Here is a 57,671-nt window from a genome sequence, read left to right as displayed (position 1 = left end):
GTCGGCCGCCATCCGATTGGCCCTGCGGCGAGCGGAGCTGTTGGAGATGGCTGTGACCCCCAGTCCGGCGATGACGAAGGCGGGATGCCCCACGAAGGCCCCGCTGGTCTGCGTGTAGGACACAGTGGTCCCGTAGTAGCGGGCATAGCCTGCGGGGCAGTCGACAAAGGCGGTTTCGCCGTCCTCCAGGAGCACATCCCAGGGGGAGATGGCACTGGAGGGCCGCCCGGTCAGGAGATCGCGAGCCATCGTACGTCCGTGGTCCAAGGATCTCTGTAGCTCCTCATGGCGCGCGATCACTTGCCGCTCGGCAGCCGTGTAGCGGCCCTTGCTCCGTCGATGGTTGCCGTAGATCTCCGCGAGATGGCTTATGAGCAGACCAAGGGTGATGATGAGAAGGATAAGAGTCAGCAGTGTCAGGGCAATGAGGCTCAGGACCATGCTGTTGACCCGCGATGGGGTATCCGTTGCGGTCACGTCGAAGGTGACCACCCTCCAGTAAGCCGCCGCGGCGCAGATGAGTGTCGCGAGCAGGCAAGCGATCCAGGGAACGGCGCGACGGCGTCGTCGTTGAGCGCTGGTGACAACGGCACTGGTCACTGGTGCGGCCGATGGGGGTGGGAGATGAGGCATGTGGGATCTCCGTGTGTTCGCAGGGGCGGTTCATGTCATCGGCACGGCGCTCTGGGCGTAGTGCGTGAGGCGCTTCAGGTAGCATTCGGCCACCACGATAAACGAGGGGTGCGACACTGACGACGGGTCGTCTCCCCGCTGCACATCTCAGGCGGCGGTCCCGGGGCCGATCAGCGCGATCCTGCGGATCCTGGAGGGCGGTCCGGGCCCGGAGCCGATCACCATGGGCAGTGGGGGAGGGGTCCGCTATGTGGGACGCCTGGGATGGACAGGCATCCCTGCCCTTAGGCTGGGTGAACCATCCAGAGCGGCCGAGAGACCTGGCTCCCTGACGCCGCAGCAACCCGGAGGACGGGTGCTTCAGCCAGGATCGATGGAGACGATCACGTGACACACTCCGCAGACCCCCACAGTGCAGGCCGTGCTCCTGCGCGCCCCACGGTCAGCCTGGAGCTCTTCCCTCCCCGGCCCGGGCGGGCCGCCCCGGCCACCTGGAGCCGCATCGACAGCCTCCTGGCCACCGCCCCCGATTTCGTCTCGGTGACCTACCGGCCCACCTTTGTCACCGACGCTGCCGGCCAGGGCGCGGTGGGGGTGCGCGTGGTCAACGAGCCCAACCCCGCCGAGCAGGTGGTCGAGCACGTCCTGGGCACCAGCACGGTGCCGCTCATGGCCCACCTGACCTGCATCGGCTACCGCCGCAGCGACGTCGTCGAGATCGTCACCCATTTCCTGGGCATGGGGGTGCGCCGCTTCCTGGCCCTGCGCGGGGACCCGCCCGCGGGCACCGCCCCCGACCAGGTGGCCGGCGAGCTGCCCCACGCCGATGACCTCGTGCGCGTCATCCGGGAGGTCGAGGCCGAGTACTTCGGCGACGGCCGGCGCCATGTCACCGTGGCCGTGGCCGCCTACCCGGTGACCACCGACCACGCCCAGGCCATCGAGGTCCTGGCCGCCAAGCAGGCCGCCGGGGCGGACCTGGCCATCACCCAGGTCTTCTACGACGCCGAGGACTACGCGGCCCTGTGCCGGGCGGCCTCCTACGCGGGCGTGACCATGCCGGTCCTGCCCGGCCTCATCCCCCTGACCGACCTGGGGCGCCTGACCCGCCTGGAGTCCCTCACCGGCGTGCCCGTCCCCTCCGGCCTGCGCGCCGCACTGTCCTCGGCCCGCGGCGCGGAGCTGGTGGGTCGGGGGCTGGACGCCACCCTGGGCCTGGCCACCGACCTGCTCGAGGCCGGCGCCCCGGGCCTGCACCTCTACACCTTCAACCGCACGCGCCCCGCCCTGGACATCATCAGCCATCTGCGGCTGGGCGGGATCCTGTCCGGCTCGGCCCCCGACCCGCGCGTGCGGGAGGCCATCGAGCGCGGCTACCTCCAGGCCACCCCCGGCAGGGGCCCGTCTTTTCTCAGGGGCGGCCACCGCCGGCCTCCCACCGGCGGCACCAGCCCGTCCGGTCACCACCACCACTAAGGAGATCACATGAGCACCACCCCATCCTCGTCGACCCCGGCCGCGCCTGGGATGGCTGCCGAGATGACCTCATCCGCCGCCCCAGCGCCCCTGCCCAGCGCCACGATCCTGGGCTACCCGCGCATCGGGCGGGACCGTGAGCTCAAGCGCGCCCTGGAGTCCTACTGGAAGGGGGCGATCGATGCCGGGCAGTTGGGCCAGGCCGCGGCCGGGGTCCGCGCCGCCACCCGCGCCCGCCTGGCCGAGCTGGGACTGACCCAGCCCTGCGCCATCCCCGCCGACTTCACCCTCTACGACCAGGTCCTCCAGGTCACCGCCACCCTGGGCGCGGCCCCCGCCCGCTTCCGCGACCTGCTGGGCGAGGACGGGTCCCTGGGCCTGGAGGGCTACTTCACCCTGGCCCGCGGCCAGGGCAGCCGCCCCGCCCTGGAGATGACCAAGTGGCTCGACTCCAACTACCACTACCTGGTGCCCGAGATCGACGCCGAGACGCCCATCGACTATGTGGACTCGACGATCGCGGATCAGGTCGCCGAGGCTGCCGCCCAGGACGCCCAGGTCCTGCGCCCCGTCGTCGTGGGCCCCGTCAGCTACCTGCTGCTGTCCAAGCCCTCCCAGGAGGCGGCCGAGGGCTTCCACCCCCTGGACCGCCTGGGCGATGTCCTCCACGCCTACGGCCACCTGCTCATGGACCTGCAGGCCTCGGGCGCCCCCTGGGTGCAGTTCGACGAGCCGGCCCTGGTGGCCGACTCCTGGGGCGTGGAGCCCAGCCGCATCCTGGCGGCGGTGCGCGAGGCCTACACCTGGCTGGGCGCCGTCGTCGAGCGCCCCCAGATCCTGGTGGCCGGCACCTATGGCGCGCTGGACGAGGCCCTGCCCGTCCTGGGCGCCACCCCCATCGAGGCGGTGGCCCTCGACCTGGTGGCCGGGCCGGTGCCCGCGGCCGAGGACCTGGCCGCCCTGGCGGGCAAGTCCGTGGTGGCCGGAGTGGTCTCGGGCCGCAACATCTGGCGCACCGACCTGGATCGGGCACTGACCGTCCTGGAGGAGCTGCGCGAGTCGCTGCCCGAGGGCACGCCCATCACCGTGGCCACCTCCACCTCCCTGCAGCACGTGCCCCACGACGTCGAGCGCGAGACCTCCATCGACCCCCAGATCCGCTCGTGGCTGGCCTTCGCCGACCAGAAGGTGGGGGAGGTCCTCACCCTGGCCCGGGGCCTGGCCCAGGGCCGCCAGGCCATCAGCGCCGAGCTGGCCCAGGACGCCGAGCTGCGCGCTCAGCGCGCCGCCCACCCCGGGGTCAACCGGGAGCAGGTGCGCGCCGCCGTGGAGGCCGTGACCCCCGCCGACCGCACCCGCGCCCCCTACGCCGAGCGCCACCGGGCCCAGGCCGAGCGCCTGGGGCTGCCCGAGCTGCCCACCACCACCATCGGCTCCTTCCCCCAGACCGCCGAGATCCGCAAGGCCCGGGCCGCCTGGCGCAGGGGGGAGATCGACGACGCCGCCTACGACGCCGCCATGCGCGCCGAGATCGCCGAGGTCGTGGCCCTCCAGGAGCGCATCGGCCTGGACGTGCTGGTCCACGGCGAGGCCGAGCGCAATGACATGGTCCAGTACTTCGCCGAGCTGCTCGACGGCTTCGTCACCACCGAGCACGGCTGGGTGCAGTCCTACGGCTCGCGCTGCACGCGGCCCTCCATCCTGTGGGGGGACGTGGCGCGCCCCGAGCCCATGACCGTGGCCTGGTCGGCCTACGCCCAGTCCCTGACCGACAAGCCCCTCAAGGGCATGCTCACCGGACCGGTGACGATCATGGCCTGGTCCTTCGTGCGCGACGACCTGCCGCGCGCCCAGGTCGCCGACCAGCTCGGCCTGGCCCTGCGCGAGGAGGTGGCCGACCTGGAGGCCGCCGGCATCGGCGTCATCCAGGTCGATGAGCCCGCCATCCGAGAGACCCTGCCCCTGCGCGCCGCCGATCGCCCCGAGTACCTGGAGTGGTCGGTGGGCTCCTTCCGCCTGGCCACCGGCGGGGCCGCCCCCGCCACCCAGGTCCACACCCACCTGTGCTACTCCGAGTTCGACGTCGTCATCGACGCTGTGGACCACCTGGATGCGGATGTGACCTCCATCGAGGCCTCGCGCTCGCGCATGGACATCCTTCCGGCGGTGGCCGCCCACGGCTTCGAGCGCCAGCTGGGCCCGGGGGTGTGGGACATCCACTCCCCGCGCGTGCCCAGCCTGGCCGAGTGCACCGAGCTGCTCCAGCGCGCCGTGGACGCCCTGGGGGCGCCCACAGTGTGGGTCAACCCCGACTGCGGCCTGAAGACCCGGGCCTACACCGAGACCGAGGAGAGCCTGGTCAACCTCGTGGGCGCCGCCCGCGCGGTGCGCGAGGGTCTGTGAGCCCTCTGGATCCCTGAGCGCCGGTTCTCGGCCCGGCTGCGCGCTGCGGCCACCTCATCGATCCCGGTCAGGTGGCCGCAGCGCCGTTCTCACGGCGCCCCCGGCGGGTAGACTGCGGCTCGCAGCACGGCGAGCATCGAAGGTGAAGGAGGCCCGCATGGTGAACGTCACCACTCTGACAGTCAAGGATATCGAGGAGCGCCGCGCCCGCATCCTCCAGACGGTGGAGTCCGAGGAGTTCAAGGAGCGCCAGGCCGAGGGGGCGCTCCTGGCGCGAGAGGAGCGCCTGCTGGAGGAGCTCGCCGATCTGGACTACCTCCAGTACGGCCATGTCAGCGCTCACTGAGCAGGCGGCGCAGTTCGCTGGGCAGGTGGAGGATCTGCTTCGCAGCACCGTCTGCGCCAGACCGTAGGCTACGTCCATGCTCACCCACATTGATCTGCGCCAGACCCACCTGGATGCCCAGGAGCTGGCCCGGGCCCTGCCCCGCGCCACCGTGGACGTCTCCCGGGCCCTGGAGGCGGTCCAGCCCGTCATCGACGACGTGCGCTCCCGGGGCGCCGCGGCCCTGCGCGATGCCGCCGAGCGTTTCGACGGCGTGCGCCCCGAGCACCTTCGCGTGCCCGCCGCGGCCATCGCCGAGGCGCTGGAGGGCCTGGACCCCCAGGTGCGCCAGGCCCTGGAGACCTCCATCGCCCACAACCGGGCGGGGCACCGCGCCCAGATGCCGGTGGAGCGCAGCACGCAGGTGGTGCCCGGCGGCACCATCACCCAGCGCTGGATCCCGGTGCGCCGCGTGGGCCTCTACGTCCCCGGGGGCCTGGCGGTCTACCCCAGCTCGGTGGTGATGAACGCCGTGGCCGCCCAGGTGGCGGGAGTCGAGCAGATCGCCCTGTCCAGCCCGCCCCAGGCCGAGCACGGGGGCCTGCCCCACCCCACGATCCTGGCGGCCTGCGCCCTGCTGGGCATCGAGGAGGTCTACGCCGTCGGCGGTGCCCAGGCCATCGCCATGCTCGCCTACGGCGCCAGCGCTCAGGACGAGACCGACCGGGCCGACAGCGGGGGAGCGGTCCTGTGCGAGCCGGTGGACGTCATCACCGGGCCGGGGAACATCTATGTGGCCGCCGCCAAGCGGGCCGTGCTGGGCACCGTGGGCATCGATGCCGAGGCCGGCCCCACCGAGATCGCCATCCTGGCCGACGACGGCGCCGACCCCGAGTACGTGGCCGCCGATCTGCTCTCCCAGGCCGAGCACGACCCGAACGCCGGCTCGGTTCTCATCACCGACTCGCCCCGCCTGGCGGCCAGGGTCGAGCAGGCCCTGGAGCGCCGCCTGGCGGCCACCAGGCACCGCCAGCGGGCCGCGACCGCGCTGAGCGGTCCCCAGTCCGGGGTGGTGCTCGTGCGCGATCTCGACCAGGGGGTGGAGGTCGCCGACGCCTACGCCGCCGAGCACCTGGAGATCCACACCGCCCAGGCGGGCGCCGTGGCCCGCCGCATCCGCAATGCCGGCGCCATCTTCGTGGGGCCCACCAGCCCGGTGCCCCTGGGGGACTACCTGGCCGGCTCCAACCACGTCCTGCCCACCGGGGGCACGGCGCGCTTCGCCTCGGGGCTGTCGGTGATGGCCTTCCTCAAGGCGGTCCAGCTCATCGACTACGACGCCGCGGCGCTGGCCTGCCTGGCCCAGTCCCTGCGGGCGCTGGCCCACTGCGAGGACCTGCCCGCGCACAGCGAGGCGGTCGAGGCCAGAGAGCAGCACTCCGGGGTTTGAGATCATCTCACCCCTCTGTGATTGTTCTCACTTTGGCCTCCCTTGCCTATGACATGGGTCCTCCCCGTGCACTACCCTGGGTTCTCCCCAGGTTGTGCACGGGGAGGACCCATCTGTGATGGGCAGTTGTGAGGGAGATGCAAGGGTTGCGTCTCCCTTTATGCGCTTTCATCCAAAGACTCTGTGAAATCCTTGTGGCCTAGCACAGTATCGGGGGCAGTTATCTGATCGTTATCTTGGATCGCGACGCACGGTGCGTCGCGTTCGATATCGAGTTCCCAATACCCCCCGGACGCGACGCACCGCAGCGCCGACCATGCCCTTGATCTTCCCAATGGACGGCTCATGCACTACTCCCCACTGGCCACTGGCGCCGGACTGTTCATCCTGTGGCACGCCATCCCCCGCGACTCGCCCACCGGCCTCATCGCCCGCGTCCTCATCGACGGCGCCGGCCTCGTCTTCCTGATGATCCTGGCCTGGGCGATCCTGGCCAACCTCTACGGGGCCGCGCGCTGGAGCCTGCCATGGCCCCGCCGCGCCGTCGGGCGCCACGGCTCTGCCAGCAACCTCCACCGGCTGCGATGAGCGGCGCGCTGCTCCAGGCCGCCAGCGGGTGGGCCTGTCAGAACACCATGCAGAGCGTCGTGGCGGCGCGGGCCGGGTCGGGCCGGGCCGCGCCGCCACTGACCGCCATCGACCAGCTCGGCTGGTGGGGGGCCCTGGCGATGATCGGCGTGGCGCTGCTCTACACCGCCTTCATGCTCGTCATCTCCCGTGGCGCACCCCGGCACCGGGGAGCGGTGGAGGACGGCTCGGAGCTGCTCATCGTCATCCTCATGCCCTGCCTCAACGAGGCCGAGGTCATCGGCGCCAGCGTGCAGCGACTGACCTCCATCCCCGATCCGGGGATGCGCATCATGGTCATCGACGACGGCTCGGACGATGGCACCGCCGCCGCGGTGGAGGCCATCGATGACCCTCGCGTGGAGGTCATGCGCCGGGTGCCGCCGCGCGCCCGCCTGGGCAAGGGCGAGGCCCTCAACGACGCCCTGGACCTGGTGCGCCGCAAGTGCGCCGGCTACCCCGACCGCCGTGTCGTCATCGGTGTCATGGACGCCGATGGGCGGCTCGACCCCCACGCCATCGCCGAGGCCCGCACCGCCTTCTCCTCCTCCCGGGTGGGGGCGGTCCAGATGGGGGTGCGCATCAACAACCGCTTCCACTCCCTGCTGGCGCGCATGCAGGACATGGAGTTCGTCATCTTCACCGAGGTCTTCCAGCGGGGACGGCGCCGCCTGGGCAGCGTGGGCATGGGCGGCAACGCCCAGTTCGTGCGGCTCAGCGCCCTCAACGCCCTGGGGCCGCGGCCCTGGACCCGCTCCCTGACCGAGGACTTCGACCTGGGCATCCGGCTCAATGCCACCGCCTGGACCAACGAGTTCTGGCCCCACGCCTCGGTCCACCAGCAGGGGGTCACCAGCCTGCGGCGCCTGCTGCGCCAGCGCACCCGCTGGTTCCAGGGCAACCTCCAGGCCATCACCCTGCTGCGGCGCGTGGTGCGCGATCACCGCGGGTGGGGCCGGGCCGACACCCTGTGGCAGATCCTGACCCCCTACATGCTCCTGGCCGGCTCCTTGCTGACCCTGTCCTTCCTCATCACCCTCCTCACCGCCCTGGTGGTCACCGTCCTGGGTTGGCGCCAGCCGTGGATCTGGGTCATCGGCGCCTACATCGTCGCCTTCGGGCCGGGCCTCATCTACGGCCTCATCTACTGGCGCATCGAGCGCTCCGAGGGCCTGGGGATGCTCAAGGCGCTGTGCTACGCCCACCTGTTCGTCCTCTACGGGCTGCTGCCCAGCCTCTACGGCTGGCGGGCACTGGCCAGGGCGGTCACGGGCCGCACCGGCTGGGCCAAGACCGCCCGTGAGGCGGAGCCCGCCCCGCAGCCCCAGGCCGCCCCGGACGCACCAGCACCACAGGAGACGCCGACGCTTCAGCAGACTGGGCCCGCCCAGGGAAGCGGTCCCTCGCCTATCGGGGCACCGCAGCCGGAGCCTGCACCGATCCAGCCGGTGCAGCGGCCCGTGCAACCGCTCGTGCAGCGGCCGGGCCAGGTGCCGGAGCGGCCGGCCGCGCGGGTGGCGCCATCAGCGCAGCCGGCAACGGCTGGGCCGGCGGCGCCATCGGGACAGGCCGCGCAGGCAGGGCCCGCAGAGGGCGGGCGGATCGCCTATCTCCGACCCGGTGCGGTGCGCGCCGTCGGGCCCCGGCCCGTGGCGAGTATCGAGGAGGAGATCGCATGAGCCACCTGAGAGAGGTTCTCAGGTGCGGTCCGCGGCACGGCCGCGGACCTGGCGGCACCACTCGTGCGCGGCGCATCACCCTGGTGGTCTGCGCCCTGGCCCTGGTGGTTGGCGTCACCGGATTCTGTCAAGTGAGGCAGTGGATGAATGACGAGGAATGCGCCCAGTGGAGCATCGTCTTCGACGGCTACGGGGAGGCGGGCTGCCAGGACGGGCTGCTGCGCCTGGCCCCCAATGCGGCCGGCTCGGCGGATAAGACCCATGCGGGCCTGGCCACCTCCACCACCGCCACGATCAGCCAGGGCGCCGTCCAGACGGTGAGCACCACCATGACCACGGTGCGCCAGCTGCGCCAGGACGGGGAGCCCAACACCTGGGAGGTGGCCTGGCTGCTGTGGAACTACACCGACAACGAGCACTTCTACGCCCTGGTCCTCAAGCCCAACGGGTGGGAGGTCTCCAAGCAGGACCCCGCCTACCCCGGCAACCAGCGCTTCCTGGCCTCGGGCGACGCCCCGGCCTACCCGCCCGGATCCAGCTACGAGGTCTCGGTGCGCGTGGACACCACCGGGGAGGAGGTCTCCTTCACCGTCACCGTCGATGGCCAGGAGCTGGCCACGGTCACCGACTCCGAGACCCCCTACCACTCCGGCGCCGTGGCCGCCTACTGCGAGGACGCCGAGGTCACCTTCACCCCCGTGGAGCAGCAGTGAGGCGGCCCCGACCCGGGTGCGCGGGCGCGCCCGGGGCCCACGCCGCCCCCGACCCGCCCGATCGGGCGAGGCCGACCCCCTGAACCGCAGTGCCCGGGCCCCAGCCGGCCGCGACAGTTCCCACCCACCCCGATCGTCCCTTGACAAGGAGCACTGATGAGACCAACCAACCCCGTGCAGGCCACCACCCCGCGCGGCCCCTTACGGATCATGCTGGTCTACGGCACCAGGCCCGAGGCCATCAAGCTCGCGCCCCTGGTCTCGGCGATGCGCCGCGACGAGCGCTTCACCCCGATCGTCGTGGTCACCGGCCAGCACCGCGAGATGCTCGACCAGGTCCACGAGTTCTTCGGGATCACCACCGATGAGGACCTGGACATCCACGCCCCCGGCCAGACCCTGACCCAGATCACCACCCGCTGCCTGGAGGGCGTGGGCGCCGTCCTGGACGTCCACCAGCCCGACGCCGTCGTCGTCCAGGGCGACACCACCTCGGCCTTCGCCGCGGCACTGGCCGCCTTCTACCACGAGGTGCCGGTCCTGCACGTCGAGGCGGGCCTGCGCACCGGGGACCTGTACTCGCCCTTCCCCGAGGAGGCCAACCGCCGGCTGGTCAGCCAGATCGCCGCCCTGCACCTGTGCCCCACGCAGGTCAGCCGGGACAACCTCCTGGAGGAGAACGTCGACCCCTCCCGGGTGCAGGTCACCGGCAACACGGTCATCGATGCGCTGCTGGAGGCCGTCCAGCACCCCGTCGAGCTCGACCCCGCGCTGGCCCGGGCCCTGGAGGACGACTCCCGCCGCGTCGTCCTGGTCACCGCCCACCGCCGCGAGTCCTGGGGCGAGCCCATGCGGGCCATCGGGCGGTCCGTGGCCAGGCTGGCGGCCGCCCACCCCGAGGTCATGTTCATCGTGCCGGCCCACCGCAACCCCCGGGTGCGCGAGGACCTGCTGCCCCAGATCGAGGCGGCGCCCAATGTGGTGTGGACCGACCCCCTGGAGTACGGCGCCTTCTGCACCGTGATGAACCGGGCCGACGTCGTGCTGACCGACTCCGGCGGCGTCCAGGAGGAGGCCCCCGCGCTGTCCAAGCCGGTCCTGGTCATGCGGGAGAACACCGAGCGTCCCGAGGCCGTGGCCTTCGGCGTGGCCGAGCTGGTGGGCACCGATGAGGAGCGCATCGTCACCCGCGTCTCCCAGCTGCTCACCGACACCGCGGCCTACGAGCAGATGGCCCACGCGGTCAACCCCTACGGGGACGGACGCGCCTGCGGCCGCATCCTGGCGGCCACGGCCGCCCTCTTCGGGCGCGGCGAGGCGCTGCCCGCCTTCGAGCCCATCTCCCCAGCGATCAAGGAGAACTCATGACGCACACCGCTGTCCACTCACCAGCCAGGCGTCGGGGGGCCGCTGCCCTCATGGCGCTGCTCCTGGGCACGACGATCACCGCCCTTGGCCCGGCCCAGGCCGCCCAGCCGGCCGGTTCTGCCGCCCCCGCGCAGACCCACGTGGCCACCGAGCACCCGGGCGCCGCCGCCCAGCCGGGCCAGCCCGGCCAGGACGGCCAGGCGCCCCTGCCGGCCCCGCCCGAGCCCGAGGCCGCCGCCCAGGGGGTCCTTCCCCTGGAGCTGGCCGGCGGGGAGCAGGTCAACCTCGATGCCCCCGTGCCCGCCGCCCAGGGCCAGCCCACCCTGCGCGACCTGACCGTCAACCCCCCGCAGGTGCCGGCCAACGCGGTGGAGTTCTCCACCCCGGAGGCGGGCCCCGCCGACACCCTCGTCCTGTTCGATACCACCGGCGAGTGGGCCCGGCTGGGGGAGTACTACGCCCTGGCCATGGGGACCCTGGCCAGCCACTCGGGCACCGTCACCGTCCTGCCGGTCAAGGACTACCAGCCGGGACTGGCCGGGAACTTCACCAACGTCGTCTACGTGGGATCCACCTACGATGAGCCCCTCCCGCGCGGCTTCATCGACGACGTGCTCACCGGCAACATCCCCGTGATGTGGTCGGGCTTCAACATCTGGCAGCTCAGCGCCACCGACGCCGACCGTGCCGCCTTCACCCAGCGATACGGCTGGGATGCGGCCACCTCCTACGTCGACTCCGAGGACCAGGTCACCCAGGTGACCTACAACGGCACCGGCCTCAAGCGCGACAAGCTCAACACCTCGGGGATCATCGCCCCCCACATCACCCGGCCCCAGGACGTCACCGTGCTGGGCCAGGCCCAGTGCTCCGGGGCCGACGGCGCTGCCAAGCAGTGCGCCCCCATCGCCCAGTCCGGCTCGACCTCCTTCCCCTGGGCGGTGGCCTCCTCGGGCCTGACCTTCGTCGGCGAGATCCCCCTGACCTACCTGGGCGAGCAGGACCGCTACATCGCCGCCGCCGACATCCTGCTCGACGTCCTCCAGCCCCACGCGGGCTCCTTCCGCCAGGCGGCGGTGCGCCTGGAGGACATCAGCCCCGAGAGCGACCCCGCCCAGCTCCAGGCGATCGTTGACTACCTCCACGGGGCGGGCGTGCCCTTCCAGATGGCGGTGGTGCCCATCTACTCCGACCCCACGGGCGTGGAGAACGAGGGGACCCCGCAGTACCTGACCCTGGCCGACAGCCCCGAGCTGGTCGCCGTGCTCAAGGACGCCACCACCAAGGGCGGCACCATTATCCAGCACGGCACCACCCACCAGTTCGGCTCCCTGAAGAACCCCTACAACGGGGTATCCACCGATGACTTCGAGTTCATCCGCTCCTGGTGCTCCCAGGTCAACGACAACCAGTCGCCCCCCATCGACTGCCAGCCCAACTCCTGGGTGCAGATCGGCGGGGCCCTGGAGGGCACCGACCAGGCCTGGGCGCGCGAGCGCGTGGAGCAGGGCAGGCAGATCTTCACCGAGGTCGGGCTGCCCGAGCCGACCGTCTTCGAGACGCCCCACTACTCGGCCACCCGTGAGGCCTACGCGGGCATGACCGAGGTCTACCCCGTGCGCTACGAGCGCGAGCTGCTCCACTCCGGCCTGTTCACCGGCACACCGGGCGGCCCGCACGACTACTACGGGCAGTTCTTCCCCTACGCGGTCAACGACCCCTACGGCACCCACGTCCTGCCCGAGAACCTGGGCAACTACGAGCCCGAGGCCGCCAACCAGCACCCGCCGCGCCTGGCCGCCGACGTCGTGGCCGCCGCCCGGGCCAACCTGGTGGGCACCCACGCCACGGCCAGCTTCTTCTTCCACCCCTACTACCCCTTGTCGGAGCTGCGCGCTATCGTCGAGGGCATCCAGGCCGAGGGCTACACCTTCGTGCCGGCCACCGAGCTGCGATGAAGCAGGGGAAGAAGATGAGCGGACCCACCCGGGAGCCCGCGGCCCCGCCGGCGCCCACCGAGGCCCCAGAGGCCGCCGACGCCGTCGGGACCAGCACCGCCGACACTGCCGAGCCCCCCGCCGCCGGGGCCCCGGAGGCCACTGCGCCGGCCGGGGCGCCGGAGGGCGCTCGCGGCTCGGGGCATGGCCCCGGCGGCGAGGCCGCGGCCTCCGCCCTGGAGGGCGCGGCCGCAGGTGCCAGCCGGCGCACCGCCCTGGCACTGCTGGGGGCGGGCGCGCTGGCCGCGCCCGCGGTGGCGGCCTGCGCCCAGCGCCCCAGCGGGCAGGTGGCCGGCCCCACCACGAGCCTGACGCTGCGCTTCTGCGATGCCCAGGGTGCCGCGATGTCCTTGGACGCGGTGCGCTCACTGCAGTCCAATGCGGTGGGGGAGCGCGGGTACGACGACGCGCTGCTGGACACCCAGACCCTGGAGCTCATCGTGCTGGGCCCGCTCTACCAGGCCGGGGACGGCAGCATCCGCGTCGACGTCCCCGTGGGCCGCGCCTGCACCCTCAACCTGTCCTGGCCCACCAGCCAGGGCTACTCGGCCCTCATGGCGGACCTGCCCGCTTCAGGGACGGTGGAGGTCCTGGAGACCGCGGCCCGCGGCCTCCATGAGCGCCAGGCGGAGCAGGCGGCCCTGGACCAGGCGGCGGCCGGGAAGGTGGCCACGGCCCGCCAGGCCACCGAGGCCGCGCTGGCGGCCTGCCAGGCCGCGGGCACGCCCGAGGAGCGCGGAAAGCAGGCCCACCGGGCCCTGGAGCTGGCGGCCACCGCCCAGCTGGACCTGGATCGGGCGCTCATCTCGGCCGCCCCGAAGGACAGCGTGCTGGGGGTGACCTTCACCCGTCCCCCCACGGCCCAGGAGATGCAGGGCCTGGCCCAGCGCCTGGGCGGCGCGGGGCGCTCCGCGGTGCGCATCGTCATCGACCATCCCGCCAGCCCGGGCGTGATGGACTCCTGGAAGAGCGCGATCGATACGCTGCGCGCCCAGGGGGTCCAGATCGTGGGGCAGATCTGCGACTCCTACCAGATGGCGGACTTCGATGAGACCTCCTGGGACGCGCGGGTGAGCACCCTGCTGACCGCCCTGCCCGATCTGGAGGCCTGGGAGGTCGGCAACGAGCTGGGTGGGAGTTGGCTGGGGCCCAATGCGCTGCAGCGGATGGTGCGGGCCGCCCGGGCGGTGCGCGAGCGCACCGATGCCACGACGGTGCTCACCCTCTACTACCAGCTGGGCCTGGACACCGCGGAGACCTCGGTGTTCAACATGGCGCGGCAGGTCAATGCCAGTGGCCTGGCGGGACTGCTCGACGTCGTCGGTCTGTCGGTCTACCCCCAGTGGCACCCCCTGGGCACAGCGGCCGACCGGGTGCTGACCACCCTGGCCACGGCCTTCCCCCAGGCCCGCGTGGGCGTGACCGAGCTGGGATACGGGGGCGCCAGGCTGGGAGGGCCGTGGTGGTTCGGTGACAAGGCCGACCAGACGGTGGGCCGCAGCGCGGTCATCGATCACGTCACCAGTGCCGCCCTGGGTCGCTCGGATGCGTGGGGGGCTCCCTTCTGGTGGTACTTCCTGGAGGACGAGGCCCCCGGCGATCCGATCGGGCCGGTTCAGCAGTCCCTGCCCGAGCTCGTCCAGTAGGGCGGCCCGGCCCAGTCCGGCCGGGTTCGGTCCGGCAAGGACTGCTGGACCGGGTGCGAGGCGAGGGGGCTGATGCGGCGACCACGGCGCCGGGGCGCTGTGGGACCTGCTCAGCCCGCCTCGCCGTCGCGCTCGCGGAAGACCTCGCGGGCGGCGAAGGTGGCGTTGAGCGCCTTGGGGAAGCCGCAGTAGACCGCGCAGTGGAGCAGGGCCTCGCAGATCTCCTCGCGGCTGATGCCGACGTTGAGCGCGGCGCCGATGTGGACCTTGAGCTGGGGCTCGCGGCCGACCAGTGTGTTCCAGGAGGGAACTCAGCGCTGGGCCAGGACCAGGGGGTGGACGGCCTCGGCCCCTGCCTGCCTGAGCAGAGCCGCGGCCACGGCCAGGGTCCAGCCCGAGTCGGTGGAGTCATCGACCAGGATCACGCGCGCACCGCGCAGGGCCTGCCGCCGGCCCGGCTCCCAATCCTCCAGGCTCAGCCCCCGGGCGACCTGGGCCAGGCGGGTGGCGGAGTTGACGTCGTGGCGGCCGGCCTCGCCCCGCACACCGATGATGCCCAGGGGCCGGCAGCCCAGGTGGCGGGCGACGGCGTGGCCCAGGTGGCGCACCAGCTGGGGGCGGGTGCGCGAGTCGATGACGACGACGGCGTCCAGGGCGATCTGCCCCGTGGCACCGTCCTGGTCTCCCGCGGCGCCTGCCCGGGCAGGCCCGCCCGAGGAGGTGCTCTCCTGCACTATGCCGTCCCGTGCTGCGACCTCCTGGGCGGCGATGCGGGCCAGGCGGTCGGCGACGTCGAGCACGGCCTGGCGCAGGGCCAGCGGTACCTGGCCATCGCTGCCGCCCTGGGCCGGAGCGGTCTGAGCGGCCTGCTCGATGGTGGGGCTCGGCGCGGGCTGGCCGTTCGATGGTGGCCCCGGTTCCAGGAGAGCGCGCAGGGCGGCGGAGATGCCCACCCCGTCGAGGCGGCCCACGGCCAGGCCCGTGGCGGCCCGATGCTCGGCCGGGATCCTGCCCGAGAGCTCGGGCAGGCCCAGCTGGGCCATGCCGGCCGGCCATTGGCGGCGCGCCACCAATTCAACTCCCGGGCGCTGAAGGCCGCGGCGGGTGGCCTCGACCTGCGCGGCCTCCGGCGCCTGGGGTAGGGACAGCCCGCCGCACAGGTCGCAGGCCCCGCAGCGCCAGCCGGCCTCCATCTCGGGGTCGTTGAGCACGGCCCGCAGGAAGGCCATCCGGCAGGCCTGCGGGGCAGCAGCGCCGGTCCCGGCCTCGCCGTCCTCCGGGTCGGGGCCGCCCAGGGCCTCGTAGGCCAGCATGGCGCGCTGCTCCTCGGCCCGCGCCGCGGCCAGGCGGTCGTAGCGCTGGGCGTCGTAGACCCAGGGCCGGCCGGTGGACTGCCAGCCCCCGCGCACCCGCTCCACCGCGCCGTCGACATCGAGGACCTTGAGCATGAGCTCCAGGCGCGAGCGCCGCAGGGAGGTGGTGGTCTCCAGCAGCGCCGTGGAGACGGGGCCGGCCTCCTGCTGGCGCCGCTCCTCCAGGGCCGCCAGCACCTCGTCGACCTCCTCCCGGCTGGGGAAGGCCTGGGAGCCGAGCCACTCCCAGATGGCACGGTCCTCGGCGCCGGGCAGCAGCACCACCTCGGCCCGGCTCACCGCGCGCCCGGCCCTCCCCACCTGCTGGTAGTAGCTCACCGGGGAGGAGGGCGCCCCCAGGTGCACGACGAAGCCCAGGTCCGGCTTGTCGAACCCCATGCCCAGGGCGGAGGTGGCCACGATGGCCTTGACCCGGTTGGCCTTGAGGTCGGCCTCCAGGCGCTCGCGCTCGGCCGGGTCGGTCCGCCCGGTGTAGGCGGCCACCTCCAGGCCCTGGGCGCGCAGGTGCTCACTGACCTCGCCCACCGCCGCGACGGTCAGGCAGTAGAGGATCCCCGAGCCCGCGACGGCCTGCAGGTAGGCGCTGAGCCAGGCCAGGCGGGCTGCGGCGTCGGGCAGCGTGAGGACGCCCAGGTGCAGGGAGTCGCGCTGGAGGCTGCCGCGCAGCACCAGGACCCCGCCGCGCGAGGGGTCCTCCGCGGCGCTGTCCTCCACCGCGCCGGTCGGTGCGCCCGGGGCGCCGGGCTGGGAGTGGAGCCCCAGCTGCTCGGCAACGTCGGCGGTCACCCGGTCATTGGCGGTGGCCGTGGTGGCCAGGACGGGGATGCCCTGGGGCAGTCCTGCCAGCAGGGTGCGGATCCGCCGGTAGTCGGGGCGGAAGTCATGCCCCCAGTCCGAGATGCAGTGGGCCTCGTCGATGACCACCAGGCCCGCCCCCGCCGCCAGGTGGGGCAGCACCTGGGTGCGGAAGTCGGGGTTGTTGAGCCGCTCGGGGGAGACCAGGAGCACATCGACCTCGCCGGCGCGCACCTGGGCCTCGATCCGCTCCCAGTCGGTGGTGTTGGCCGAGTTCATCGTCACCGCGTGGATGCCCGCCCGCTGGGCGGCGGCTACCTGATCGCGCATGAGGGCCAGCAGCGGGGAGATGATGACGGTGGCCCCCGCCGCCCCGGGCCCCGCGCCGGCACCTGCGCCCGCCCTGGAGCCGGGCTCAGGCGGGGGCAGGCCCGGCCTCCAGGCGCCCCAGCCCTCGCGCAGCAGGACCGTGGCCACGAAGTAGACCGCGGACTTGCCCCAGCCGGTGCGCTGGACCACCAGGGCCCGGCGGTGGCCGACGACGAGCGCCTCGATGGCCCGCCACTGGTCGGCGCGCAGGCGGGCCTCATCGTGCCCCACCAGGGCACGCAGGACCTCCTCGGCGCGCTCGCGCACGGGGCCGAGCCGGGACGGGGGCGGGGCGGGCTCGCTCATGGGGCCACCGTAACGGCAATGGAGACCGCGATGCCCGGCCCGGCGGCCTTGGAGGCGCTGGGCGCATAGTCTGGGGCCGTGGAGCCCCTCGTCATGGCCGTCGCCGCCCTGCTCGTCATTGCCGCCTGCCACCAGCTCGCGCCCAGGGTCGGGGTGGCCTCGCCCCTGATCCTGCTGTCCCTGGGCATCGGGATCGGCTTCCTGCCCTGGGTCGGGGCGATCAAGATCGACCCCGGGATCATCCTGGAGGCAGTGCTGCCGCCGCTGCTGTTCGGTGCGGCGGTATCCATGCCGGTGATGGACTTCCGCCGCGAGCTGCGCAGCGTCGCGGTCCTGGCCGGCGGCCTGGTCGTGCTCTCGGCACTGGTGCTGGGGGCGGTCATCCATGCTCTCGTGCCTGCCATCAGCCTGCCCTGGGCCATTGCCGTGGGGGCGGTGCTCAGCCCCACCGACGCCGTGGCGGTCTCCATCGCCCGGGGCTCGGGGGTCTCCCACCGCATCATCACCATCCTTGAGGGCGAGGGCCTGTTCAACGATGCCACCGCTCTGGTGCTGCTGGCCTCGGCGACCTCGGCGGCGCTGATGACCGACGCCCACGCCCTGAGCCCGGCTGGTCTGGCATGGGACCTGGTCGTGGCGCTGGTGGTGGCCCTGGCCGTGGGCTGGGCGGTGGGGGAACTGACCGTGCGCGTGCGCCGGCGCATCACCGACCCCGCCGCCGATACCGTGGTGTCCTTCACCGTGCCCTTCCTGGCCTCCCTGCCCGCGGGGCAGTTGGGGGGCTCGGGCCTGGTGGCCGCTGTCGTGGCCGGGCTGGTGGTGTCCTACCGGGGCCCCAGGCTGCTGGCGCCGGCCAGCAGGAGTGCCGCGGACAAGAACTGGCGCACCGTCGAGCTCATCCTGGAGGGGGCCGTCTTCCTGGTCATGGGCCTGCAGGCCTACGGCATCGTCCACGAGGTCCAGGCCCAGGGACTGGGGCTGGGCCCGGCCATCCGCATCGCCCTGCTGACCGGGGTGCTGACCGTGGCGCTGCGCGCCGGCTTCGTCGCTCCGCTCCTGGTGTGGCTGCGCTGGATCCGCAGCCACCGCCGGCGCCGCCTGGAGGCGGGTCAGGAGCGGGTCCGGCAGATCGAGAGCAGGCTGGCACTGGCCTGCCGGGTCGACGATGAGGTCCTGGCCTCGCGCAACCTCTCGCGCCAGGACTGGGAGCGGGCCCTGGCGCGCTGGCACCGGCGCCTGGAGAGCGGGCAGCGCCGCCAGCGCCGCGCCCGCAGCGACATGGCCTACTTCCTGGCCGCAACCCTGGGCCCGCGGGAGGGCGCCGTCATCGTGTGGGCGGGCATGCGCGGAGCGGTGACCCTGGCCGCCTCCCAGACCCTTCCCCTGAGCGCCCCCATGCGGCCCTTCCTGCTCTTCCTGGCCCTGCTGGTCGCAGGCGGATCACTCGTCATCCAGGGGCTGAGCCTGCCGCTGCTCATCCGCCTGGCGCGCCCCCAGATGTCCTCCGGCTCCCAGGACGCCGAGGAGCGCGAGCGCCTCATGGCGGTGCTGGGTGGGGCGGTCAAGGACACCGCCCTGGCCCAGTGCCTGTCCGAGGGGGCCCGGCCGGATGCACTGGCCGCCCGCGCCCTGTCCGCTGTGGGACCGGCCCTGTCCCACGGGCAGGAGGGCCTGGATCCCCGGTGGTCGGCCGCGGCAGGGGCCGATCGGCCCCAGGAGCCCGGGGGGCCGGCCGACGGCGCGGCGCGGGCCGGGTCCCCGGGGTCGGCGCCCCTGGGCGGGGGACCGGAGGATCGGCTGAGCGCCGAGCAGGTGCGCGACATGGGCATCGAGGCGATCCGCATCCAGCGCGAGGCCCTGCTCGATGCGCGCGACGAGGGGCTGTTCACCGCCGCCACCCTCCAGGGGGCCATGCAGCGCCTGGACGCCGAGGAGATCATGCTCTCCACCCGCGGCTGAGCCGGCGGGCCGGCAGATCAGGGGCCGCGCATACAATCGCATGGTGAGCACACTTCCCCTGCGCCCCGGCCTGGAGGGCTGCCAGCCCTACGGCGCCCCCGAGCTCGATGTGGCCGCCCGCCTCAACGTCAACGAGAACCCCTACCCCCCCTCACCGGAGGTCATCGAGTCCATCGCCTCGGCCGTGGCCGCCGCGGCCGCAGGCCTCAACCGCTACCCCGACCGCGACTTCCCGGCCCTGCGCAGCGCGCTGGCCGACTACCTGGCCCGCGAGTCGGGCGTCGCCCTGCCCCCCGAGCAGATCTGGGCGGCCAACGGCTCCAACGAGGTCATGCTCCACCTCCTCCAGGCCTTCGGGGGTCCCGGGCGCAGCGCCCTGTCCTTCACCCCCACCTACTCCATGTACCCCGAGTACGCGCGCGACACCCTCACGCAGTACACGACGATGCCGCGCCGGCAGGACTTCACCCTCGATGCCCCCCGCGCCGCCGAGCTCATCGAGCACCAGCGGCCCGCCGTCGTCATCATCACCAGCCCCAACAACCCCACCGGGACCGCCCTGGCCCAGCAGGACCTGGAGATCGTGCTGGCCGCCGCCCGCGGCAACGGCCCCCAGGACCTGCCCGGCCAGGAGAGCACCGACGCGGTCGTCGTCGTCGATGAGGCCTACGCCGAGTTCCGCCGCCCCGGGGTGCCCAGCGCCCTGGAGCTCCTGGCCGGCAACCCCCACCTGGCCGTGACCCGCACCATGTCCAAGGCCTTCGGCGCGGCGGGACTGCGCCTGGGCTACCTGGCGGGCTCGCGCGAACTGGTCGACGTCCTGCGGGTGGTGCGCCTGCCCTACCACCTCTCGGCCCTGACCCAGGCCGCCGCCCTGGCGGCCCTGTCCCACCACGAGGCGCTCATGGCCCAGGTCGCCTCCCTGCGCGCCGAGCGCGACGCCCTGGTGGACTGGTTGCGCGCCCAGGGCCTGACCGCTCACGACTCCGACGCCAACTTCGTGCTCTTCGGACCCTTCCCCGACCGCCAGGCCATCTGGCGCCGGCTCCTGGAGGAGGGCGTGCTCATCCGCGTCGTGGGCCCCGAGGGCTTCCTGCGGGTGAGCATCGGCACCCCGGAGGAGATGGAGGCCTTCCGCGCCTGCCTCAGCCGCGCCCTGTGAGCCTCATCCCTCCCGCAGTTGGGGCTCCGGGAGGCGGCGCGTCCCCCCAGGGGCGCCGGAGGCGGTAGTGTCACGGTGAGGAAACCGCCCAGCAGCACCACCCAGGGGGCAGGCATGAGCCGTACCGCGCGCATCGAGCGCAGCACCAGTGAGTCCAGCGTCGTCGTCGAGCTCGACCTCGATGGCACCGGGACCACCGACATCTCCACCACGGTGCCCTTCTACGACCACATGCTCACCGCCCTGGGCAAGCACTCCCTCATCGACCTGAGGATCCAGGCCACCGGCGACACGCATATCGACGTCCACCACACCGTGGAGGACACCGCCATCTGCATCGGGCAGGCTCTGGCCCGGGCCCTGGGGGACAAGCGCGGCATCCGCCGCTTCGGGCAGGCCAGCGTGCCGCTGGACGAGGCCCTGGCCACCGCCGTGGTGGACATCTCCGGGCGCCCCTACCTGGTGCACGAGGGGGAGTCCGAGGCCTTCATCCACCACCTCATCGGCGGGCACTTCACCGGTTCCATGGTGCGCCACGTCCTGGAGGCCATCGCCTACCACGCGGGCATCTGCCTGCACATGCGCGTCATCTCCGGGCGCGACCCCCACCACATCGCCGAGGCCGAGTTCAAGGCGCTGGCCCGCGCCCTGCGCACCGCTGTCGAGGACGACCCCCGAGTCGAGTCCATCCCCTCAACCAAGGGAGCCCTGTGATGACCACTTCCCCGCACGACGACGCTCAGGACCGCCCCGACCAGTCCCCGCGCCAGGAGCCCGCCGGCGGCGCCGAGCGCGACATGGACGCCGAGTTCGCGGCCCTCATGGGCGGGCTGGGCATCCCTGATGAGCTCGCGGGCCTCGACCCCGCCCAGGACGAGGATCGTGACGGTTCCCCGGAGGGCTCCGGTCAGGGCATCCGGCCCCAGGACGTGCCGCGCAACACCTACGGTTCACCGGCCCGGGCCGGCGCCGCCACCCCCGAGGGGCGGGCCGACGACGTGGCCGACGAGTCCGCCGACGGCGGGCGCATCGAGAGCGCTCCGGCCGAGGGCGGCTTGACCCGGGCCCAGGAGGAGGAGATCGCGGCCCTGGCGGCCTCCCTCGACGCCCAGCAGGCCGCCGCGCAGGAGGCCCCCAAGGCCGTCAAGGTCGCGGTGGTCATCACACCCCTGACCAATGCCGAGGCCCTGGCTGCCCTGTGCGCCCTGCGGGGCCTGGAGTGCACGGTGGTGCCCGCCGACTCCGGGGCCCTGGCCGTCAAGCAGTTCGTCTCGGCGCACTCGCAGTGGGATGTCGCCGAGCTGCTCGGTGGGGCGGAGACCGAACCGGCCGAGGCCGCCGAGCTGGCCGCCGACCTGTCCATGATCTCCCGGGCCGGGGTCGTGCTCATGACCGCTGACCTGGCCACCGACGTCGGTATCGAGACCGGGCTGTCGGGCACGATCACCGCGCGGCGCTACGTCAGCGGCAAGGCGGGCGATGAGGCCTCGGCCGGGCTGCTGCTGGCCTCCATGGACCAGGTGGTCGAGGACATCCTCCTGGGGCAGGTCGCCGCCGAGAACGCCCCCGGGGCTGTGGACTCCACGACCGTCAAGCCCTCGCGGGCCATGCGCTGGCTGGGCCGGGGCATGGGGCGCCCCCGCCCCTGAGCGGCCGGGTGCCGGGTTCTCAATGTTCCCGGTGGTCCTGCGCGGTCCGTCGCCCTTCTCGGGGGACCGCGGCGGCCCCTCGTGCGGTGGCGCCCGACGTTCCGGAGTACTTCCTATCCCCGATGACCTATCTCTCCGAGTAGACGCAGGAGAAGCCCCGGGCCCCCTTGGACTCCCACTGGGCCTGGCTGGGGCCCAGCACCTCGATCTCGGGGTTGAGGGCCCCGGCATCGCGGGCGGCCTGCTCGGTGCAGGTGGCCTGCACCTGGGGGTCGGCCTCCAAGTCGCTGGTGCTCACCCCCGTGGTGGACGGGTCCAGGGCACCCACGGCGAAGACCTGCCAGGAGTGCGTCTCCTGGCAGGAGGTCGGGCGGGCGCTGGCATGGCCGGCGACCGAGACGATGCCCGTCAGGCAGGTGCCGTTCTCATGGGGTGGGGCGTCCTGCGAGGCCTGCTGCGCGGAGCCCTCGCCCTGGCCCCCGGCGGCCGCCGCACCGCCCTGGGCGCTATCACCGGCCTGCCCCGCCTGCTGCCCGGCCGCCGCCTGCCCGCCTCCGGCGGCATCCTGGGCGCTGCCCTGGCCGCCGGCCCCGGCGGCGCCAGCGGCCGAGTCGGCCCCGGTGGCCCCCGCGGCCCCCGTGCCCTGGGAGGTGGACGGGGCGCTTCCCGACTGCACGGCGCTGGAGACCCCCCAGCCCGCGGAGGTGCCCACAATCAGCCCGATGGCCAGGCCCACGACCGCCGCGCGCATACGGGTGCGCCGCAGCGAGCGGGCGGACATCGCCGCACCGGGGCCACCGGGGCCACTGCCGGCCACGGGCCCGCCGGGGGCCGGCGGGCCCGCCGGGCCGACGGCGGCGGCCGCGGGATGGCTGGCCGCCCTGGCCATGGGCAGGGCCGCCAGGCCGGCCTCGGCCAGCCTCACCGTGGTCACCGGCCCACCGATCGTCAGGCGGCCCTGGCCCAGTCCGGCGCGCACCCGCGCCAGGGCCGCCGTCAGCTCCCTGCCGTCATGGAGGCGGTCCTCGGGCTCGGGAGCCATGCAGGCCTCCAGCAGGCCCAGGAGGGGAGCGGGGATGTGCGGGTCGCGCAGGTTCAGGGGGTCCTCCAGGCTGCGCACGATCTCGGGCAGGCTGCGGTGCGCCCCGTCGGGCCCCCGGCGCGGCCCGCGCCCGGTGAGCAGGGCGAACAGGACTGCGCCCATGGACCACACATCCCCCTCCGGCCCGGGCCGCGAGAGCATGAAGGCCTCGGGCGGGGCGAAGTCGGGGGTGAGGCACTCCAGGGTCACCGTGGGGTCCTGCCCCTCGCGCTCGACCGAGGCGATCCCGAAGTCCGACAGGCGCGGGGAGCCGTAGGCGTCCAGGAGGATGTTGGCCGGCTTGACATCGCGGTGCATGACGCCGGCGGCATGAGCGGCGCCCAGACCCGAGGAGGCCGCCTCCACCAGGGCCACCGCATCGGCCGGGGCGGTGGGCCCCTTGGCCACCAGGTCGGCCAGGCTCCCCCCGGCGCACATCTCCATGACCAGGTAGGGGCGGTTGTCGGGAAGGACCCCGGTGTCCACCAGCGACACGACGTGGGGGTGCCCGGTGATGCGCGAGGCGGCCTGGACCTCCCGCATGAAGCGCCGTTCATTGCGCGGGTCGTCCAGGGGCCGCGAATCGATCTTGACGGCCACCGGCCGGGCCAGGGAGTCTTGCACCCCGGCGTAGACGACGGCGAAGCCGCCCCTCCCCAGAACACTGTGCAGCTGCACGCCCGGGATCGTGAAGGGCGTGGACAGGGTGTCGCTCAGATCGGGCCGGGAGCCCGGGGGAGCCTGGGGCGACATCGTCTCGGTGGGAGGCAGGAGGGTGCTCACGGCCGAATCCTCGCCCATCGGCGCCAGATCCGCGAACCGTGGGTGTCCGGCATGCGTCGCTGCGCCGCCGGATGCCGGCCGCGCAGTAGGCTGAGGCGCGTGAAAGCACCTCGCGTCGTCGTCCTGGCCTACGGCTCGGGCAATGTCCGCTCCGCCGTGCGCGCCCTGGAGCGCGTGGGTGCCCAGGTGGACCTGACCGCCGACCCGCAGGCGGTGGCCCGGGCCGAGGGCCTGGTGGTGCCCGGGGTGGGCGCCTTCGAGGCGGTCATGGACCAACTGCGGGCCGTGGACGCCCCCCGGCTCATCGAGCGCCGGCTGGCCGGAGGACGGCCCGTGCTGGGCATCTGCGTGGGCATGCAGGTGATGTTCGAGTCCTCCCAGGAGCACGGCTCCACCTGCCCCGGCCTGGGGCAGTGGCCCGGCACGGTCACCCGCCTGGAGGCCGAGGTCGTGCCCCACATGGGGTGGAGCACCGTGCGCCCCGCCGCGCAGTCCACCCTCTTTCGGGGCGTGGAGGAGGAGCGCTTCTACTTCGTCCACTCCTACGCCGCCACCACCGACCCCGCCGAGCTCCTGGACGCGGGCCCCATGCGCCCGCCCCTGGCCACCTGGGCCACCCACGGCCAGGACTTCCTGGCCGCCGTCGAGAACGGGCCCCTGTGCGCCACCCAGTTCCACCCCGAGAAGTCGGGGGACGCCGGTGCCCAGCTGCTGCGCAACTGGCTGACCACCCTGTGACCATCCCGAGGAGAACCCCATGCTCACCCTGCTCCCCGCCGTCGACGTCTCCGAGGGCAAGGCCGTGCGCCTGCTCAAGGGGGAGGCCGGCTCCGAGACCGACTACGGCAGCCCCGTGGAGGCCGCCCGCGACTGGGCCCGCGCGGGCGCCGAGTGGATCCACCTGGTGGACCTGGACGCCGCCTTCGGGCGCGGGTCGAACTCCGAGCTGCTGGTGCGCATCGTCGGCGAGGTCGGGGTCAAGGTCGAGCTGTCCGGCGGCATCAGGGACGACGCCTCCCTGGCCCGGGCCCTGCGCGCGGGCGCTGAGCGCGTCAACCTGGGCACCGCCGCTCTGGAGGACCCCGAGTGGACCGAGCGCGTCATCGCCGAGCACGGGGAGAGGATCGCCGTGGGGCTGGATGTGCGCGGCACCACCCTGGCGGCGCGAGGGTGGACCCGTGACGGGGGCGACCTGTGGGAGACCCTGGCCCGGCTCGATGAGGCCGGCTGCGCCCGCTACGTGGTCACCGACGTCAACCGGGACGGCACCCTGACCGGCCCCAATATCGAGCTCCTCCGGGAGGTCTGCCAGCGCACCCAGGCCCCGGTGGTGGCCTCCGGGGGTATCGCCCAGCTCGACGACCTCCAGGCGCTCAAGGCGCTGGTGCCCGAGGGCCTGGAGGGCGCGATCGTCGGGAAGGCCCTCTACCAGGGCAGCTTCACCCTGGCCCAGGCCCTGGAGGTGGCCCGCGACGAGGGCGGGGACCGGCTGCTGGGCACGGGCCGCTGAGCCCCGGGCGGAGGGTTCCGCTGGGCCCCGGGCGGAGGGGTCCGCTGGGCCCCGGGCGGAGGGGTCCGCTGGGCCTGCCGCGCTTCGCCGGGCTATCCGCGTTTCGCGGGGTCAGTCGCATCCCGCCCGGTCACAAGGCCGCATATGGGCCGGCGGAATGCGGGTGACCCAGCGGGATGCGGCTCACCGGGCACGATCCCAGTGCTTGACGACGCCGCGCAGCGCCACCCCGAACACCGCCCCGGTGGAGGCCAGGTAGAGCCCGTAGTGCTGGCGGGTGATGGGCCCCAGGGGCCGGTTGAGGGCCACCACGATCCCGGTCAGCGCCCCCATGCGCGCAGCCCGCACACTGGCGGCGTGGGCCAGCACCCCGGGCAGGGGCAGGCGGCGGCGCCCCGACTGGGCGGCGAAGACCTTGACGGGGATGCCGGTCAGAGCCTGCCTCCAGTAGCCCCTGGGCCCCGCCGCCAGGTAGCGGCCCGCCGCGGCCTCCATCGACGGCGTCGTCCAGGGCGCGGGCGGGCGGTGCCCGGCGCGGGTGAGCAGGTGGGTGAGAGCCACGCCCGTGACGGAGCCTGCCGCCACCAGGGCGCCGCGGCGCCACAGGTGCTCAGGCTGGGACAGGCCCAGCCACACCTGGCTCATCTCGGCCATGACGGGGAAGGAGACGGCCTCGGCCAGGCCCCAGGCGAACATGATCGCATCGCCCCTCCGGCCCTCCATGGCCTGGCTGACCAGGGTGTGGATGTCGGAGACGGGCGCGGGTCGGCGCGGGCGCCGGAGCATCTCCACGATCTGGTCGCGGGCCTGGTCGCTGACGGCGGCCACATCGTCACTCGGGGGGATGGGACGGCCCACGCGCACCTCGACGGGGGAGTAGCGGGGCAGCCCGCCCTTCTTGGGCATCATCTCCCGGGAACCCACCAGGGCCACCGGCAGGACGGGGATGCCGAAGTCCCGGGCCAGGCGCGCGGCCCCGGAGTGGAAGCGGGCGATCTGCCCGTCCTGGCTGCGGGTGCCCTCGGGGAAGATGAGGACGCTCATGGACTCGGCCACCCGGTGGGCCAGCATGCCGCGCAGCTCCTCATAGGCGCCCTCGCCGTCGCGGCGCACCGGGTAGGCCCCCAGCAGTCCGCGGGCGATGGCGCGCCGGGCGGGCCGGGTGAACCAGTAGTCCTGGGCGGCGACGGTGACCACCCGCATGAGCGTGGGCGAGGCGCTCATCATGGCGATCGTGTCGGCATGGGATCCGTGATTGGCCACCACCACATAGGGCACGTCGGCCTCGAATTCGCCCTCCACGCGCACCCCGCCGAAGGGGGCGATGACCGCCGACCAGAACCACTGGCGGGCCACCGCCCGCCACGTGACCTTCGGCGGGGTGCGCACGATGGAGCCCAGGCGGCGCCTGGCCGAGGCCAGCGCCGCCGAGGGGGTGGAGGGCAGGGGCGGCAGGGCGGAGGGGGTCGGCATCGGGGGGCCTTTCTGCTCGGGGCGGTGGGGTCTGGGTGTTTCTGGGAGTCGGAGGGTGCGCCCATCCGGGGCCGGTCTCATGGCCCTCATCCCAGGACCGCCGCCAGGGGCAGGACCAGCAGCAGGGAGTCGACCCGGTCCAGCAGGCCGCCGAAGCCCGGTAGCCAGGAGCCCGCGTCCTTGACCCCCGCGGTGCGCTTGACCAGGGACTCCAGGAGGTCGCCGAGCACGCCGCCCAGCCCCACGGCCACCACCAGCCCCGGGGTGAGGCTCCCCAGCAGGGCCAGGATGAGGGTCGCGCCCACCACCGCCCCGGCCAGCCCGCCCACGGTCTTGTTGGGCGACAGCGGGGAGAGGGGCCGGCGGGCCCAGGCGAATCGGCGCAGGAAGGTCCCCCCGGTCCAGGCGGCGACATCGGCCGCCGCGGCGGCGAAGGCGATGAGGAAGGCGTCATGCCACAGCACCACCAGGTGGGCCAGGGACCAGGGGATCCATATGGAGGCGAAGCCGGCCACGGTGGCGCGCTCCACCCCGTGCTCCACATCCCCGGACAGGACGGCGGGCATGGCGCACACCAGGACCATGAGAGGGGCCAGGCCCAGAAGGCCGGGGGAGAGCCAGGCGCTCAGCGGATAGGCCAGCGCCAGGGCGGCCAGCAGGAGCGTCTCGGGCCGGGGCAGGCGGGTCAGGCGGGCCAGCTCGCGCACCGCCTGGAGGGCCAGGAGGGCGGCCAGCAGCGCCGTCGTGCCCCGGCCCACCCAGATGGGGATGCCGACGGCGGGGATGATGATGGCCCAGGTGGTCCAGCGCCGTCGCAGCTCGGGCCTGCCCGAGGCGGCCACGCCGATGCCCGCCACCAGCAGGATCGTCAGGGCCGCGGCGGCCAGGAAGACCGCCCGTCCTGTGAGCACCCAGCCCGTCCAGGGCAGGCTCACCGCCCAGGCGCTCTCATCTCCTGGCGGCCAGTCCGCCAGGGGCGCCAGGGCCGACGGCGCCAGGGCCGAGGGCGGCGGGGAGGCGAGTGCGGCCTCCAGTCCGGGACCGGCTGGTGCAGGGGCGGCCCATGGTGCGATGACGGCACCGCTCAGGGCGCACAGGGGGCTCATCGGCCCGCCCTGGTCGTCGGCTGGCCGTCCCCGGCGGCCCCCTCGGAGCCGGCCTGCGCGCCGGGTACCGGGCCGGCTCCGATACGGGCGATGTCCTCGGGTGGCGGAGGGGCCACGCGGTCGGCGGGTGCCGGCCCGGTGCTGCCCGACAGGCTGCGGGCGGTGCGCACCAGGCGCAGGGCCGCCGTCAGCAGCGAGCCGACGATGATGATCCAGGCGATGATGCTCAGGTACTGGGGCAGCGCGCAGGCGATCACTGCCGCCAGGCACCGCTCGGTCTTGCCGAAGGGGCCGCCGTTGAGGCGTGGCGCGCCGGCGCCCGCGGCGGCCAGGGAGACGAAGGTCGGCAGGGTGGCGGCAGTGGTGGCCACCAGGGTGAGGGTCAGCGCGCCGGGCTGGGCGCCGTCGGCCTGCGTGCGTGCGGCCAGTCCCACCAGGCCGGCCATGATGAGCAGGTCGGAGGCGCGGTCGCCCAGCTCGTTGAGCACGTAGCCGAAGGGGCGCGCCACGCCCCGGGCCCGCGCGACGGCGCCGTCGAGGTTGGCCCCCGCCAGGCGGGCGGCCAGCAGGATGAGGGCCAGGGGCCACCAGCCCAAGATGATGGCCCCGCAGCCCGCGGCGGCGGCCAGGACGCCCACCGCCGTCCATACGTCGGGGGAGATGCCGCGGCGCACCGAGCCCTGGATGAGGAACCCGAGCCTGCGCGTGTACCAGTACTTCAGCGCATAAAGTGACCTCACCTACACAGGCTATACCGGCTGCCTCCCGTGGGGAGGCCCCTTGGCCCCGCAGGCCTGTGCAGTTCTGCCCATGGGTCCCGCGCCGAGGCCCGCTGATGCCCGCCGATGCCCCGGTCCCGCCCGGGCCGGCGCAGATTCGCCCTTCTCGATGCAGAAGCACCCCCTTGAAGGGGGGATGCCTGTGTCGAGAAGGGCACAACTGTGGGGGAGGGCGCCGTTGCGCGGCTCGGGGGCGAGCCACCGACTACCGTGCTCAGGGTGAGCACACCACCCGAGCCCCCCTCCCCAGACTGGACATCGCCGGCGGGCCCCGACCGCGCCCCCCAGCTGGCGGCCGCTCTGGCGGCCCGGGCCAAGATGGAGCGCCTCCTGGCCGCCCCCTCGCCCTTCGCCGGCGACGACGGCGCCCCCGACCCCGCGGTCACCGCCGCCCTGGAGGACCGCCGCTCGCCCCGCCACGAGTACCTGGATCGGCTCTGGGCCGCCCTGAGTGCCAGCCGGCTCATCGTGCCCGTGACCGCCCACGCCCTCGATCCCCTGCCGCCAGGCCCCGCGGGGACCGATCCCACGGCGCCGGGGCCGATGGAGGAAGGGGTGGCGGTCTCAGGCGCCCCCGTCCCCGGGGGCCCGGCCCCCGCCGTCCGGGCCCACGCGGTGCACACCGCCGACGCCTGCCAGGACGCCGCCGCCCTGGCCGTGGAGTTGAGCGACGGTCACCGCGCCCTCCCGGTCTTCACCAGCGCCCGGGCCCTGAGCGCCTGGCGCCCCGAGGCCCGCCCCGTGCCCGTTGAGCCCCGGCGCGCGGCCCAGGTGGCCTGCCGCTCCACCGACCAGCTGTGGGTCCTGGACCCCGGCAGCCTCGACCTGCGCCTGCCCCGCCCCGCCGTCCTGGCCCTGGCCGGCGGGCAGGACTGGGTGCCCTCGTGGCGCAGCCGGCCCATCCAGGACGAGCTCCGCGCCCAGCTCGAGGTCATCGAGGGCGTGGCGGGCCTGGCCTTCGCCCCGGGGGAGAGCGCCGAGCTGCGCATCCTCATCCGCATCCAGGCCCCGGACCGGGCCGGCGCCGCCGCTGTGCTGGAGCAGTGCCAGCACGTCATGGTCAACCCCGCCTGGGGCGAGCTCATCGACACCGTCGAGCTGTGCCCGCTGCCGGTGCCCCGGCGGACGGAGGATTGAGGACCAGGGCTGAGAGGGCCCTGGCGTTGCGGCCCCACCCCCGGGGCGATCTGTGGTCTGCTGTGCTCATGAGTCTGCTGCGCCGCTGGACCGCGATGCCCGGGGTCGCCCGCGCCCAGAGGCCTGGTCCTGCACGTCCTGCGGGATCGGGGCTCGCCGGCCGGCTCCTCGGGCTCCGGGGCGGCCGCTCAACCACGGATCCGGCCGCCGCCAGTGATCCGGACGGTGGTCGGGATCGGGCCCCGGACGGCGCCCCGGGCCGCGCTGCCAGCCGTACCCTCCTGCGGGCCCAGGACCTCAGCGTGGGGTACCACGATCACCCCGTGTGCGCCCCGGCGACCTTCACCCTGGCCAGCGGCCAGGCCCTGGCACTGGTGGGTATCAACGGGGCGGGCAAGTCCACGCTGCTGCGCACCTGCCTGGGCCTGCTGCCGGCGGTCCGCGGACGGGTCGAGCTCCTGGGGTCCGGCCCGGACCCGCGCAGCGCCTCCCAGCGCGCGAACGTGGCCGTGGACCTGGGGGAGGCCTCCTTCTACCCGTCCTTGAGCCTCGAGGAGCACCTGCGCCTGGTCTGCTTCGGTCACGGCGTCCCCCGGGCCGAGGAGACCGTCCGGGAGATGCTGGTCGAGCTCGACCTCATGCCCCTGGCCCGGGCCCTGCCCGACCAGCTCTCCAGCGGCCAGCGCCGTCGGGTGTCCCTGGCCAGCGTGCTCCTGCGGCCTCGGCGCCTGCTGGTCCTCGATGAGCCCGAGCAGCGCCTGGACCACCTCATGCGCCTGGAGCTGGCCGGCCGGCTCATCGAGGAGTGCGAGGCCGGGGGAGCGGTCCTCATGGCCAGCCACGACCCCGAGCTCGTGGCCGCCGCGGCCACCCGCGTGCTGCTCGTGGGCCATAACACCCGCCTCATGGGCGTGGAGGAGGGCGTGGCCGCCATGAGGCAGGGGGAGTGATGGGCGGCCCTGGCGGGACGGCTGCGCCCAGCGGTCATGGCGGGCCCGACGACGAGGCCCGCCCCCAGCCGCCGGCGGCGCCGCCGGCCGTGACGCCGACGGCGCCCCTGCCCGAGATCCCGCCCTCGCCCGCCGCCCTGCCCGATGGCGCCGCCACGCCCGACGGCACGGCGCTGCGCAGGTGGACCCGGAACCGCATCCGCTTGCGCGAGGGCGCCCGTGGCAGACTCAGGACCCTGGAGCGCCTCTACACGGCGCTGCTCTACGTTCTGGTCCTGGGAGCGATCCTGGTGCCCCACCTCCGGGGCCTGTCCGCACATGGGGCCCGCACCGCGGGAGGTACTGTCCTGCACCTGGACCCCGCCTGGGCCCTGGCGGCCCTGGCGTGCGCGATCGGCAGCCTGGTCCTGGGGCCCCTGCGGCGCCTGGGCCCGGTGTGCCTGCGGCCCCATGAGGTGTCCTGGCTGCTGCCCATGCCCGGGCAGCGCAGGGGGCTGCTGGCGCCCGTGGCCCGCGCGCTGGCCGGCCTCGCCCTGGCAGCGGGGGCCCTGGCGGGCCTGGGGGCTGGCCTGGCCTCCGGTGCGGGGCTGCCCATCGTGGCGGCCTGGAGCGCCCTCATGGGCATCATGGCGGTGGGCGGCATGATGGCGCTCATCGGCGCCCAGCTGCGGGGCCGCCCGGTGACCTGGGCCTGGGCACTGCCCACCTGTGCGATGGTGGCGGTGGGACTGGTCCTGCCCTCCTGGCGCGCCCCCTGGCTGGGGCCGGTGCTGCTCGCGGCGGTGGTCCCCGGGGCGCTGGGCGTGGCGGCCGCCTGGCGGGCGGTCTCGGCACGCTTGGGACGGCTTGAGGACCGTGAGCTGATCGAGGTCTCCTCGCGCGCCTACAGCGCCCAGGCCTCCGCCCTGTGCCTGGACACCCGTGCGCTGGGCCGGCTCCTGGGCGCCCCGCCGCGCATGCCGGCCGGTCCCAGCGCCATGGGCCTGGCGGCCGCGGGCAGGTCCCTGCCCCGCCCGGTGCGGGTGATGCTGGTGGTGGCCCAGGCCGACGCGCTGCTGCTGGCCCGCTCACCCCGGCGGTGGATCCAGTTGGGCATGGGCCTGGTGGTGGCGGGGCTGCCCTGGGCGACCGGTGCCACCCACCCGGTGGTCGCCGGCGCCGCCCACCTGGTGGGGGCGTGGCTGGCGGTCCTGACCGTGGCCGAGCCGGCGCGACGGGCCTGGTTCGACGCCGGTGCCGACGATCAGCTGCCCGCGGGCCCCCTGGTGGTGCGCGGGGGCCACCTGCTGGCGCCCGCGGCGGTGATGACCCTGTGGGCACTGGTCGCCGCCGCGCCGCTGGCGGCGTCATCGCGTCCCGGCCTGGTCCTGGCCACGGCGCTGCTGGCGGGAGTGGGCTGGGCGGGCGCGGCGCTGCGCACCGGCTTCAGGAGGATCCCTGACTTCTCCGCCGCTCCGATCAGCACCCCTGGCGGGATGGTTCCCCCGTGGATCAGCGAGGTGATCATCGCCGGCTACGAGGCGGCCCTGCTGGTGAGCCTGCCCACTGCGCTGCTGGCGGCCGGCGCCGGGCCGAACCCGTTGCTCCTGGTGATCCAGGCGGTGGTCAGCACCGGCGTCGTCGCCTGGGGCATCAGCGAGGGCGGCAGCCAGCGGTGACCGGCCCCGCCTGGCACTGACCGGCGCTTCGCACCCCGGATGCGTCGGTGGCGCCCAGGCCGCCCTGCCTGGGGAACCGGGCCGAAGCCGGGCCCCGCAGACGTGGGCGGTGTCACGGGGGTCGTGGCGCCGGCGGCCTTGGGCTGCGGGGCGGGCGCTGGTAGCCTTCGTATTCGACCGGCCGGGGCTCGTCCCCGGCGCACAAGCGGAGAGATCCCACCTTGATCCCAGCAGGGGACCGGGTTCGTGCGAGGGCACCAGCCCTTCGCGGTCGCCCCACGGCCTTGGCCGGGTGGCGCGCCGTGCTCATTCGAGGCCTCCGACCTGTGCAGGGACGGGGGCCTTCCTCCGTTCCAGCGGTCTTCCGCGACTCTAGAGTGAGGAACCGCCATCAGCGAGCCCCGTATCAACGAACGGATCCGCGTTCCCGAAGTCCGTCTCGTCGGCCCCAGCGGCGAGCAGGTCGGCGTGGTGCGCGTCGAGGACGCCCTGCGCCTGGCCGAGGAGGCCGACCTGGACCTGGTTGAGGTCGCGCCCGACGCACGCCCCCCGGTGTGCAAGCTCATGGACTACGGCAAGTTCAAGTACGAGTCGGCCATGAAGGCGCGCGACGCCCGACGCAACCAGGCCAACACCCAGCTCAAGGAGATCCAGTTCCGCCCCAAGATCGATGAGCACGACTACGCCACCAAGCGCGGGCATGTCGAGCGATTCCTCAAGGGCGGGGACAAGGTCAAGTGCATCGTGCGCTTCCGCGGCCGCGAGCAGTCCCGCCCCGAGCTGGGCATCCGCCTCCTCCAGGGCCTGGCCGAGGAGATGGCCGAGCTGGGGACCGTGGAGTCCCACCCCCGTCAGGACGGCCGCAACATGGTCATGGTCCTGGCCCCGGTCCGCAAGAAGGCCGAGGTCAAGTCCGATCAGCGCCGTCGTCGCGAGGAGGCGCGCGCCGCCCGCCGCGCTGAGAAGCACGCGGGCAGGGGCAGGGCCGCCGCGGCGCAGGAGCCCGCCCAGGAGGCCAAGGAGCCCGTGGAGCAGGCCTGAGGCCCCACGGATCCCCACCAGTCTTTGAGACCCACCCCCTCGCCACCGTGAGCGGGGTCCGCAGTCCCGGGTCGTGCACCGCGGGACCGAGAAGAGGAAGAATCATGCCGAAGAACAAGACGCACTCCGGTGCCAAGAAGCGCTTCCGGGTCACCGGCAGCGGCAAGCTCATGCGTGAGCAGGCCAACAAGCGCCACCTGCTGGAGGTCAAGTCCTCGCGGCGCAAGCGCAGGCTGTCGCAGGACCAGGCCGTCGCCCCGGCCGATGTCCGTCAGGTCAAGAAGCTGCTCGGTCGCTGACCGCCCTCACCATCTAGGAGTTATCACATGGCACGTGTGAAGCGGGCGGTCAACGCCCAGAAGAAGCGTCGTACCGTTCTGGAGAAGGCCTCGGGCTACCGCGGGCAGCGCTCGCGCCTCTACCGCAAGGCCAAGGAGCAGGTCACCCACTCAGGCGTCTACGCCTTCCGTGACCGCCGCGCCCGCAAGGGCGACTTCCGTCGCCTGTGGATCCAGCGCATCAATGCCGCGGCTCGTGCGGAGGGCCTGACCTACAACCGCTTCATCCAGGGCCTGGGCCTGGCTGGGGTCGAGGTGGACCGCCGCATGCTCGCCGAGCTGGCCGTCAACGAGCCGGCCGCCTTCTCCGCCCTGGTGGAGACGGCCCGCAAGGCCCTGCCCCAGGACGTCAACGCCCCCAAGGCCTGAGGCCGACGGCTTGAGGCTGACGCCCTGAGAACGGCGGCTCCCGCCCGACGGCGGGCCCCGTCCACTCGCGCTTGACGGCGCCGCACCCTCCCCGCGGGGGGTGTCGGCGCCGTCGTCGTGCCTGTGCGGCCGGCGCCGGTGATGGGCGGGGAGCAGCGGGGCGTGCGCGTGCCGGGGCATGGCCGTCCCGTAGGCTGGCGCCATGAGCCCCCGCACTGCCCGTGAGATGTCTGCCGACCCCGCCGAGCTGCTGGGTGAGGAGGATCAGGCGAGGCCCGAGCAGCGTCGCGGGCCCCGGCGGCGCAGCGCCACGCAGGGCGTGGGTGCGGGCGTGGAGGTGCTGTCGAACCCGTCGTCCACGCGGGTGGCCCGCGTGGCGGGCCTGGCGCGCAGGCAGGCGCGGGCCAAGCACCGGCGCTTCCTGGTCGAGGGGCCCCAGGGGGTGCGCGAGGCGGTGCGCTTCGCACCCCAGCGCGTCCTGGACGTCTACCTCACCGAGGCGGCGGCCGAGCGCCACAGCGGCATCTGGGGGGAGGCGGGGGAGGCCGGCCTGTACCGGCACCTGGTCAGTGAGCCGGTGATGGCGGCGATGAGCCCGGATGCCCAGGGCGTCCTGGCGGTGGTGGCCATGGGGGAGTCCTCGGGCAGTGAGGCGCTGGCGGCGGCTGTGGAGGGGGCGAGCCTGGTGGCGGTGCTCACCGAGGCCCAGGATCCGGGCAATGCGGGCACGATCATCCGGGCCGCCGACGCCGCGGGGGCGGACGCGGTGGTGCTAGTGCGGGGGAGTGCCGAGGCCACCTCCCCGAAGGTGGTGCGCGCCAGCGCTGGGAGCCTGTTCCACCTGCCGGTGGTCTCGGGCGTGGCCCTGGACGACGTGGTGGAGGCCCTGCATGGGGCGGGCCTGAGCGTACTGGCGGCCGATGGGCGGGGAGAGGTCGACCTGTTCGACTCCGGTGACCTACTGGGTCGGCCCTGCGCGTGGCTGCTGGGAAATGAGGCGCGAGGCCTGGCCTCCGAGGCGCTCAGCCGCGCCGACGCCGTGGTGTCCATCCCCCTGTACGGGCGGGCGGAGTCCCTCAACGTGGCCGCGGCGGCCGCGGTGTGCCTCTACGCCTCGGCGCGGGCCCAGCGCGGCGGGGCGGCCTGAGGGTTGATTCTCTGGCCGTTGGGAGGTGCTCAATGGGACGACAAGCGGGGATGCTCTCCTCTATTGGGTTGGTTGAGGTTGGGGTGTCTCTCCTGTCCTGTAGGCATGGTCGAAGGCCTTAGCGACATGCACAATGAGATCCTTCAACTCACTGCTGTAGTCTTGACCGATATAGTCTCGGTCATACGCCTGGACGATGCCTACGGTTTGGTTGGTTCCTGGTGAGAACCAAACCGCGAAGGCTGAATGAGGGCTATCTGGTGTAAGCACGACGTATGCACTGCTATTTGGAACGCCTGTGTCTACCTCGTATACGGTGTCAGAACTCTGCTCGGAACGCATAGAAGACACCCTAGCGTGGGAAATACCGCCATAACCGCCAGCTACTACACTATCTGGATTAGGAGATCCTCGAAGGAGAAGCCAAGGCATCTCCTCCAGGTAAATATTGCACTCTATGTTGGGAGGCTCATGAACAACATGTGCGCTAACCACTTTGTGATGCACTGCGTTGCTAACCTCACTTGTGTCGAGGAATCTGCATATGTATGGATCGGAAAATGTGGGCCGAGTGTTGTATCGAAAATTCCACCAGAACCCCAGCCCTCCTATTATCGTCAATGAAACTATTGTGACGATGACGATCAAGGCGCGCTTAGAAAACGGTGCGGGCAGGACTGAAGATGGTGGTGCATGACGGATCATATTGCCTGACAAGTTTCCTTACTTGATTCCGTACTGCTTCTTGAATGATTCAGCGTTCTTGCCAGATTATGGTTGGGTGCGGTCCTTTCGTACCAGTAATCGTCAACGTTAGTGCCGAAATTATTAAGATCGGCGCTTAGATGGGACGAATCTCCTGCGCCGTTCTTGACCCAGGTTTCAAATCCTTTCACTGCCTCCTTGCTGTCCAAATTAATCTGCTTAGAAGGTTATTCAGGGGTGTTTACTGGGGGTAGGTGTTCGGCGTGTTAGATGGGTGACGGCTCGTTGGTCTGAGAGAATCAGATTGCATAATGAAAACCTCTCAGGAACGAGCCGTCATGAGCAAGGGTATCACAGGCCTGGACAGGGCGCAGTTGAACCGTCTGGTGGAATTAGTAGTAAGGGATGAGGGGATCACTGGGGTGCCAAGGATCCTGGAGCCCCTCCAGAGCGTGCGGGTGACGCTGATGTATCTGCGCACCAATGCCTCTCAGGAGGCGATCGCCGAGATCATGGGGGTCTCCCAGCCCACGATCTCGCGTGCGATCGCGGTGATCACCCGGATCATCGCCAGGACCCTGGGCCCCCTGCTGGCCACCGCCGAGGAGGTCCCCCGCACCGGGGTGTACATCATCGATGGGACCCTTCTGCCCTGCTGGAGCTGGAAGGATCAGCCCGCACTGTTCTCGGGCAAGCACAAGCGCACCGGCCTGAACCTGCAGGTGCTGGTCGGCCCCACCGGGCGCCTGCGGTGGGCCTCCGACCCCCTGCCGGGAGCCACCCATGACGCCAAGGCCATCACAGCCTCGGGCGTTCTGGAGGGGCTCGACCTCGCCTGCTGCATCGGTGATAAGGGCTACGTCGGTACAGGAATCACCGTCCCCTACAAGAAACCACCCAACGGCAAGCTCACCAAGGCCCAGAAGCAGTCCAACACATCCCTGAACAAAACCCGCTACGTCGTCGAGAGAACCATCGCCCACATCAAATCATGGAAGATTCTGGCCCATGACTACAGGCGCCCGCTAGAAACCATCACAGCCACACTAGCCCTATACACCTACACCACCCCCTGAATAACCTTCCGCTACTGCCTACCAGAAGTCCTCAGTATCATCACCACCACCATCTCTGCCGTGCTGGTCGTCCTCACTTTGAACCAACCCGCCAGGTGGGATAAATAAGTTCAGTGTTATCCTCAGATGCGTCCCGTGAGTAGTCCTCCGGTTATCAGTTTATCGGTAAGCCACCCCAGCACCTTCGTCGAAGCCGATGTCGAAAGGTGTGATTAGTTTATCGTAAGGGAAGTAGAGGCCTTGGATCCATTCTTCCCACTCCTGCGCTCCTTGGGGGTCACTCTGAAGTTGTTCGGTGTCGATCGTGTGCTCGGGGGTTATCCAGTCGTAGATGGTGCTGTAGTCCCGCCCTTGGTAGTCAGTAAAGGAGTCGTCGGGCAATGCATCATATGCGGCGATCTGTGAGATTGCGGACTGAAGTAGGGTCCTTTTTGTCTCTTCACGGCTATCATCGATCTTGTTGAAATCAGGGTCGGATGTGGGGGATGCGGTCTGGAGCCCGCGGAAACTGTAGTCAGTGCGGGCACTCAATGCCGACTGGTATATAAAACCAATGAGCTGTCCGTCGCGTGAAAGAGAGACATGCAGCAACTTTCCAAGCTCCGCGCTGCTGCCGACGACCTTGCCGGGCGAGCTGTCTAGTACGGCATTCGTGTTTATTCTAGAGTGGTCCATGACCGCATCGATCATGATCTTCAGTGCGCGATCGTCGCTTCCTGCAACTCTGGTGAACTCTGTGATCTCAGTCGCGACGTTCTCTGTGATAGGCGCGGGCTTAAACTTATCATAGGGCGTTATTTGCAAGTCAGTTAGATTGCCTCGGGAATCATTGATCGATCCAAAACCTGCAGTATTTCTAATTTCGTTGATCGAGTGAGTCAGGATGACGGCGATGTCTCTCTTGGCGGTGGGTGAGTACTCTGTGACCCTTGAGGCGAGAAGAATAATTCCTCTGCCGGTTGCCCACGCAGCACGTGCTTGGGTGGACCTTTCTAGGTTATTGTCACGCAGAGATGCGGCCGCTTTGACGGCTGTGGAGAGTGCCTCGTAACTGGATGCTCTCCACTGATGGGTGCGTAGCTGTTCCCATCGTGATTGGGAGGCCGGCCCTGCCTGCCAATGGCCCTGGGAGTCGATCTGCCCATCTGGAGCAAGATACTCCATTGATTCCGAGGGGTCTTGACTGATCCTGACGAGTTCTGCTGTTAAAGGATCGTCATGGCGCCCCCAGACCCATCATGCCCCGCCGCAGGCGAGAGCAACGCATAACAATAGCACTATAAGCACAAGGTGCTTACGCCTATCACCTGAACGAACGTTCATTACAGAACCGCCTTTCATGACAGCCTTGCAGAGTGTAGCCAACTATTGCGAGAATAAAATAGGTATGAGGTTATCCTTTCAATATCAATCTAAGAGGGTTATTCACCGAAACAGAGCCTGCTTGCCTTTGCCCAGGTTGGGGGGCAACTTGCTTGAGCTCGTGAATAACCTTCTAAGATTTCAGATCTCAGGGTGTTATTCATGGGGGTTTGTTCGTGTCGTTAGTGGGCGCATCGGCCGTCTCGGGAGAGAATTGGGTTACCACACTCGATTCTCATGGGGAGACGGCCGGTGCGTTATCAGTCTACCACGGGGCTGTGCGATGAGGATGTCGATGAGCTTGTCCGGCGTATCGGTCAGATGCTCGAATCGCGGGGCCAGAGCCTGCTGGGCTACCGCCCGGGGCTCAGGCAGCAGGTGGAGCTGACCTTAGTTTTGGCGCGTCATAACATCTCCCAAGCCCTGGCCACCGAGATGTACGGTATTTCTCAGCCCACTGTCTCCAGGGTCTGGAGGCGCATGGTGCCCCTGCTGACTCATGTGCTGGCCATGACTGGGATCTGCCTGGCCCAGGCCGTGGCCCAGGGCAGCCTCCTGCTCGTGGATGGCACCCCGATCCCCACTGGCAACAGGCCCGCAGCCGGCAGGCAGGTCGAGAAGGCCAACTACTCAGGCAAGCACCACGCCCAGTGCCTGAGCGTCCAGGTCGCCGCCACCACCGACGGCACTCTCGTGGCAGTATCGGACCCGGTGCCCGGCTCACGCCACGACAGCGCCGCCCTTGGCCTGTGCGGCTGGGATGAAATCCTTACCGGCGCCGATTGGATCGCCGACACCGCCTACACCGCACACGGTGCGCTGACCCCTATCAAGAAGATTCCAGGCAGAGATCGCCTGGAGTGAGAAAAATAGTTCAATAGGGCTGTATCATCCACACGCGCCGCTATCGAGCACACCATCGCCACATTGAAGAAATGGAAAATCCTATCCACCGGCTACCGCCACCGCCTGGCAGAACTCCCCAGCATCATCACCCTGATCACCAAACTCGAGCTCTACAGAATAGGCTGGTAAACCCCCACATGAATAACACCCTCAGTGTGCGGGTTTTGGGGTACCGTGGAGCCCAGAAATGCAGCACACTGATTGCTCGATCGTATTTACCCGTTCGAGTGCGCATCTGGGCGGAACCACTCCGATGAGAGTCTCGGTTGCCTATCATGCAACCTATGATGCCTCCGACGGTTCGTCCGGAAATTTGGGTACTACAACCACAACAAGCACTCATCACGTTCCAGTGGCCGAGGCTCAGACCCTCAATAGTAATCCTAATAATTGACGGGCGGTTAGACTGCTGGTGTTTTAGGAAGGTTATTCAGGGGTTGGTGTAGGTGTATAGGGATAGGGTGGCCGTGATGGTTTCTTTGAAGGTGTGAAGCGCCCTGGGTTTCGTTCCGTGGTTAGACGACCGCGCCCGCGACCGTCTAACCACGGAACGAAACCCAGGGCGCTTCAACTTGATGAAGGGCACCCTAACATCGGACCAGGGCAGCGAGATGGCCCGCCACGCTGCCCTGTACCGGGGCCACCGACATGCCGGTCTACTTCGCCGATCCCCACAGCCCATGGCAACGAGGCAGCAACGAGAACACAGGTGGCCTGATCCGCGAGTACCTACCCAAAGGAACCCCCACCCCCCAGCACCAGCCCTACCTGACCGCCATCGCCGAACGAGCACGGGTGAACGCCCCCGCGCCACCCCGGACTACCCCACCTCACGCTAAGCCTTCGAACGCCTCCTCGTTGCTTCCACCCCTTGACACCAAGCAGCCACTTTAGCCCTATGCACCTACACCAACCCCTGAATAACCTTCTTTAGTTCGCATCCTTTGCGGGCGATGTCACTAGCGGTGTGGAATCCTGTGGTTTAGAGTTAGACAGAGGATATCGAACTTGTACGGCCTGAGCTGTGTATTGCAACAGTGAGATAGTCATGTCTTTTATTTTATCGTCGGTCAGTGTCTGATTCCTGCTAAGCTCATAGAAATTGATGGACAGCGTTCGTTCGCTTGTGGAGAACCACACTGCGTAGCCTTCGATGATATCCTGCCGAGGGTTCAATACAAAGTAACTATTCCCATCGAGTCCTAGATCAAGTCGATCAACCTCGAAGCCGTGATTCTCCGGCTCTGCAGTCACGCGCTCTTCGGTGATCTTTGTTGAAGCGATACTCCAGAACCAGGGGTCGTCAACATAACTAATTCGTACACTACCAAAACCTTCGAATTCCAATGTGCAGGATAAATCCGGGATAAAATCGGTTGATCCGGTGTGAGCAAGGTAGTGAGAAACGACACGAACATCCGCAATTTCCTCGATTTTCGTTTTCGAAAAAGCGTCGCACACTGTTTCCGGAACGATTTCATCATCACCTGTCGTTCGATGACTTCTGTACCACCAGAGTGACGTTCCGACAGTAGTTGTTGCGAGCGTCAGGATAATCAAGAACATCAGGGAGCGATTTCTTGTGATTTTTTGTAGAGTGTTCCGTTTCGCAGCGCTACCATTCTTCTCCGCCATAAGCCCTCTTGAACTCTTTTTCATCAGTCCAGGGCTTAGTCTCCTGTTCGGTCCCTATCTCATTGAGTGTGCTTATTAGTTCGGCGTCACTCCCGTCATTGTCTTTAATCCAGCTATAGAAGCTCTTGATCTGTTCTTCCGTCTCCAGGGTGATTTCGTACCCACCGTTTTCATTTACTGAACACCAAGGATTCTCTTCTGGGTCGGGGATGTTGTTCACCAGCCCAGAATTCAAAGCGTTAGTGTATGCCGCACCCAGAAGCGCAGAGTTGTCGTGGTGACCTGTCGCATCAGGTGCTGAACTCCGTACTGTGGATAAACCCGTATTTACTACTGTAGCAGGAAAGGAAATATGTGGGGAGGGGACTGCTCCTAGGATCGACGTTGCCGCCATTGCCCCGTCGTAGATGCTGCTAGAATTCTCTGAGTTGTTGAGTGAAGTGAGAAGATTGATAACTTCTGCTTGATCGTCATACGTGGCTTTGATTTCATCAATGGTTGCAGCTCCCAGCCCGTTACGCGCTGAGGAGCGCGCGGCTGCATAAGCCGTCGTCCCTTTTGCGATTTCGTAATTCGCATCAGAAGAATCCGATACTTCATGGAGTAGCCTTGCTACAGAATTTTCTATGGTGCTGCTCTCTCCTCCATTAATGGTGATAGGCGCCGTTTTATAAGGCTCTTCGTCTCCTGGGATAATTTGACTTCTTGTTGCGATACCAGTTACTTCCGGGCCACAATTTCCTAACAGGATTCCAATGTTGTGCTCCGTGCTGTTCCACTGGATGCTATCGGTATTTTCGGCGAGTAAGGTCAGGCCCTTTGCTGTAACCCATGTTGCTCGGTCATCGATGGTGCTGTCGCTAGGCGGGCGCAAAGATGAAGCACCTGCCAAAGCTCTGCTAAGGCCATCTATTCCGGACGCCCCCCATTCCCTGTTGTTGAGCAACTCCCATCGTGCAACAGCCGCGGGACTGGGGTCGGTATGGATGCCGGGCGGCTCCCAATCTGGCATGAAATAGTTTACGGCTGCTTCAGGTCTATTTCCCATCGCGCTCATGACGCCAGCGAGTGGGTCGTCATCAGTAATGATGGGTTCCTCCTCAAGTCGTTCTGCGAGACGAAGAATGAAGTTATCATCGTAGTATGCATCTGGTGTGCTAAGAAGGCGGTTTAATTCCCCCAATCGCTGATGGCCGGAGGCGATTGCTGCCTCTGTAAAAGCGTTTGACTTGTCGAGGGCTTCAGCCCCATTCTGGCTCTGACTGTAAGATGCGAGTAGATGGCCCAGCATCGACGTCGCATTTGGGTTCGAATTATTTTCCTGTTCTAAGCCGCCTAGGATTCCTCCGTTATATGGGCGCTTCGATTCGTTTCCCAGTTCCCTTTGTTTGTTTGAAATGCGTTCGGAGAGATCAAGGTAGGCTTCTGGGGTCCATGTAGTAACAAAAGCAGCGCCATAGGTGGGAATGTCTTGATGTTTGGCTATCTCTGCCATAATCTCATTGATGTCACGCCCTTTGGATGATTTTCCGTCCCCTGAATCAAGTGCTTCCTGAAGTTCGGCAGACTCTGCCTGGGCGTTCTTCACGGATTCGGAGTTGTAGGACTTGACGTTGGTGACAGTGTCCATGTCGTTCCAATACGCCTCGGTGTCGACGGTTCCCTCAGGGGGATCCGGAAGATAGTATGATACGATGCCACTGCTATCGCTGGTAGTGATTCCGCTCGAATTTAGATCGATCGCCTCCTGTCTCCGAGTGCGCAACTGATCCGCGATGTTGAGAAGTTCGTTGGCGCACCCGCTCAGCGTCCCGGAACCAGGGCCGGGCGTCAGAAATGCCGGATAGGCTATGGTGGCATCCACAACAGAGGGAACCGGATCATGGTTCTCAGTGCTGGAATCCCTGATATTTTTTCTCTGGGCATTAATCGCGGTGGCTCTCTCCGTAAGATTGTTGATGACGGTCATCATGCCATTAATGTCGATCTGAATGAATGCCATGAGCTACTTCCTTCGGAGTTAAAAGTGAAACTGGAGTCGCGGAGATAAGGCCTGATAACAATTTAGGGCTTCGGCCACCTGGCTTCCGCTGAATCTCGGGGAACCTTCTCCATTCGGCTTTCGACAATGTCGTCTTCAGCGCTGGTGAGGTCGGATATGATGCTCTGTATCGCTGCATCCGAGGCTCCGACTTTCTCGCTGATTTTAGTGCGGTAGTCATCCGCCACCGGAGAGGTCCACACAGCCTCAGTCAAGCCCTCATCGATCTGGTCGGCGGTGGTGCCCGCGGAGGACGATAGGCCTGCGAGATGGTTCTGTGACGCTGTCGCCGTCTCCTTGATGTTCCTGATCGCCTCCAGTTTCGGGTTCGGAACAGTGTCGGAACTATCTTCAGTGTCAGGGTGTTATTCATGTGGGGGTTTACCAGCCTATTCTGTAGAGCTCGAGTTTGGTGATCAGGGTGATGATGCTGGGGAGTTCTGCCAGGCGGTGGCGGTAGCCGGTGGATAGGATTTTCCATTTCTTCAATGTGGCGATGGTGTGCTCGATAGCGGCGCGTGTGGATGATACAGCCCTATTGAACTATTTTTCTCACTCCAGGCGTTCTCTGCCTGGAATCTTCTTGATAGGGGTCAGCGCACCGTGTGCGGTGTAGGCGGTGTCGGCGATCCAATCGGCGCCGGTAAGGATTTCATCCCAGCCGCACAGGCCAAGGGCGGCGCTGTCGTGGCGTGAGCCGGGCACCGGGTCCGATACTGCCACGAGAGTGCCGTCGGTGGTGGCGGCGACCTGGACGCTCAGGCACTGGGCGTGGTGCTTGCCTGAGTAGTTGGCCTTCTCGACCTGCCTGCCGGCTGCGGGCCTGTTGCCAGTGGGGATCGGGGTGCCATCCACGAGCAGGAGGCTGCCCTGGGCCACGGCCTGGGCCAGGCAGATCCCAGTCATGGCCAGCACATGAGTCAGCAGGGGCACCATGCGCCTCCAGACCCTGGAGACAGTGGGCTGAGAAATACCGTACATCTCGGTGGCCAGGGCTTGGGAGATGTTATGACGCGCCAAAACTAAGGTCAGCTCCACCTGCTGCCTGAGCCCCGGGCGGTAGCCCAGCAGGCTCTGGCCCCGCGATTCGAGCATCTGACCGATACGCCGGACAAGCTCATCGACATCCTCATCGCACAGCCCCGTGGTAGACTGATAACGCACCGGCCGTCTCCCCATGAGAATCGAGTGTGGTAACCCAATTCTCTCCCGAGACGGCCGATGCGCCCACTAACGACACGAACAAACCCCCATGAATAACACCCTCAGGGCACATACAGGTGAACCTCATTCTTCGTCGGTCGATGATGAGAAGGTCGGTCGTGTGGCAACTAGGTTCGGATCTGATCGAGCACGGTCGGCGACCTGAGGCCGTGACCGCCTCTGGCTGGCGCTTGACTGGCGTTTGTTACAGTAGCATATCGGTCGCCAGCAATCAGGGATTCGACTCAGCGGCACCACTGCCGGGCCTCCGATCCTCCCGGCTGCACTCGCCGGCCGACCTGACGCGGCGTGATGCCAGGGCTACGTCCCTCGCAGTGCCCCTCGCAGTCCTGATGCGCGCGGCTCCGGCCCGCCCGCTGGTCCTGGCAGTCAGCTCCGTTCCAGCCTTGCAATCGCAGATGTTACGTCCATGTCACGTCCGTCACTGCGTGGGTGCTAGGCTCCCTAGCACGCGACTGGCCCTGCCTCGCAGGATGAGCCCGGACAGGCGGGCCCCGGCCGCGGACCTGATGGAGTCGAACGGGAGGGAATGCAGTGCGCATGCGGATGTGCTGCTGTTGCTGTCGCTGAGACAGCACTCCCTTCCATCCGCCTAAGACCGAGACGAGGCACTCGTGAGCACTGCCCCAGCCCCCAGCAGCACCCCGCACAGCACAGATCCGCACGACCCCCAGGGTGACCCGGCCGCTTCCCTGCCCGGCCGCGAGGGTGAGCCCCTGGTGAGCATCCAGCACGTCACCAAGCACTTCGGGGACTTCACCGCCCTCAACGACGTCAGCCTGGACATCGCCCGTGGCGAGGTCGTCGCCGTCATCGGCGCCTCCGGATCGGGCAAGTCCACCCTGTGCCGCACCATCAACCGCCTGGAGACCATCAGCTCGGGCCGCATCATCATCGACGGCCGGCCCCTGCCAGAGGAGGGCAAGGAGCTGGCCCGCCTGCGCGCCGAGGTTGGCATGGTCTTCCAGTCCTTCAACCTCTTCCCCCATCGCACAGTGCTGGACAACATCACCCTGGCGCCCATCAACGTGCGCCGCATCCCCAAGGACCAGGCCACCGCCAGGGCCCACGAGCTCCTGGCCCGCGTGGGCCTGGCCGACCAGGCCGCCAAGCGCCCCCCGCAGCTCTCCGGCGGCCAGGCCCAGCGCGTGGCCATCGCCCGCGCCCTGGCCATGGACCCCAAGGTCATGCTCTTCGACGAGCCCACCTCCGCCCTGGACCCCGAGATGATCAACGAGGTCCTCGACGTCATCGGCGACCTGGCGGCCTCGGGCATGACCATGCTCGTGGTCACCCACGAGATGGGCTTCGCGCGCAACGTGGCCGACCGCGTCATCTTCATGGACGGCGGCCAGATCGTCGAGCAGGGCGAGCCCACCGCCTTCTTCGACGCCCCGCGCATCGAGCGCGCCCGCGACTTCCTGTCCAAGATCCTCAGCCACTAGCACGGCCTGCGCCGTCCGCCCGCTGTCCATCCACCCAGACGACCCAGACGACCCAGCCCACTGAGACCACCAGACCACCCCGGGCCCGCCACCATGAAAGGAAGTCCCATGACCGCTCTGACCCGACGCACCCTCCTGGGCGCCGCCAGCGCTGCCTCCCTGGCCACCGTCCTGGCCGCCTGCTCCGACACCGGGGCCGACGGCACCGCCGTGGCCAGCTCGACCTCCGGGGCCGACTACGGCACGGTCATCAACTCCGGGCCCGTGGCCCCCGCCGAGGCCGTGGCCGCCTCCACCTGGGCCACCGCCATCAAGGAGGCCGGCAAGCTCCAGATCGGCGGCACCAAGGTCTCTCTCGTCTTCTCCCAGGAGGACCCCACCACCGGCGAGCTCAAGGGCTTCGACGCCGGACTTGCCCAGACTCTGGCCCGCTACATCATCGGCGGCGACGACGCGGCCTCCCTGGTGGAGGTCACCCAGGCCACCTCCGACACCCGCGAGACCCTCCTGGAGAACGGCCAGGTCCAGGCCGTCATCGCCTCCTACACCATCAAGCCCGAGCGAGCCGAGAAGGTCTCCTTCGCCGGCCCCTACTACTTCTCGGGCCAGGCCATCCTGGTCAAGTCCTCCACTACCAGCATCAAGGGCGTGGAGGACCTGGCCGGGGTCAAGGTCGCCGTCCAGTCCAGCGCCACCTCCGGGAAGGCCTTGGCCCAGCACGCACCCCAGGCCCAGGCCGTCCAGTTCGAGGACGACTCCAAGTGCTTGGCGGCCCTGGACGCCGGGCAGGTCGAGGCCTACGTCCTCGACCAGGCCCTCCTGCTGTCCCACGCGGCCGCCAACGACCAGTACACGATCGTCGGCGAGCCCTTCACCGAGGACCCCTACGGCATCGGCCTGCCCAAGGACTCCGACGCCCAGGCCTTCGTCAACACCTTCCTGCAGGCCATCTACGACGACGGTACCTGGGCCGCCATCTGGTCGGCCACCATTGGAGACGTCGTCGGCGGCCAGGCCCCCAAGCCGCCGCAGATCGGCTCCGTGCCCGGCTCGGAGGCCGCCGGCTCCGCCTCGCCGTCGGCCGATACCGGCGAGCAGGCCACCGACGCCGCCTCCGCGGATCCCACCGACGCCGACCAGGCCTCCGAGGCGCCCTCGCCGGACCCCGCCGACGGCGCCAGCCAGGCGCCCGACCAGGGATCCGGTCAGGACTCCGAGACCCAGGCGTCCCCGGGCCTGTCCCCGCAGCCGACCGAGTGAGCCACCAGTGAGCCGCTGAGGCGCCGGGGCGGGTCCCGGCCAGTGCGGGCCGGCTGGTCCGCACCCGGCCCGCTATGGGCCCGTCCCGGCGCCCTCGACCCTGATCACCACCGCCTCCCAGGAGGAACCGCATGAATGTCATCACCGACAACCTCGGGATGATCGGCTCCGGCCTTGCCACCACCCTGCTCATCGCCACCCTGGCCTATGCCGGGGCCCTGGCGCTGGGCACCATCATGGCGGTCTTCCGCGTCGGCCCCATCCCGCCGCTGCGGGTCCTGGCCTCGGCCTGGGTGGTCGCCGCCTGCAATGTCCCGGTCCTGTGCCTCATGATCCTGCTGGCCTTCGGCGCCCCCCGCCTGGGGGTGGGCATCTCGCTGTTCTGGTCGGTGGTGGCGGCCATCGTCTTCTCCGGGTCGGGCTTCGTGTGCGAGACGCTGCGCAGCGGCGTCAACTCGGTTCCCAAGGGCCAGATCGAGGCGGCCCGCGCCCTGGGCATGCCCTTCGGCTTCATCATCCGCACCGTGGTGCTGCCCCAGGCCTTCGTGCGCACCATCCAGCCACTGGTCAACATCTTCATCTCCTGCCTCATCGGCTCGGCCCTGGCCGCCGCCGTCGGCGTGCCCGAGCTGACCAACGTCACCCAGCAGCTCAACATCGTCTACAGCGAGGCCGTCATCACCTTCCTGCTCGCGGGCCTGATCTACCTGGCCATCGCCTTCGGGGCCACCAAGATCGGGAGCCTGCTCGAGCGCGCCACCTCAGGAGGACGAGCATGACCTCACCCGCCGCTCTAGGCACCGTCCTGGGAACCGGTCTGGGGCGCCGTCGCCCCCAGGGCCCCACCGACGCCGACCTGCTCTTCGACGCCCCCGGCCCCCGGACACGGCGCCGCATCCTGTGGACCTCCATCCTCGTCAGTGCCGTGCTGGTGGCCCTGGTGGCCCTCGCCCTCTACCAGGCCCACCTGGCGGGACAGCTCGCCTACCCCAAGTGGCGCTACTTCCTGGGCCGCTCCACCGTCGCCTTCCTGCTGTCGGCCCTGCGCGACACGCTCATCGCCGCGGGCATCGCCGCGCTCATCTCCTTCCCCCTGGGGGTGCTGCTGGGCTGGATCCGCCTGGCCCGCAGCACCGCCGTGCGCCTGGTGGTGGGCACGTGGATCGACGCCATGCGCGCCATCCCCATGCTGCTGCTCATCTACTTCTTCCTCCTGGCCGTCCCGCCCCTGACCGGCTACACCCTGCCCACTATGTGGATGCTCGTGGTCCCGATCTTCATGTGCTCCTCGGCCACCACCGCGGAGGTCTTCCGGGCCGGCGTCCTGGCGCTGGACAAGGGCCAGAGCGAGGCCGCCCAGGCCCTGGGCATGAGCCGGGGCCAGACCATGCGGCTCATCCTGGCGCCCCAGGCCCTGCGCCTCATGCTCCCCACCCTCATCACCCAGCTGGTGACCATCCTCAAGGACACCTCCCTGGGCTACGTGGTGGCCTACAACGAGCTCATGTACGCCGGCCGGCGCCTGGAGACCTTCGCCCGCAGCGAGTACCGCCTGGACATCTACCTCCAGACCTACCTGGTCATCGCCCTCATCTACCTGCTGGCCAACTGGGCCCTGGGCGTCCTGGCCCGCAAGGTCGAGGCCCGCACCCGCGCCTAGGCGTCCTTCCCCGTGACGCTGAGGACGGGGAGGGCAGGGCCGGTGGCGGTGCGGCCCGCGCCCTGGGAGGGCCGGAGGCTCGGGACGGTCGCGGGACTGCATGGTGGGCGTCGTTTGGCGGAAAGGTCGTCACGTCGCGGAATGGACGTACCTTGCAGGTGTCGTCCATTCCGCCAAGTGACGCCGTTGTCGCGAAGTGACGCCCAATCGCACCCGCCCCACCACCAGCCGTGGGCCCGCTGCACATCTTCGGCCCCGAGCGGGCGGGGAACGGCCCCAGGATCGGCGTGATTCCGCGGCCCGGCCGGGCGACTGCCGGCTGAAGATGTGCAGCGGGCACCGGGCTGCACATCTTCAGCACCGCCGCCGCCCCGCAACCCCGACCTTTCGGCATGATCCGGTCGGCCCGCTCCTTGAAGATGTGCAGCAGCACGCCGCAGGCAGGGGCGGCGCCCGCGGCGCGGCGGTGAGACAGGATTTCAGCGCTGTCCCCGCCGCGGACTACCCTGGGCGCGGAGTACCACCCACCGGAAGGCACTGCAGATGACTGATGCTCACAGCGCCCTCTCGCCCCTGGATGAGGCGGGCATCAACGCCCTGGTCGAGGCGGCCCTGGCCGCCATCGCCGAGGCCCAGGACCTCGCCGGCCTCAAGGAGGCGCGCCTGGCCTACATCGGGGACGCCTCCGCCCTGGCCCTGGCCAACCGCGCCATCGGGGGCCTGGACAAGGCCGACAAGCCCACCGCCGGCAGGCTCCTGGGCGCCGCCCGCGGGCGTATCGGCGCCGCCCTGGCCGCCCGCCAGGAGGAGCTGGAGGCCGCCGCCGAGGAGCAGATGCTGGCCACCGAGGCGGTCGATGTCACCGTGCCCACCACCCGCACGGCCCCCGGGGCCCGCCACCCCCTCGACCTGCTCATCGAGGAGGTCTCCGACTTCTTCAGCTCCATGGGCTGGTCCATCGCCGAGGGGCCCGAGGTCGAGCACGAGTGGTACGACTTCGACGCCCTGAACTTCGACACCGACCACCCCGCCCGCCAGATGCAGGACACCTTCTACATCCAGGGCGAGTCGGTGGGCGCCGGACCGGGCGAGCCGGCCAACCTCGTCCTGCGCACCCACACCTCCCCGGTCCAGGCCCGGGTCATGCTGGACCAGGAGCCGCCCCTGTACGTGGCCTGCCCCGGCAAGGTCTTCCGCTCCGACGAGCTCGACGCTACCCACACCCCCGTCTTCCACCAGGTCGAGGGCCTGGCGGTGGACAAGGGCCTGACCATGGCCCACCTCAAGGGCACGCTCGACCACTTCGCCCGGGCCATGTTCGGGCCCGAGGCCCGCACCCGCCTGCGCCCCTCCTTCTTCCCCTTCACCGAGCCCAGCGCCGAGATGGACCTGTGGTTCCCTCACAAGAAGGGCGGGCCCGGCTGGATCGAGTGGGGCGGCTGCGGCATGGTCAACCCCAATGTCCTGACCGCCTGCGGCATCGACCCCGAGGTCTACACCGGCTTCGCCTTCGGCATGGGCCTGGAGCGCACCCTCATGCTGCGCCACGGCATCGCCGACATGCACGACATCGTCGAGGGCGATATCCGCTTCTCCCAGCAGTTCGGCACCACCGGAAAGGGCCACTGACATGCCATACATCCCCCTGGAGTGGCTGCGCGAGCACGTCGATGTGCCCAGCGGCACCACCGCCGAGCAGTTGGCGGCCGACCTGGTGCGCGTGGGCCTGGAGGAGGAGCGCATCGTCCCCCCGGCCGTCACCGGCCCGCTGGTGGTCGGCAGGGTGCTGACCTTGGAGTCCAAGGAGCAGTCCAACGGCAAGGTCATCAACTACTGCCGCGTGGACGTGGGGCCCGAGCACAATGATGCCCCCGGCACCGGCAAGGAGCCCAGCGACCTGCCCAGCCGCGGCATCGTGTGCGGCGCCCACAACTTCGGCGTGGGGGACTCGGTGGTGGTCAGCCTGCCCGGCGCCGTCCTGCCCGGCGACTTCGCCATCTCGGCCCGCAAGACCTACGGGCACATCTCCGACGGCATGATCTGCTCGGCCCGCGAGCTGGGCATCGGGGAGGACCACGACGGCATCATCGTGCTCGACCAGTGGCTGGCCGAGCAGGGCCGCGACGGCGAGGAGCCCCCCGCCCCCGGAACCGACGCCCTGCCCCTGCTCGGCCTGGGCCAGGAGGTCCTGGAGATCAACGTCACCCCCGACCGGGGCTACTGCTTCTCCATGCGGGGCGTGGCCCGCGAGTACTCCCACGCCACCGGCGCCGCCTTCACCGACCCCGCCGACGGCGCCAATGCGGGCCTCTACCCCCAGGGCGTGGCGCCGGCCGGGCCGGAGGGCTTCCCCGTGGTCATCGAGGACGAGGCCCCCATCCACGGGCGGCCCGGCTGCGACCGGTACGTGGCCCGCGTCGTGCGCGGCATCGATCCCGCGGCCCCCTCCCCGGCCTGGATGCAGGAGCGGCTGACCGCCGCCGGGATGCGCCCCATCTCCCTGGCCGTAGACGTCACCAACTACGTCATGCTGGACCTGGGCCAGCCCCTGCACGCCTTCGACCTGGCCAAGTTGACGGCGCCGGTGGTGGTGCGCCGTGCCAGGCCGGGGGAGTCCCTGACCTTCCTGGACGAGGCCACCCGCGACCTTGACCCCGAGGACCTGGTCATCACCGACTCCACCGGTGGCCGGGGCGCGCGCCCCCTGGTCCTGGCCGGGGTCTTCGGCGGGGCCGCCGCCGAGGTCGATGAGACCACCACCGACCTGCTCATCGAGGCCGCGCACTTCGACCCCGTCTCCGTGGCCCGCTCGGCGCGGCGCCACCGCCTGCCCACCGAGTCCTCCAAGCGCAATGAGCGCGGCGTGGACCCCGCCCTGCCGCCGGTGGCCGCCCAGAGGGCCGTCGACCTGCTCGTGGAGTACGGGGGCGGCACCGCCGAGCCCACCGCCACGGATCTCGACCGCACGGCGCCCCCCGAGCCGCTCCTCATCCGCGCCGACGCCGCCCAGCGCCTCACCGGGGTCGCCTACGGCACGCCGCGGGTCACCGAGCTGCTGGAGATGATCGGCTGCACGGTCCGGCCCGCGGGCACCGACGAGGAGGGCCGCGAGCTGCTCGCGGTCACCCCGCCGACCTGGCGGCCCGACCTCGTGGGCGCCGCCCACCTGGCCGAGGAGGTGGCCCGCCTCGACGGCTACGACTCCATCCCCGTCATCATCCCCACCGCGCCGGCCGGATCGGGCCTGACCGCCCGTCAGCGGGCCTGCCGCGAGGTCGTGCGGGCCCTGGCCGGGGCGGGCCTGACCCAGGTGCTGACCTACCCCTTCATCGGCGATATCCACGACCGCCTGGAGATCCCCGAGGGCGACCCGCGGCGCCGGGCCGCGGCCCTGGCCAACCCCCTGGCCGAGGACGCGCCCCTGCTGCGCACCAGCGTCCTGGACTCCCTGGTGGAGGCCGCCCGCCGCAACGCCTCGCGCGGACTGCCCGACCTGGCCATCTACGAGCTCGGCGCCGTCACCCGCCCCGCGGGCACCGTGCCCGCGCCGATCCCCGGCGTGGAGCACCGCCCGAGCCCCGAGCAGATCGAGGCCCTGGAGGCGGGCATCCCCGCCCAGCCGACGCATATCGCCGCCGTCCTGGCCGGGCAGGCCCAGGCCGCCGGGGTCCTGGGCGCGGGCCGCCCCTGGGACTGGGCCGACGCCGTCGAGGTCGTGCGCACCGTGGCCCGCACCCTGGGCGTGGGCGTGGAGGCCGGTGCCCCCGTCGAGCCGGTGGCCCCCTGGCACCCCGGCCGCACCGCCGAGCTGCGCCTGCCCGCCACGCGGCGGGGCAAGGAGCTCCAGGCCGGGCCGGTGGTCGCCCACGCCGGCGAGCTCCACCCGCGCGTGGTCCGCACCCTGGGCCTGCCGGCGCGCACCTGCGCCGTGGAAATCGACCTGGAGCCGCTGCTGGCGGCCGCCGAGGCGGCGGGCGCCCTCCAGGTGGCCCCCGTCTCCACCTTCCCCGCCGCCAAGGAGGACATCGCCCTGGTGGTCGAGGAGCCGGTGCCCGCCGCCGCCGTCGAGGCCGTGGTGCGCCAGGCCGCCGGGGACCTGGCCGAGGAGGTGCGCCTCTTCGACGTCTTCCGCGGGCCCCAGTTGGGAGAGGGCAGGAAGTCCCTGGCCTTCTCCCTGGTGCTGCGCGCCGCCGACCGCACCCTGACCGCCGAGGAGACCGCGGCGGTGCGCAAGCGGGTGGTCAAGCGCGCCGCCAAGGCCCTGGGCGCCGAGCTGCGCTCCTGAAGGCCACAGGCCGCTTCTCACGGACTCGCGCGGCGGGCAGGTGAGAAGCGGCCGGGCCCCATCAGCGCCGCTGACGGGGCTCGGAGGCGCCCACGGGGCCGCTGCCCGCGGGCGGACCGGAGTGGGATGTGTTTCTCCTAACAGCACCAGGATCTGGGTATCGGGTCCCACCATGAGGGGCCGGATCTGTGAATACTGTCGCGTATGAAGATTCTGCTCACATCATCCTCCCGCCACGGCTCCACCGATGAGGTCGCGGCCGTCATCGCCCAGCGGCTGCGCGAGGCCGCGGTCGAGGTGGATCAGGCCCACCCCGAGGATGTCGAGTCCGTGGAGGGCTATGACGCCTTCATCATGGGCAGCGCCGTATACATGACCAAGTGGACCAATGAGGCGGTGGACTTCACCCGGCGGTTCCGCACGACTCTGGCCGCCAAGCCGGTGTGGGCCTTCTCCGTGGGCCTGTCCGGGGTGGCCGACGGGCAGGCCGCCGACCCGCTGCGCATCGGCCCGGTGCTCCTGGCCCTGGAGCCCGAGGATCACATCTGCTTCGCCGGGCGCTTCGCCCCCGACCGGCTCAACCTGCGCGAGCGCTCCATCGCCCGCCTGGGCGGCGCCTCCGAGGGGGACTACCGCGACTGGGATCAGGTCACCCAGTGGGCCGACGCCATCATCACCTCCCTGCACGACACCACGGCCTGACGCGCCCCGTGCCGGCATAGGGCCGGCAAAGGGCCGGCACTGTGCCGACGTGCCGGCCTCGCGCCGGCACAGCGCGGACGCAGTGCGGACGCAGCGCAGGGGATCATGCGGCGCGATCCGGCTGCTGGCAGGGTGCGGGGCATGGGGCGGGGCCCTGCGGCCCCGCCCGTTTTGCATTTGTATGCATCGGTCGTATGGTTTCTGCATGACTTTCTCCGTGGCCGTCGCCGGCGCCACCGGGTACGCCGGTGGCGAGGCCCTGCGCCTGCTGAGCACCCACCCGGATATCGAGATCGGCGTGCTCAGCGCCGCCTCCTCGGCCGGCACCCTCCTGGGGCAGCACCACCACCACCTGGCCCACCTGGCCCAGCGCCGCGTGGAGGCCACCGACGCCGCCGCCCTGGCCGGGCACGACGCCGTCGTCCTGGCCCTGCCCCACGGGGCCTCGGGAGCCGTGACGGCGGCCATCGAGAAGGAGGCCGCCGCCCAGGGCGTCGACCCGCTGCTCATCGACTGCGGCGCCGACCACCGGCTGACCGACCCCGCCGCCTGGGCCGCCTTCTACGGCCAGGACAGCCCCTACGCCGGTGCCTGGGCCTACGGCATGCCCGAGCTCCTCCACGCCGGGGAGACCACCGCGGCCCGCCAGCGCGCCGAGCTGGCCGCCACCCGGCGCATCGCCGTGCCCGGCTGCAATGTCACCGCCGTGACGCTGGCCCTCCAGCCTGGCATCGCCGCAGGCCTGGTGGACACCGGCGACCAGGCGCCCCCGATCACCGCGGTCCTGGCCGTGGGCTACTCCGGGGCCGGCAAGGCCCTCAAGCCGCACCTGAGCGCCGCCGAGGCCCTGGGCTCGGCCCAGCCCTACGCCGTGGGCGGCACCCACCGCCACATCCCCGAGATCACCCAGAACCTCACCGTCGCCGGGGGCGGGCCCGGGGCCGCACGGATTTCCTTCACCCCCGTCCTGGTGCCCATGAGCCGCGGCATCCTGGCCACCGTCACCGCCGGGGCCACCAGCGCCATCACCCGGGCCGAGGACCCCACCGCCGCCCTGCGCCGCGCCTGGGGCGCCGCCTACGGCGCGCCCGGCCAGGGCGAGCCCCTCATCGACCTGCTGCCCGAGGGAGTCTGGCCCACCACCGCCGCCGTGGCGGGCAGCGGCCTGGCCGCCGTCCAGGTGGCCTACGACCCGGTGGCGCGCACGATCACCGCCCTGTGCGCCATCGACAACCTGGGCAAGGGCACCGCCTCGGCGGCCCTCCAGAGCCTCAACCTCGCCCTGGGCCTGCCCGAGGCCACGGGCGTCATCGCACAGGGAGTCGCGCCATGAGTGTCACCGCCGCCCAGGGCTTCCGCGCCGCCGGGGTCAGTGCCGGTCTCAAGGAATCCGGAAGGCCCGACCTGGCCCTGGTGGTCAACGACGGCCCGCTGCACACCGCCGCGGGAGTCTTCACCACCAACCGGGTGGTGGCCGCTCCCGTGGTCTGGTCGCGCCGCATCATCGAGCAGGCCACGGGCGGGGGCCCCGCCCCGGACGCGGGTGAGGGCGCCGTCGTGCCCCCGGCGCCCCCGCAGAACGAGGCCGCGACCGGCCCGCGCGCCGTCGTCCTCAACTCCGGCTCGGCCAACGCCTGCACCGGGGCGCGCGGCGAGCACGACACCGCCGCCACCGCCACCGAGGTGGCCGACCTGCTGGGATGCCGGGCCGACCAGGTGCTCGTGTGCTCCACCGGCGTCATCGGCGCCCCCCTGGACATGCCCCGCCTCCTGGCAGGTGCCAGGAGCGCCGCCCAGGCCCTGGGTACAGGCCTGGAGCGCGGGCATGAGGCCGCCGTGGCCATCATGACCACCGACACCGTCCCCAAGGAGGATGCCCTGGAGGTCGAGGGGCCCCAGGGGCGCTGGACCATCGGGGGCATGATCAAGGGCGTGGGCATGCTCGCCCCCGGCATGGCCACCATGCTGGCCGTCATCACCACCGACGCCGTCGTCGGCCCCCAGCAGGCCCAGCGGGCCCTAAGCGCCGCCACCGCCCGTACCGTCAACCGCATCAACTCCGACGGGTGCATGTCCACCAACGACACCGTCCTGCTCCTGGCCTCCGGCGCCTCGGGCGCCGCACCCGCCCCCGAGGAGCTCGAGGCTGCCGTCGAGCAGATCCTGGGCCGCCTGGGCCGCAGGCTCGTGGCCGACGCCGAGGGCGCCACCCACGACATCGCCATCACCGTCACCGGCGCCGTCAGCGAGAAGGCCGCCGAGGCCGCCGCCCGCACCGTCAGCTCCTCCAACCTCCTCAAGTGCGCCGTGGCCGGCGGCGACCCCAACTGGGGCAGGGTCCTGTCACAGCTGGGCACCGTCCCCGAGGAGGCCTGCCCCTTCGACCCCCAGGAGGTGGATGTGACCATCAACGGCGTGACCATCTTCCGCCACGGCGCCCTGGGCGAGGACCGCAGCCTGGTGGACATGAGCCCGCGCGAGACCCGCATCGACATCGATCTGGGCGCGGGCCCGGCCCAGGCCACCGTATGGACCAACGACCTGACCCACGGCTACGTCACCATCAACGCGGACTACACCACATGAGCACCTCCCACACCCCCCGGCCCACCACCCGCCGGCCCACCTCACTGACCGACCAGCAGAAGGCCTCGGTGCTGCTGGAGGCCGTGCCCTGGCTGCGCACCTACAAGGGCGCCACCATGGTCATCAAGTACGGCGGCAACGCCATGGTCGACGAGGAGCTCAAGCGGGCCTTCGCCCAGGACGTCCTCTTCCTCCACCAGGTCGGGGTCAGGCCCGTCGTCGTCCACGGCGGCGGCCCCCAGATCAACGCCATGCTCACCCGCCTGGGCATCGACTCGGAGTTCCGCGGGGGCCTGCGCGTGACCACCCCCGAGGTCATGGACGTGGTCCGCATGGTCCTCACCGGCTCGGTCCAGCGCGAGCTGGTCTCCCTGCTCAACAAGGACGGCTCGGCCGCCGTGGGCATCAGCGGCGAGGACGGCGGCCTGCTCCAGGCCCGCCAGAGGCCGGCCACCGTCAACGGCCAGAGCGTGGATGTGGGGCTCGTGGGCGACGTCGTCGAGGTCAACCCCCAGCCCATCATCGACCTGCTCGACCAGGGGCGCATCCCCGTCATCTCCTCCGTGGCGCCCCTGTCCACCGACTCCTCCACGGTGCTCAACATCAACGCCGACACCGCCGCGGCCGCTATCGCCGTGGCCCTGAAGGCCCGCACCCTGCTCATGCTCACCGACGTCGAGGGGCTCTACGCGGCCTGGCCCGACCGCAGCTCGCTGGTGCCCTTCATCAGCGCCGCGGCCCTGGAGGAGCTCCTGCCCAGCCTGGAGACCGGCATGATCCCCAAGATGGAGGCCTGCCTGCGGGCCGTGCGCGGGGGAGTGGGCCAGGCCCATGTGGTCGACGGCCGCCAGGCCCACTGCATGCTCCTGGAGATCGTCACCGACGAGGGCGTGGGCACCGTCATCCACCCCGGGGACGCACCACTGCCCCCGCTCAGCGGAGGGAGGAGCCTATGAGCACCACCGGCGAGCACGCGGCCGGCGAGCACGCGGCCGACCAGCGCACCAGCGGTGAGCAGTGGTCCCAGCGCTACGCCCAGGCCGTGATGAACACCTTCGGCCCGCCCCAGCGGGCCCTGGTGCGGGGCCGGGGCACCCGCGTGTGGGACGCCGATGGCCGGGAGTACCTCGATCTGCTGGCGGGCATCGCCGTCAACTGCCTGGGCCATGCCCACCCCGCGATCCTCCAGGCCGTCACCGACCAGTTGTCCACCCTGGGCCATGTCTCCAACTTCTTCACCAACCCCGCCCAGGTGCGCCTGGCGGAGCGCCTGGCAGCCATCGTCTTCCCCGAGGAGCAGACCGGGCACGGGGACGGCGTCCAGGCCGGGCCGGCAGGCAGCACGGGCGGCGCAGGCAGCGCCGACAGCGTGGACAGCGCGGAGGGCACTGCCGGCGCCGGCAGCCGGGTCCGGGTCTTCCTGGCCAACTCCGGCACGGAGGCCAACGAGGCGGCTTTCAAGATCGCCCGCCGCCACGGCGG

General features: G+C 70.6%; 45 protein-coding genes, 3 pseudogenes and 1 riboswitch (2 of these 49 cut by a window edge). Of the genes and pseudogenes, 37 read left to right on the top strand and 11 right to left on the bottom strand.

The window, feature by feature from the left end:
• Positions 1-600, bottom strand: the 5' portion of a protein-coding gene (locus MANAM107_RS00490) for a hypothetical protein (protein WP_223909743.1). Its footprint begins 357 nt before the window's first position; 600 of the gene's 957 nt are visible here — the first part of the coding sequence; its start codon is at positions 598-600; its stop codon lies beyond the left edge, outside the window.
• A gap of 328 nt (positions 601-928) precedes the next feature.
• A riboswitch (SAM riboswitch) is annotated at positions 929-1,013 on the top strand.
• Positions 1,014-1,020: 7 nt separating this feature from the next.
• On the opposite strand from MANAM107_RS00490, the gene MANAM107_RS00485 reads away from it, so the two are divergent.
• The 10 genes from MANAM107_RS00485 (at position 1,021) to MANAM107_RS00440 (ending at position 14,317) form a co-directional block, all read left to right on the top strand.
• A complete protein-coding gene (locus MANAM107_RS00485; protein WP_223909739.1) occupies positions 1,021-2,109 on the top strand; it encodes a methylenetetrahydrofolate reductase in 1,089 nt (362 codons plus the stop codon).
• Between the two features lie 9 nt (positions 2,110-2,118).
• Positions 2,119-4,512, top strand: a complete 2,394-nt coding sequence (gene metE, locus MANAM107_RS00480) for a 5-methyltetrahydropteroyltriglutamate--homocysteine S-methyltransferase (RefSeq protein WP_223909737.1) — start codon at positions 2,119-2,121, stop codon at positions 4,510-4,512.
• A gap of 157 nt (positions 4,513-4,669) precedes the next feature.
• Positions 4,670-4,858 (top strand): hypothetical protein, encoded by a 189-nt coding sequence (locus tag MANAM107_RS00475; protein WP_208478835.1) that lies wholly within the window; start codon positions 4,670-4,672, stop codon positions 4,856-4,858.
• 76 nt (positions 4,859-4,934) lie between these two features.
• Positions 4,935-6,287, top strand: coding sequence for a histidinol dehydrogenase (hisD, locus tag MANAM107_RS00470; RefSeq protein WP_223909728.1), 1,353 nt, complete (start codon positions 4,935-4,937; stop codon positions 6,285-6,287).
• Positions 6,288-6,632: 345 nt separating this feature from the next.
• On the top strand, positions 6,633-6,875 hold the full coding sequence (locus MANAM107_RS00465; protein WP_179899764.1) for a hypothetical protein: 243 nt from the start codon (positions 6,633-6,635) through the stop codon (positions 6,873-6,875).
• Positions 6,876-6,922: 47 nt separating this feature from the next.
• Positions 6,923-8,593, top strand: a complete 1,671-nt coding sequence (locus MANAM107_RS00460) for a glycosyltransferase family 2 protein (protein WP_223912632.1) — start codon at positions 6,923-6,925, stop codon at positions 8,591-8,593.
• A gap of 143 nt (positions 8,594-8,736) precedes the next feature.
• Complete coding sequence (locus tag MANAM107_RS00455) at positions 8,737-9,306, top strand: hypothetical protein (RefSeq protein WP_308443625.1); 570 nt, start codon at positions 8,737-8,739, stop codon at positions 9,304-9,306.
• Between the two features lie 156 nt (positions 9,307-9,462).
• A complete protein-coding gene (gene wecB, locus MANAM107_RS00450) occupies positions 9,463-10,674 on the top strand; it encodes a non-hydrolyzing UDP-N-acetylglucosamine 2-epimerase (protein ID WP_223909724.1) in 1,212 nt (403 codons plus the stop codon).
• On the top strand, positions 10,671-12,632 hold the full coding sequence (locus MANAM107_RS00445) for a DUF2334 domain-containing protein (protein WP_223909719.1): 1,962 nt from the start codon (positions 10,671-10,673) through the stop codon (positions 12,630-12,632). Before wecB ends, MANAM107_RS00445 begins: the two co-directional genes overlap by 4 nt.
• 14 nt (positions 12,633-12,646) lie before the next feature.
• Complete coding sequence (locus MANAM107_RS00440; RefSeq protein WP_223909717.1) at positions 12,647-14,317, top strand: glycoside hydrolase family protein; 1,671 nt, start codon at positions 12,647-12,649, stop codon at positions 14,315-14,317.
• Positions 14,318-14,427: 110 nt separating this feature from the next.
• Here MANAM107_RS00440 and MANAM107_RS00435 read toward each other — a convergent pair whose 3' ends face one another.
• Positions 14,428-14,553 (bottom strand): carboxymuconolactone decarboxylase family protein, encoded by a 126-nt coding sequence (locus MANAM107_RS00435; protein ID WP_263421937.1) that lies wholly within the window; start codon positions 14,551-14,553, stop codon positions 14,428-14,430.
• Positions 14,554-14,628: 75 nt separating this feature from the next.
• The gene (locus MANAM107_RS00430) at positions 14,629-17,160 is read right to left on the bottom strand and encodes a RecQ family ATP-dependent DNA helicase (RefSeq protein WP_223909715.1); all 2,532 of its coding nucleotides are present in this window, start codon (positions 17,158-17,160) and stop codon (positions 14,629-14,631) included.
• A 78-nt stretch (positions 17,161-17,238) separates the two neighbouring features.
• Between MANAM107_RS00430 and MANAM107_RS00425 the strand changes: the two genes are divergently transcribed.
• The 4 genes from MANAM107_RS00425 (at position 17,239) to MANAM107_RS00410 (ending at position 21,930) form a co-directional block, all read left to right on the top strand.
• Positions 17,239-19,119 carry a cation:proton antiporter gene (locus MANAM107_RS00425; RefSeq protein WP_223909713.1) on the top strand — a complete coding sequence of 627 codons (1,881 nt, stop codon included), beginning with the start codon at positions 17,239-17,241 and terminating at the stop codon, positions 19,117-19,119.
• Between the two features lie 40 nt (positions 19,120-19,159).
• A complete protein-coding gene (locus tag MANAM107_RS00420) occupies positions 19,160-20,281 on the top strand; it encodes a histidinol-phosphate transaminase (RefSeq protein ID WP_223909711.1) in 1,122 nt (373 codons plus the stop codon).
• Between the two features lie 114 nt (positions 20,282-20,395).
• Entirely contained in the window at positions 20,396-20,995 is a 600-nt protein-coding gene (hisB, locus tag MANAM107_RS00415) for an imidazoleglycerol-phosphate dehydratase HisB (RefSeq protein WP_223909708.1), read from the top strand.
• Positions 20,995-21,930: a hypothetical protein gene (locus tag MANAM107_RS00410; RefSeq protein WP_223909705.1), complete on the top strand. Its 936-nt coding sequence runs from the start codon at positions 20,995-20,997 to the stop codon at positions 21,928-21,930. The genes hisB and MANAM107_RS00410 overlap by 1 nt, the downstream gene beginning before the upstream one ends.
• 127 nt (positions 21,931-22,057) lie before the next feature.
• On the opposite strand, the gene MANAM107_RS00405 is transcribed toward MANAM107_RS00410, so the two are convergent.
• Positions 22,058-23,764 carry a serine/threonine-protein kinase gene (locus MANAM107_RS00405; protein ID WP_223912627.1) on the bottom strand — a complete coding sequence of 569 codons (1,707 nt, stop codon included), beginning with the start codon at positions 23,762-23,764 and terminating at the stop codon, positions 22,058-22,060.
• Positions 23,765-23,893: 129 nt separating this feature from the next.
• Here MANAM107_RS00405 and hisH point away from each other — a divergent pair, with 129 nt between their 5' ends.
• Positions 23,894-24,532 (top strand): imidazole glycerol phosphate synthase subunit HisH, encoded by a 639-nt coding sequence (hisH, locus tag MANAM107_RS00400; RefSeq protein ID WP_223909702.1) that lies wholly within the window; start codon positions 23,894-23,896, stop codon positions 24,530-24,532.
• Positions 24,533-24,551: 19 nt separating this feature from the next.
• Positions 24,552-25,304: a bifunctional 1-(5-phosphoribosyl)-5-((5-phosphoribosylamino)methylideneamino)imidazole-4-carboxamide isomerase/phosphoribosylanthranilate isomerase PriA gene (gene priA, locus MANAM107_RS00395; RefSeq protein WP_223909699.1), complete on the top strand. Its 753-nt coding sequence runs from the start codon at positions 24,552-24,554 to the stop codon at positions 25,302-25,304.
• A gap of 183 nt (positions 25,305-25,487) precedes the next feature.
• On the opposite strand, the gene MANAM107_RS00390 is transcribed toward priA, so the two are convergent.
• The 3 genes from MANAM107_RS00390 to MANAM107_RS00380 form a co-directional block, all read right to left on the bottom strand.
• On the bottom strand, positions 25,488-26,777 hold the full coding sequence (locus MANAM107_RS00390) for a lysophospholipid acyltransferase family protein (protein WP_223909696.1): 1,290 nt from the start codon (positions 26,775-26,777) through the stop codon (positions 25,488-25,490).
• Positions 26,778-26,863: 86 nt separating this feature from the next.
• Complete coding sequence (locus MANAM107_RS00385; RefSeq protein WP_223909693.1) at positions 26,864-27,883, bottom strand: phosphatidate cytidylyltransferase; 1,020 nt, start codon at positions 27,881-27,883, stop codon at positions 26,864-26,866.
• Positions 27,880-28,623 (bottom strand): CDP-alcohol phosphatidyltransferase family protein, encoded by a 744-nt coding sequence (locus MANAM107_RS00380; protein WP_223909691.1) that lies wholly within the window; start codon positions 28,621-28,623, stop codon positions 27,880-27,882. Before MANAM107_RS00380 ends, MANAM107_RS00385 begins: the two co-directional genes overlap by 4 nt.
• 327 nt (positions 28,624-28,950) lie before the next feature.
• On the opposite strand from MANAM107_RS00380, the gene MANAM107_RS00375 reads away from it, so the two are divergent.
• The 8 genes from MANAM107_RS00375 to MANAM107_RS00340 all read left to right on the top strand — a co-directional run bounded on the left by MANAM107_RS00375 (position 28,951) and on the right by MANAM107_RS00340 (position 37,083).
• Positions 28,951-29,799: an SseB family protein gene (locus MANAM107_RS00375; RefSeq protein WP_373314077.1), complete on the top strand. Its 849-nt coding sequence runs from the start codon at positions 28,951-28,953 to the stop codon at positions 29,797-29,799.
• A 302-nt stretch (positions 29,800-30,101) separates the two neighbouring features.
• The gene (locus MANAM107_RS00370; protein ID WP_223909689.1) at positions 30,102-30,749 is read left to right on the top strand and encodes an ABC transporter ATP-binding protein; all 648 of its coding nucleotides are present in this window, start codon (positions 30,102-30,104) and stop codon (positions 30,747-30,749) included.
• On the top strand, positions 30,749-32,407 hold the full coding sequence (locus tag MANAM107_RS00365) for a DUF6297 family protein (protein ID WP_223909688.1): 1,659 nt from the start codon (positions 30,749-30,751) through the stop codon (positions 32,405-32,407). The genes MANAM107_RS00370 and MANAM107_RS00365 overlap by 1 nt, the downstream gene beginning before the upstream one ends.
• A gap of 390 nt (positions 32,408-32,797) precedes the next feature.
• Positions 32,798-33,448 (top strand): translation initiation factor IF-3, encoded by a 651-nt coding sequence (infC, locus tag MANAM107_RS00360; protein WP_223912624.1) that lies wholly within the window; start codon positions 32,798-32,800, stop codon positions 33,446-33,448.
• Positions 33,449-33,552: 104 nt separating this feature from the next.
• The gene (gene rpmI, locus MANAM107_RS00355; protein ID WP_124933652.1) at positions 33,553-33,747 is read left to right on the top strand and encodes a 50S ribosomal protein L35; all 195 of its coding nucleotides are present in this window, start codon (positions 33,553-33,555) and stop codon (positions 33,745-33,747) included.
• 27 nt (positions 33,748-33,774) lie between these two features.
• Positions 33,775-34,155, top strand: coding sequence for a 50S ribosomal protein L20 (rplT, locus tag MANAM107_RS00350; protein WP_124933653.1), 381 nt, complete (start codon positions 33,775-33,777; stop codon positions 34,153-34,155).
• Positions 34,156-34,381: 226 nt separating this feature from the next.
• Complete coding sequence (locus MANAM107_RS00345; protein ID WP_373314076.1) at positions 34,382-35,302, top strand: TrmH family RNA methyltransferase; 921 nt, start codon at positions 34,382-34,384, stop codon at positions 35,300-35,302.
• A 1,043-nt stretch (positions 35,303-36,345) separates the two neighbouring features.
• On the top strand, positions 36,346-37,083 hold the full coding sequence (locus tag MANAM107_RS00340) for a transposase family protein (RefSeq protein ID WP_223909683.1): 738 nt from the start codon (positions 36,346-36,348) through the stop codon (positions 37,081-37,083).
• A gap of 159 nt (positions 37,084-37,242) precedes the next feature.
• On the opposite strand, the gene MANAM107_RS00335 is transcribed toward MANAM107_RS00340, so the two are convergent.
• Positions 37,243-38,247, bottom strand: coding sequence for a DUF6571 family protein (locus MANAM107_RS00335; RefSeq protein WP_223909681.1), 1,005 nt, complete (start codon positions 38,245-38,247; stop codon positions 37,243-37,245).
• 435 nt (positions 38,248-38,682) lie between these two features.
• Here MANAM107_RS00335 and MANAM107_RS00330 point away from each other — a divergent pair.
• Positions 38,683-39,480: pseudogene (locus tag MANAM107_RS00330) on the top strand (transposase family protein).
• 446 nt (positions 39,481-39,926) lie between these two features.
• Positions 39,927-40,134 (top strand): annotated as a pseudogene (locus tag MANAM107_RS00325) (IS30 family transposase); the annotation flags it as partial.
• 147 nt (positions 40,135-40,281) lie between these two features.
• Here the strand turns inward: MANAM107_RS00325 and MANAM107_RS00320 are convergent.
• From MANAM107_RS00320 to MANAM107_RS00310, 3 genes and pseudogenes are all read right to left on the bottom strand, one after another.
• The gene (locus tag MANAM107_RS00320; RefSeq protein ID WP_223909679.1) at positions 40,282-40,986 is read right to left on the bottom strand and encodes a hypothetical protein; all 705 of its coding nucleotides are present in this window, start codon (positions 40,984-40,986) and stop codon (positions 40,282-40,284) included.
• Positions 40,967-42,988, bottom strand: a complete 2,022-nt coding sequence (locus MANAM107_RS00315) for a DUF6571 family protein (protein ID WP_223909676.1) — start codon at positions 42,986-42,988, stop codon at positions 40,967-40,969. Before MANAM107_RS00315 ends, MANAM107_RS00320 begins: the two co-directional genes overlap by 20 nt.
• Before the next feature lie 420 nt (positions 42,989-43,408).
• Positions 43,409-44,122 (bottom strand): annotated as a pseudogene (locus MANAM107_RS00310) (transposase family protein).
• Between the two features lie 821 nt (positions 44,123-44,943).
• Between MANAM107_RS00310 and MANAM107_RS00305 the strand changes: the two are divergent.
• From MANAM107_RS00305 to MANAM107_RS00255, 11 genes are all read left to right on the top strand, one after another.
• Positions 44,944-45,696 (top strand): amino acid ABC transporter ATP-binding protein, encoded by a 753-nt coding sequence (locus MANAM107_RS00305; protein WP_308443651.1) that lies wholly within the window; start codon positions 44,944-44,946, stop codon positions 45,694-45,696.
• A gap of 108 nt (positions 45,697-45,804) precedes the next feature.
• Complete coding sequence (locus MANAM107_RS00300) at positions 45,805-46,956, top strand: glutamate ABC transporter substrate-binding protein (RefSeq protein ID WP_223909674.1); 1,152 nt, start codon at positions 45,805-45,807, stop codon at positions 46,954-46,956.
• A 131-nt stretch (positions 46,957-47,087) separates the two neighbouring features.
• Positions 47,088-47,735: an amino acid ABC transporter permease gene (locus tag MANAM107_RS00295; protein WP_179900501.1), complete on the top strand. Its 648-nt coding sequence runs from the start codon at positions 47,088-47,090 to the stop codon at positions 47,733-47,735.
• Complete coding sequence (locus tag MANAM107_RS00290; RefSeq protein ID WP_223909671.1) at positions 47,732-48,616, top strand: amino acid ABC transporter permease; 885 nt, start codon at positions 47,732-47,734, stop codon at positions 48,614-48,616. Before MANAM107_RS00295 ends, MANAM107_RS00290 begins: the two co-directional genes overlap by 4 nt.
• Positions 48,617-49,159: 543 nt before the next feature.
• Complete coding sequence (pheS, locus tag MANAM107_RS00285; RefSeq protein ID WP_223909668.1) at positions 49,160-50,245, top strand: phenylalanine--tRNA ligase subunit alpha; 1,086 nt, start codon at positions 49,160-49,162, stop codon at positions 50,243-50,245.
• 1 nt (position 50,246) lies between these two features.
• Positions 50,247-52,901, top strand: coding sequence for a phenylalanine--tRNA ligase subunit beta (gene pheT, locus MANAM107_RS00280; protein WP_223909665.1), 2,655 nt, complete (start codon positions 50,247-50,249; stop codon positions 52,899-52,901).
• A 204-nt stretch (positions 52,902-53,105) separates the two neighbouring features.
• The gene (locus MANAM107_RS00275) at positions 53,106-53,603 is read left to right on the top strand and encodes a flavodoxin domain-containing protein (RefSeq protein WP_223909662.1); all 498 of its coding nucleotides are present in this window, start codon (positions 53,106-53,108) and stop codon (positions 53,601-53,603) included.
• Between the two features lie 205 nt (positions 53,604-53,808).
• Positions 53,809-54,936 (top strand): N-acetyl-gamma-glutamyl-phosphate reductase, encoded by a 1,128-nt coding sequence (gene argC / locus MANAM107_RS00270; RefSeq protein WP_223909659.1) that lies wholly within the window; start codon positions 53,809-53,811, stop codon positions 54,934-54,936.
• Positions 54,933-56,189 carry a bifunctional glutamate N-acetyltransferase/amino-acid acetyltransferase ArgJ gene (gene argJ, locus MANAM107_RS00265; protein ID WP_223909655.1) on the top strand — a complete coding sequence of 419 codons (1,257 nt, stop codon included), beginning with the start codon at positions 54,933-54,935 and terminating at the stop codon, positions 56,187-56,189. Before argC ends, argJ begins: the two co-directional genes overlap by 4 nt.
• Positions 56,186-57,145, top strand: a complete 960-nt coding sequence (gene argB / locus MANAM107_RS00260; protein WP_223909651.1) for an acetylglutamate kinase — start codon at positions 56,186-56,188, stop codon at positions 57,143-57,145. Before argJ ends, argB begins: the two co-directional genes overlap by 4 nt.
• Positions 57,142-57,671 carry the 5' end (the start) of an acetylornithine transaminase gene (locus MANAM107_RS00255; RefSeq protein ID WP_223909648.1) on the top strand. Its footprint extends 829 nt past the window's final position, so only the first 530 of its 1,359 coding nucleotides appear in the window; the start codon lies at positions 57,142-57,144; the stop codon falls past the right edge of the window. The genes argB and MANAM107_RS00255 overlap by 4 nt, the downstream gene beginning before the upstream one ends.

Source organism: Actinomyces capricornis, from assembly GCF_019974135.1.
Classification (GTDB): domain Bacteria; phylum Actinomycetota; class Actinomycetes; order Actinomycetales; family Actinomycetaceae; genus Actinomyces; species Actinomyces capricornis.
The sequence above is the reverse complement of the archived record's forward strand: the minus strand, read 5'-3'. Positions and strand labels throughout refer to the sequence as shown.

Coding starts and splice junctions, on each gene's coding strand:
- metE (WP_223909737.1), top strand. CDS start 2,119: ATGAGCACCACCCCATCCTCGTCGACCCCGGCCGCGCCTGGGATGGCT.
- MANAM107_RS00475 (WP_208478835.1), top strand. CDS start 4,670: ATGGTGAACGTCACCACTCTGACAGTCAAGGATATCGAGGAGCGCCGC.
- hisD (WP_223909728.1), top strand. CDS start 4,935: ATGCTCACCCACATTGATCTGCGCCAGACCCACCTGGATGCCCAGGAG.
- MANAM107_RS00465 (WP_179899764.1), top strand. CDS start 6,633: ATGCACTACTCCCCACTGGCCACTGGCGCCGGACTGTTCATCCTGTGG.
- MANAM107_RS00460 (WP_223912632.1), top strand. CDS start 6,923: ATGCAGAGCGTCGTGGCGGCGCGGGCCGGGTCGGGCCGGGCCGCGCCG.
- MANAM107_RS00455 (WP_308443625.1), top strand. CDS start 8,737: ATGAATGACGAGGAATGCGCCCAGTGGAGCATCGTCTTCGACGGCTAC.
- wecB (WP_223909724.1), top strand. CDS start 9,463: ATGAGACCAACCAACCCCGTGCAGGCCACCACCCCGCGCGGCCCCTTA.
- MANAM107_RS00445 (WP_223909719.1), top strand. CDS start 10,671: ATGACGCACACCGCTGTCCACTCACCAGCCAGGCGTCGGGGGGCCGCT.
- MANAM107_RS00440 (WP_223909717.1), top strand. CDS start 12,647: ATGAGCGGACCCACCCGGGAGCCCGCGGCCCCGCCGGCGCCCACCGAG.
- MANAM107_RS00430 (WP_223909715.1), bottom strand. CDS start 17,160: ATGAGCGAGCCCGCCCCGCCCCCGTCCCGGCTCGGCCCCGTGCGCGAG.
- MANAM107_RS00420 (WP_223909711.1), top strand. CDS start 19,160: ATGGTGAGCACACTTCCCCTGCGCCCCGGCCTGGAGGGCTGCCAGCCC.
- hisB (WP_223909708.1), top strand. CDS start 20,396: ATGAGCCGTACCGCGCGCATCGAGCGCAGCACCAGTGAGTCCAGCGTC.
- MANAM107_RS00410 (WP_223909705.1), top strand. CDS start 20,995: ATGACCACTTCCCCGCACGACGACGCTCAGGACCGCCCCGACCAGTCC.
- MANAM107_RS00405 (WP_223912627.1), bottom strand. CDS start 23,764: ATGTCGCCCCAGGCTCCCCCGGGCTCCCGGCCCGATCTGAGCGACACC.
- priA (WP_223909699.1), top strand. CDS start 24,552: ATGCTCACCCTGCTCCCCGCCGTCGACGTCTCCGAGGGCAAGGCCGTG.
- MANAM107_RS00390 (WP_223909696.1), bottom strand. CDS start 26,777: ATGCCGACCCCCTCCGCCCTGCCGCCCCTGCCCTCCACCCCCTCGGCG.
- MANAM107_RS00385 (WP_223909693.1), bottom strand. CDS start 27,883: ATGAGCCCCCTGTGCGCCCTGAGCGGTGCCGTCATCGCACCATGGGCC.
- MANAM107_RS00365 (WP_223909688.1), top strand. CDS start 30,749: ATGGGCGGCCCTGGCGGGACGGCTGCGCCCAGCGGTCATGGCGGGCCC.
- rpmI (WP_124933652.1), top strand. CDS start 33,553: ATGCCGAAGAACAAGACGCACTCCGGTGCCAAGAAGCGCTTCCGGGTC.
- rplT (WP_124933653.1), top strand. CDS start 33,775: ATGGCACGTGTGAAGCGGGCGGTCAACGCCCAGAAGAAGCGTCGTACC.
- MANAM107_RS00345 (WP_373314076.1), top strand. CDS start 34,382: ATGTCTGCCGACCCCGCCGAGCTGCTGGGTGAGGAGGATCAGGCGAGG.
- MANAM107_RS00340 (WP_223909683.1), top strand. CDS start 36,346: ATGAGCAAGGGTATCACAGGCCTGGACAGGGCGCAGTTGAACCGTCTG.
- MANAM107_RS00335 (WP_223909681.1), bottom strand. CDS start 38,247: ATGGAGTATCTTGCTCCAGATGGGCAGATCGACTCCCAGGGCCATTGG.
- MANAM107_RS00320 (WP_223909679.1), bottom strand. CDS start 40,986: ATGGCGGAGAAGAATGGTAGCGCTGCGAAACGGAACACTCTACAAAAA.
- MANAM107_RS00315 (WP_223909676.1), bottom strand. CDS start 42,988: ATGGCATTCATTCAGATCGACATTAATGGCATGATGACCGTCATCAAC.
- MANAM107_RS00300 (WP_223909674.1), top strand. CDS start 45,805: ATGACCGCTCTGACCCGACGCACCCTCCTGGGCGCCGCCAGCGCTGCC.
- MANAM107_RS00295 (WP_179900501.1), top strand. CDS start 47,088: ATGAATGTCATCACCGACAACCTCGGGATGATCGGCTCCGGCCTTGCC.
- MANAM107_RS00290 (WP_223909671.1), top strand. CDS start 47,732: ATGACCTCACCCGCCGCTCTAGGCACCGTCCTGGGAACCGGTCTGGGG.
- pheS (WP_223909668.1), top strand. CDS start 49,160: ATGACTGATGCTCACAGCGCCCTCTCGCCCCTGGATGAGGCGGGCATC.
- pheT (WP_223909665.1), top strand. CDS start 50,247: ATGCCATACATCCCCCTGGAGTGGCTGCGCGAGCACGTCGATGTGCCC.
- MANAM107_RS00275 (WP_223909662.1), top strand. CDS start 53,106: ATGAAGATTCTGCTCACATCATCCTCCCGCCACGGCTCCACCGATGAG.
- argC (WP_223909659.1), top strand. CDS start 53,809: ATGACTTTCTCCGTGGCCGTCGCCGGCGCCACCGGGTACGCCGGTGGC.
- argJ (WP_223909655.1), top strand. CDS start 54,933: ATGAGTGTCACCGCCGCCCAGGGCTTCCGCGCCGCCGGGGTCAGTGCC.
- argB (WP_223909651.1), top strand. CDS start 56,186: ATGAGCACCTCCCACACCCCCCGGCCCACCACCCGCCGGCCCACCTCA.